65 protein-coding genes, 1 pseudogene and 1 CRISPR repeat array (2 of these 67 running past the window's edge) are annotated in these 57671 nt (G+C 37.5%); of the genes and pseudogenes, 14 read left to right on the top strand and 52 right to left on the bottom strand.

Annotated features, from left to right (window positions below; genetic code table 11):
* From NST59_RS11800 to NST59_RS11810, 3 genes are all read right to left on the bottom strand, one after another.
* Positions 1-289, bottom strand: partial view of an SGNH/GDSL hydrolase family protein gene (locus tag NST59_RS11800; protein ID WP_257218397.1) — the 5' portion only. The gene continues 440 nt to the left of window position 1, outside the view; the window shows 289 of its 729 coding nt (coding positions 1-289); its start codon is at positions 287-289; the stop codon falls past the left edge of the window.
* A gap of 84 nt (positions 290-373) precedes the next feature.
* Positions 374-1114, bottom strand: coding sequence for a polysaccharide deacetylase family protein (locus NST59_RS11805; protein WP_047201930.1), 741 nt, complete (start codon positions 1112-1114; stop codon positions 374-376).
* 171 nt (positions 1115-1285) lie between these two features.
* Entirely contained in the window at positions 1286-2407 is a 1122-nt protein-coding gene (locus NST59_RS11810; RefSeq protein WP_041086294.1) for a response regulator aspartate phosphatase, read from the bottom strand.
* 218 nt (positions 2408-2625) lie between these two features.
* On the opposite strand from NST59_RS11810, the gene sigK reads away from it, so the two are divergent.
* Together sigK and NST59_RS11820 are read left to right on the top strand one after the other, a co-directional pair.
* Entirely contained in the window at positions 2626-3354 is a 729-nt protein-coding gene (gene sigK / locus NST59_RS11815; RefSeq protein WP_034738387.1) for an RNA polymerase sporulation sigma factor SigK, read from the top strand.
* Positions 3355-3965: 611 nt separating this feature from the next.
* Positions 3966-4448, top strand: coding sequence for a DinB family protein (locus tag NST59_RS11820; RefSeq protein WP_144490333.1), 483 nt, complete (start codon positions 3966-3968; stop codon positions 4446-4448).
* A gap of 22 nt (positions 4449-4470) precedes the next feature.
* On the opposite strand, the gene NST59_RS11825 is transcribed toward NST59_RS11820, so the two are convergent.
* Genes NST59_RS11825 through NST59_RS11835 form a run of 3 tightly spaced genes read right to left on the bottom strand, consistent with a single transcriptional unit; the run spans position 4471 to position 5654 of the window.
* On the bottom strand, positions 4471-4761 hold the full coding sequence (locus NST59_RS11825) for a DUF3986 family protein (protein WP_260980319.1): 291 nt from the start codon (positions 4759-4761) through the stop codon (positions 4471-4473).
* Between the two features lie 15 nt (positions 4762-4776).
* Entirely contained in the window at positions 4777-5193 is a 417-nt protein-coding gene (locus NST59_RS11830; protein ID WP_144490334.1) for a hypothetical protein, read from the bottom strand.
* Positions 5194-5228: 35 nt separating this feature from the next.
* The gene (locus NST59_RS11835) at positions 5229-5654 is read right to left on the bottom strand and encodes an NUDIX hydrolase (protein ID WP_144490335.1); all 426 of its coding nucleotides are present in this window, start codon (positions 5652-5654) and stop codon (positions 5229-5231) included.
* 115 nt (positions 5655-5769) lie between these two features.
* Between NST59_RS11835 and NST59_RS11840 the strand changes: the two genes are divergently transcribed.
* Complete coding sequence (locus tag NST59_RS11840) at positions 5770-5901, top strand: hypothetical protein (RefSeq protein ID WP_260980320.1); 132 nt, start codon at positions 5770-5772, stop codon at positions 5899-5901.
* 185 nt (positions 5902-6086) lie between these two features.
* Positions 6087-6648: direct repeats of the CRISPR family, unit length 32 nt; unit sequence CTTTCAATCCACGCACTCATGTAGAGTGCGAC.
* A gap of 179 nt (positions 6649-6827) precedes the next feature.
* Here the strand turns inward: NST59_RS11840 and cas2 are convergent.
* The 11 genes from cas2 to NST59_RS11895 all read right to left on the bottom strand — a co-directional run bounded on the left by cas2 (position 6828) and on the right by NST59_RS11895 (position 17795).
* On the bottom strand, positions 6828-7118 hold the full coding sequence (cas2, locus tag NST59_RS11845; protein WP_144490336.1) for a CRISPR-associated endonuclease Cas2: 291 nt from the start codon (positions 7116-7118) through the stop codon (positions 6828-6830).
* A gap of 12 nt (positions 7119-7130) precedes the next feature.
* A complete protein-coding gene (gene cas1c, locus NST59_RS11850; protein WP_144490337.1) occupies positions 7131-8162 on the bottom strand; it encodes a type I-C CRISPR-associated endonuclease Cas1c in 1032 nt (343 codons plus the stop codon).
* Positions 8159-8818, bottom strand: a complete 660-nt coding sequence (gene cas4, locus NST59_RS11855; RefSeq protein WP_144490338.1) for a CRISPR-associated protein Cas4 — start codon at positions 8816-8818, stop codon at positions 8159-8161. Before cas4 ends, cas1c begins: the two co-directional genes overlap by 4 nt.
* Positions 8808-9668: a type I-C CRISPR-associated protein Cas7/Csd2 gene (cas7c, locus tag NST59_RS11860; RefSeq protein WP_144490339.1), complete on the bottom strand. Its 861-nt coding sequence runs from the start codon at positions 9666-9668 to the stop codon at positions 8808-8810. The genes cas4 and cas7c overlap by 11 nt, the downstream gene beginning before the upstream one ends.
* A gap of 3 nt (positions 9669-9671) precedes the next feature.
* Positions 9672-11549, bottom strand: a complete 1878-nt coding sequence (gene cas8c / locus NST59_RS11865) for a type I-C CRISPR-associated protein Cas8c/Csd1 (RefSeq protein ID WP_144490340.1) — start codon at positions 11547-11549, stop codon at positions 9672-9674.
* Complete coding sequence (gene cas5c, locus NST59_RS11870; protein WP_144490341.1) at positions 11546-12268, bottom strand: type I-C CRISPR-associated protein Cas5c; 723 nt, start codon at positions 12266-12268, stop codon at positions 11546-11548. The genes cas8c and cas5c overlap by 4 nt, the downstream gene beginning before the upstream one ends.
* A gap of 64 nt (positions 12269-12332) precedes the next feature.
* Positions 12333-14768, bottom strand: a complete 2436-nt coding sequence (gene cas3, locus NST59_RS11875; protein WP_144490342.1) for a CRISPR-associated helicase Cas3' — start codon at positions 14766-14768, stop codon at positions 12333-12335.
* Between the two features lie 325 nt (positions 14769-15093).
* A complete protein-coding gene (locus NST59_RS11880; RefSeq protein WP_144490343.1) occupies positions 15094-16503 on the bottom strand; it encodes a polysaccharide deacetylase family protein in 1410 nt (469 codons plus the stop codon).
* A 155-nt stretch (positions 16504-16658) separates the two neighbouring features.
* Positions 16659-17213: a hypothetical protein gene (locus NST59_RS11885; protein WP_041086306.1), complete on the bottom strand. Its 555-nt coding sequence runs from the start codon at positions 17211-17213 to the stop codon at positions 16659-16661.
* A gap of 16 nt (positions 17214-17229) precedes the next feature.
* The gene (locus tag NST59_RS11890) at positions 17230-17508 is read right to left on the bottom strand and encodes a GNAT family N-acetyltransferase (RefSeq protein WP_341040623.1); all 279 of its coding nucleotides are present in this window, start codon (positions 17506-17508) and stop codon (positions 17230-17232) included.
* A complete protein-coding gene (locus NST59_RS11895; protein WP_341040624.1) occupies positions 17496-17795 on the bottom strand; it encodes a hypothetical protein in 300 nt (99 codons plus the stop codon). Before NST59_RS11895 ends, NST59_RS11890 begins: the two co-directional genes overlap by 13 nt.
* Before the next feature lie 231 nt (positions 17796-18026).
* Here NST59_RS11895 and NST59_RS11900 point away from each other — a divergent pair, with 231 nt between their 5' ends.
* From NST59_RS11900 to NST59_RS11920, 5 genes are all read left to right on the top strand, one after another.
* Complete coding sequence (locus NST59_RS11900; protein WP_024423066.1) at positions 18027-18353, top strand: uberolysin/carnocyclin family circular bacteriocin; 327 nt, start codon at positions 18027-18029, stop codon at positions 18351-18353.
* Between the two features lie 933 nt (positions 18354-19286).
* A complete protein-coding gene (locus NST59_RS11905; RefSeq protein WP_341040626.1) occupies positions 19287-20192 on the top strand; it encodes a hypothetical protein in 906 nt (301 codons plus the stop codon).
* The gene (locus NST59_RS11910; RefSeq protein WP_341040627.1) at positions 20155-20694 is read left to right on the top strand and encodes a stage II sporulation protein M; all 540 of its coding nucleotides are present in this window, start codon (positions 20155-20157) and stop codon (positions 20692-20694) included. The genes NST59_RS11905 and NST59_RS11910 overlap by 38 nt, the downstream gene beginning before the upstream one ends.
* A gap of 21 nt (positions 20695-20715) precedes the next feature.
* Positions 20716-21261 (top strand): hypothetical protein, encoded by a 546-nt coding sequence (locus tag NST59_RS11915; RefSeq protein WP_034280043.1) that lies wholly within the window; start codon positions 20716-20718, stop codon positions 21259-21261.
* Positions 21254-21922 carry an ABC transporter ATP-binding protein gene (locus tag NST59_RS11920; RefSeq protein ID WP_341040628.1) on the top strand — a complete coding sequence of 223 codons (669 nt, stop codon included), beginning with the start codon at positions 21254-21256 and terminating at the stop codon, positions 21920-21922. The genes NST59_RS11915 and NST59_RS11920 overlap by 8 nt, the downstream gene beginning before the upstream one ends.
* 37 nt (positions 21923-21959) lie before the next feature.
* Here NST59_RS11920 and NST59_RS11925 read toward each other — a convergent pair whose 3' ends face one another.
* The gene (locus NST59_RS11925) at positions 21960-22238 is read right to left on the bottom strand and encodes a spore coat protein (RefSeq protein WP_039180101.1); all 279 of its coding nucleotides are present in this window, start codon (positions 22236-22238) and stop codon (positions 21960-21962) included.
* 250 nt (positions 22239-22488) lie between these two features.
* Here NST59_RS11925 and NST59_RS11930 point away from each other — a divergent pair, with 250 nt between their 5' ends.
* The gene (locus NST59_RS11930; protein ID WP_144494454.1) at positions 22489-22701 is read left to right on the top strand and encodes a hypothetical protein; all 213 of its coding nucleotides are present in this window, start codon (positions 22489-22491) and stop codon (positions 22699-22701) included.
* A gap of 40 nt (positions 22702-22741) precedes the next feature.
* On the opposite strand, the gene NST59_RS11935 is transcribed toward NST59_RS11930, so the two are convergent.
* The 4 genes from NST59_RS11935 to NST59_RS11950 form a co-directional block, all read right to left on the bottom strand.
* Positions 22742-24082 carry a sugar porter family MFS transporter gene (locus NST59_RS11935; protein WP_034280034.1) on the bottom strand — a complete coding sequence of 447 codons (1341 nt, stop codon included), beginning with the start codon at positions 24080-24082 and terminating at the stop codon, positions 22742-22744.
* A gap of 84 nt (positions 24083-24166) precedes the next feature.
* Complete coding sequence (gene araA / locus NST59_RS11940) at positions 24167-25588, bottom strand: L-arabinose isomerase (protein ID WP_327841472.1); 1422 nt, start codon at positions 25586-25588, stop codon at positions 24167-24169.
* Between the two features lie 17 nt (positions 25589-25605).
* Positions 25606-26310, bottom strand: a complete 705-nt coding sequence (locus NST59_RS11945; protein WP_039180113.1) for an L-ribulose-5-phosphate 4-epimerase — start codon at positions 26308-26310, stop codon at positions 25606-25608.
* Positions 26304-27929: a xylulokinase gene (locus NST59_RS11950; protein WP_144490346.1), complete on the bottom strand. Its 1626-nt coding sequence runs from the start codon at positions 27927-27929 to the stop codon at positions 26304-26306. The genes NST59_RS11945 and NST59_RS11950 overlap by 7 nt, the downstream gene beginning before the upstream one ends.
* Before the next feature lie 272 nt (positions 27930-28201).
* Here NST59_RS11950 and NST59_RS11955 point away from each other — a divergent pair, with 272 nt between their 5' ends.
* Positions 28202-29290: a GntR family transcriptional regulator gene (locus NST59_RS11955; RefSeq protein WP_144490347.1), complete on the top strand. Its 1089-nt coding sequence runs from the start codon at positions 28202-28204 to the stop codon at positions 29288-29290.
* A 149-nt stretch (positions 29291-29439) separates the two neighbouring features.
* On the opposite strand, the gene NST59_RS11960 is transcribed toward NST59_RS11955, so the two are convergent.
* The 9 genes from NST59_RS11960 to NST59_RS12000 form a co-directional block, all read right to left on the bottom strand.
* A complete protein-coding gene (locus NST59_RS11960; RefSeq protein WP_144464487.1) occupies positions 29440-30165 on the bottom strand; it encodes a DsbA family oxidoreductase in 726 nt (241 codons plus the stop codon).
* Positions 30166-30304: 139 nt separating this feature from the next.
* Positions 30305-30862 carry a 6-phospho-3-hexuloisomerase gene (hxlB, locus tag NST59_RS11965; protein ID WP_144490348.1) on the bottom strand — a complete coding sequence of 186 codons (558 nt, stop codon included), beginning with the start codon at positions 30860-30862 and terminating at the stop codon, positions 30305-30307.
* Complete coding sequence (gene hxlA, locus NST59_RS11970; protein ID WP_039180128.1) at positions 30859-31491, bottom strand: 3-hexulose-6-phosphate synthase; 633 nt, start codon at positions 31489-31491, stop codon at positions 30859-30861. The genes hxlB and hxlA overlap by 4 nt, the downstream gene beginning before the upstream one ends.
* Positions 31492-31730: 239 nt before the next feature.
* Positions 31731-32087 (bottom strand): winged helix-turn-helix transcriptional regulator, encoded by a 357-nt coding sequence (locus NST59_RS11975; RefSeq protein WP_012010675.1) that lies wholly within the window; start codon positions 32085-32087, stop codon positions 31731-31733.
* A 75-nt stretch (positions 32088-32162) separates the two neighbouring features.
* Complete coding sequence (locus NST59_RS11980) at positions 32163-33032, bottom strand: alpha/beta hydrolase (protein WP_144490349.1); 870 nt, start codon at positions 33030-33032, stop codon at positions 32163-32165.
* A gap of 80 nt (positions 33033-33112) precedes the next feature.
* On the bottom strand, positions 33113-33262 hold the full coding sequence (locus NST59_RS11985; protein WP_186315120.1) for a hypothetical protein: 150 nt from the start codon (positions 33260-33262) through the stop codon (positions 33113-33115).
* An 18-nt stretch (positions 33263-33280) separates the two neighbouring features.
* A complete protein-coding gene (locus tag NST59_RS11990; RefSeq protein ID WP_247544504.1) occupies positions 33281-33466 on the bottom strand; it encodes a YxiJ-like family protein in 186 nt (61 codons plus the stop codon).
* On the bottom strand, positions 33450-33629 hold the full coding sequence (locus tag NST59_RS11995; RefSeq protein ID WP_247544503.1) for a hypothetical protein: 180 nt from the start codon (positions 33627-33629) through the stop codon (positions 33450-33452). The genes NST59_RS11990 and NST59_RS11995 overlap by 17 nt, the downstream gene beginning before the upstream one ends.
* A 191-nt stretch (positions 33630-33820) precedes the next feature.
* On the bottom strand, positions 33821-34297 hold the full coding sequence (locus tag NST59_RS12000) for a hypothetical protein (protein ID WP_144490350.1): 477 nt from the start codon (positions 34295-34297) through the stop codon (positions 33821-33823).
* A gap of 374 nt (positions 34298-34671) precedes the next feature.
* Between NST59_RS12000 and NST59_RS12005 the strand changes: the two genes are divergently transcribed.
* A complete protein-coding gene (locus NST59_RS12005) occupies positions 34672-34803 on the top strand; it encodes a hypothetical protein (protein WP_260980324.1) in 132 nt (43 codons plus the stop codon).
* A 71-nt stretch (positions 34804-34874) separates the two neighbouring features.
* On the opposite strand, the gene NST59_RS12010 is transcribed toward NST59_RS12005, so the two are convergent.
* The 19 genes and pseudogenes from NST59_RS12010 to NST59_RS12100 form a co-directional block, all read right to left on the bottom strand.
* Complete coding sequence (locus NST59_RS12010) at positions 34875-35366, bottom strand: DUF2716 domain-containing protein (RefSeq protein ID WP_144490351.1); 492 nt, start codon at positions 35364-35366, stop codon at positions 34875-34877.
* A gap of 4 nt (positions 35367-35370) precedes the next feature.
* Positions 35371-42366 (bottom strand): DNRLRE domain-containing protein, encoded by a 6996-nt coding sequence (locus NST59_RS12015; protein ID WP_341040630.1) that lies wholly within the window; start codon positions 42364-42366, stop codon positions 35371-35373.
* A 166-nt stretch (positions 42367-42532) separates the two neighbouring features.
* Positions 42533-42850 (bottom strand): annotated as a pseudogene (locus NST59_RS12020) (penicillin-binding transpeptidase domain-containing protein); the annotation flags it as partial.
* Positions 42841-43023, bottom strand: a complete 183-nt coding sequence (locus tag NST59_RS12025) for a hypothetical protein (RefSeq protein ID WP_039180154.1) — start codon at positions 43021-43023, stop codon at positions 42841-42843. The pseudogene NST59_RS12020 and the gene NST59_RS12025, both read right to left, overlap by 10 nt.
* 18 nt (positions 43024-43041) lie before the next feature.
* Entirely contained in the window at positions 43042-43389 is a 348-nt protein-coding gene (locus NST59_RS12030) for a YxiJ family protein (protein WP_039180157.1), read from the bottom strand.
* Between the two features lie 57 nt (positions 43390-43446).
* Positions 43447-43845 carry a YxiG family protein gene (locus tag NST59_RS12035; RefSeq protein WP_039180160.1) on the bottom strand — a complete coding sequence of 133 codons (399 nt, stop codon included), beginning with the start codon at positions 43843-43845 and terminating at the stop codon, positions 43447-43449.
* A 47-nt stretch (positions 43846-43892) separates the two neighbouring features.
* Positions 43893-44369: a hypothetical protein gene (locus NST59_RS12040; RefSeq protein ID WP_039180163.1), complete on the bottom strand. Its 477-nt coding sequence runs from the start codon at positions 44367-44369 to the stop codon at positions 43893-43895.
* A 39-nt stretch (positions 44370-44408) separates the two neighbouring features.
* Positions 44409-45092, bottom strand: a complete 684-nt coding sequence (locus NST59_RS12045; RefSeq protein WP_039180166.1) for a DUF7003 family protein — start codon at positions 45090-45092, stop codon at positions 44409-44411.
* A gap of 23 nt (positions 45093-45115) precedes the next feature.
* Complete coding sequence (locus NST59_RS12050; protein ID WP_039180169.1) at positions 45116-45724, bottom strand: hypothetical protein; 609 nt, start codon at positions 45722-45724, stop codon at positions 45116-45118.
* Between the two features lie 40 nt (positions 45725-45764).
* Positions 45765-46409, bottom strand: coding sequence for a hypothetical protein (locus NST59_RS12055; protein WP_341040632.1), 645 nt, complete (start codon positions 46407-46409; stop codon positions 45765-45767).
* Positions 46410-46433: 24 nt separating this feature from the next.
* Positions 46434-46817: a DUF2750 domain-containing protein gene (locus tag NST59_RS12060; protein WP_084096414.1), complete on the bottom strand. Its 384-nt coding sequence runs from the start codon at positions 46815-46817 to the stop codon at positions 46434-46436.
* A 49-nt stretch (positions 46818-46866) separates the two neighbouring features.
* Positions 46867-47547 carry a hypothetical protein gene (locus NST59_RS12065; protein ID WP_039180174.1) on the bottom strand — a complete coding sequence of 227 codons (681 nt, stop codon included), beginning with the start codon at positions 47545-47547 and terminating at the stop codon, positions 46867-46869.
* Positions 47548-47613: 66 nt separating this feature from the next.
* The gene (locus NST59_RS12070) at positions 47614-47856 is read right to left on the bottom strand and encodes a hypothetical protein (RefSeq protein WP_039180177.1); all 243 of its coding nucleotides are present in this window, start codon (positions 47854-47856) and stop codon (positions 47614-47616) included.
* Between the two features lie 55 nt (positions 47857-47911).
* A complete protein-coding gene (locus NST59_RS12075; protein ID WP_039180180.1) occupies positions 47912-48670 on the bottom strand; it encodes a hypothetical protein in 759 nt (252 codons plus the stop codon).
* 66 nt (positions 48671-48736) lie between these two features.
* Positions 48737-49393 (bottom strand): hypothetical protein, encoded by a 657-nt coding sequence (locus NST59_RS12080; RefSeq protein WP_039180183.1) that lies wholly within the window; start codon positions 49391-49393, stop codon positions 48737-48739.
* Positions 49394-49549: 156 nt separating this feature from the next.
* Complete coding sequence (locus NST59_RS12085; protein WP_039180184.1) at positions 49550-50008, bottom strand: hypothetical protein; 459 nt, start codon at positions 50006-50008, stop codon at positions 49550-49552.
* 84 nt (positions 50009-50092) lie between these two features.
* Complete coding sequence (locus NST59_RS12090) at positions 50093-50941, bottom strand: hypothetical protein (RefSeq protein WP_039180187.1); 849 nt, start codon at positions 50939-50941, stop codon at positions 50093-50095.
* 196 nt (positions 50942-51137) lie between these two features.
* Positions 51138-51506: a hypothetical protein gene (locus NST59_RS12095; protein WP_039180189.1), complete on the bottom strand. Its 369-nt coding sequence runs from the start codon at positions 51504-51506 to the stop codon at positions 51138-51140.
* 718 nt (positions 51507-52224) lie between these two features.
* Entirely contained in the window at positions 52225-52827 is a 603-nt protein-coding gene (locus tag NST59_RS12100; RefSeq protein ID WP_039180192.1) for a TetR/AcrR family transcriptional regulator, read from the bottom strand.
* Positions 52828-52956: 129 nt separating this feature from the next.
* On the opposite strand from NST59_RS12100, the gene cyoE reads away from it, so the two are divergent.
* Entirely contained in the window at positions 52957-53862 is a 906-nt protein-coding gene (gene cyoE / locus NST59_RS12105; protein WP_126681550.1) for a heme o synthase, read from the top strand.
* Between the two features lie 42 nt (positions 53863-53904).
* Here cyoE and blaBPU read toward each other — a convergent pair whose 3' ends face one another.
* A complete protein-coding gene (gene blaBPU / locus NST59_RS12110; protein ID WP_144490355.1) occupies positions 53905-54693 on the bottom strand; it encodes a BPU family class D beta-lactamase in 789 nt (262 codons plus the stop codon).
* A gap of 125 nt (positions 54694-54818) precedes the next feature.
* Positions 54819-55982 carry an acyl-CoA dehydrogenase family protein gene (locus tag NST59_RS12115; RefSeq protein WP_144490356.1) on the bottom strand — a complete coding sequence of 388 codons (1164 nt, stop codon included), beginning with the start codon at positions 55980-55982 and terminating at the stop codon, positions 54819-54821.
* A 144-nt stretch (positions 55983-56126) separates the two neighbouring features.
* Between NST59_RS12115 and NST59_RS12120 the strand changes: the two genes are divergently transcribed.
* Complete coding sequence (locus NST59_RS12120) at positions 56127-56891, top strand: amino acid ABC transporter ATP-binding protein (RefSeq protein WP_059374701.1); 765 nt, start codon at positions 56127-56129, stop codon at positions 56889-56891.
* Positions 56888-57671, top strand: partial view of an amino acid ABC transporter substrate-binding protein gene (locus NST59_RS12125; protein WP_039180202.1) — the 5' portion only. Its footprint extends 77 nt past the window's final position; the window shows 784 of its 861 coding nt (coding positions 1-784); it begins with the start codon at positions 56888-56890; its stop codon lies beyond the right edge, outside the window. Before NST59_RS12120 ends, NST59_RS12125 begins: the two co-directional genes overlap by 4 nt.

The raw sequence follows: 57671 nt of genomic DNA on the forward strand, positions 1-57671 counted from the left end.
CGAACATGATGAGAACGTAAGTTGGTTTCTGTTTTAAAATATCCTGCTTAAAGCGCAGTTTCGCGTCTTCAGTCGTCTGCCCGCCAATGCCTGCATTCTTCACTTGAATTTGGCCGCGCTCGACGTTTTTCATGAGATTCACCCATTTTTCAGATGTTGGATAATCTCGAAAGTCCCAGTTTGATCCTCTTGTATTACTGTCACCAAATGCAATGACGCTTTCTTGTACTGGCTTTGAGCACCCGGCAGCAACACATAATAGGATAAAAAGGAAAACATACTTCTTCACAACATTCACCTCCAAAAGCCCTCTTCATATAGTAAACGACAAGACTTTTGGTTTCAATGAATGACTGTTTTTAACGAATGATTACTATTGCAGTTGAACTGGCATATATGCTTTGTCATGGTGCAGCAGCTCACTTACTTTTACAAATTCATAGCCTCTCTTTTTTAATTCAGGAATCACCTGCTTTAATGCTTCTACCGTTTGCTTGCGATTTCCGCCGCCATCATGTAAAAGGATGATATCGCCGCCTTGAATATGATCAATAATTCGGCTTGCAATTTTATGTGCGCCTGGTCTTGACCAGTCCTTCGGATCTTGCGTAAAGGACCACATGACCACATCGTACCCTTGCTTTGACAGAATGCGGAATGATTTCATTGTTAAGCGTCCACCAGGAGGGCGAAATAATAAGGGACCGCCAGGCTGGAGTGAAGCGATATGAGCCGCTGATTCTTTTAATTCCCGCTTGATCTCCTTTGACGACAACAGGTCAAAATACGTATGATTCATCGTATGATTGCCGAGTTCATTCCCTTCGTCCACAATCCGTTCTGCGATCATCGGATATGCATGGATTCGGCTCCCTATCACAAAAAAGCTCGCATTCACTTGATGCTCCTTCAGCACATCCAATATTTGATTTGTATACACTGGGTGAGGTCCATCATCAAAGGTGATTGCAATCTTTTTCCGTTCCGCTCTCATGTCCCAAAAGGCACGTCCCGTTTTTTCAAGATCGACTCGTTTTAATGTACGTGCCTCTACTTTATTAGGAACAAAAGCACATAGCAGCCATATACACATTAAGATATGCAGCCCTTTCATTCGACCGCCTCCTCCACCGAACATCATTACCAATTAAATTGCCCGCTTTCTCATCAATTCATGCAAACCTCATGAGGATATCGACATCTTTTTCACATAAAAAAAGCCGGCCATACTGGCCCGCTCTTTGTGTTTCACGTTTGGTTTCTCTCTTCAACTGTCGAACGTTGCTTAGAATTCATACAGACACTCTCCTTCTTGGATTTGATTTTGAGCCCATAATAATTTCTGATAATACTGGTTGGACTTTTTGTATTGTTGAGAGGCTTCCAAGGCTGTCGCAATTTCTAGTGAGATATCCTCTATATAAGAGTATAGGCTAAGTTTTTCCAAATAATCAATGGTTTTTTGCAGTTGGTCTTCATTGATTTCCTGAACATATAAAGCATCCAGATACTCAAACATATGACAGAACAGCTGGTCTTCATGCTTCTTTGCAGCCAATTTTCCAGCTTCTAATATGCGCAGGGCATCCGCCTGTTCATTCTGTCTAAAAAGCAGCTTCGCCAGCGTATAGAGCGTATGCGGAAGCGTTGGAAGCAGCTCTTTGCGGGCAAGATCAGCGGATTCCGTTAAATATCGTTCCGCTTCCTCTCTATAGCCAAGCTCGCCATAACATTTTCCTAAATTATAGAGCGCTGAACTGTATATGCGCGGGTGATCAATTTGAGATGCGAGCTGTTTTGCCTTTTTTAAATGAGGCAGTGCCCGGTCTTTTCGTTTTAAATCTTGATAATTTCCTGAAATGACAAAGAGACATTGAATGATGCGAATGGTATACGCATCATGCTGATCGTATATTTCCAGCGCCTTTAAAATATGGTGCATGGAGACATGTGTTTGTTTCATGATATAGTAGGCTTCTGCCACTTTAAAATGAAACTCTGCCTGCTCAATATCATCAAATACCATGGACAGCTGCTTTTCTGCCACTCGATAATATTTGACGGCTTCTAAATATTCTTTTTGACTAAATTCATGCATGCCACGAAAAAATGCATGGTAATAATGCAGCATATCAGATAACTCATGATTGGAATTTTCGATTTTATCGACTAGATTAGATACTGAGAAAGGTTGGTATTTTGAAGGGTGTATATAGTCAAGCATGATTTGGTGCCGAAAACACATGAGCTGATAATAAATCAGTAAATGCTGGTCCTCTTCCATCTGTTCAATTTCCGCTTCAACTTCCGCTTTCAAGATTTCCGCATCTGGAACACTGAACTGCCGTATCATTCGATACCATTCATTAATTTTCATACCTACATGTGAAGATAGAACCTTCCCCATGTTCCGAAATGACCCCTTCCTTTTCGGTCTAATATTACATATTTTAGCACGCTTCTTGACCGCCAAGCACCGAAAAGAAACCGCAAACATAAAAAAGAGACGAACAGAAGCACGATTTTTTTGAAAAAGATGATTTTTTCATCGTACAGACACAGACAATCCCTCCTTCACATACATTTGAGGATATAGGCAGCAGCCTAAACATGGTGGAGGTGAAAATCGTGGCAGGAGTATTTACAGCGATGGGATTGATGGTCAAAGAATTGGTGTTTTTAGTGTCCTATGTCAAAAACAATGCCTTTCCACAGCCCCTTTCGGGAGATGATGAAAAAAAATACTTAGCCCTCATGGCACAGGGCGATGAACACGCAAGAAACATGCTGATTGAACATAACCTTCGGCTCGTCGCCCATATTGTAAAGAAATTTGAAAATACCGGGGAAGACGCTGAAGACCTCATCTCCATCGGGACGATCGGACTCATTAAAGCCATCGAAAGCTATTCCTCTGGAAAAGGAACAAAGCTTGCAACGTATGCGGCGCGGTGTATTGAAAATGAAATTCTCATGCACTTACGCGCCCTCAAAAAAACGAAAAAAGATGTCTCCTTGCATGACCCAATCGGTCAGGATAAAGAAGGCAACGAAATTTCATTAATCGATGTCTTAAAATCCGAAAATGAAGATGTGATCGATACCATTCAGCTCAACATGGAGCTTGAAAAAGTAAAGGAGTATATCGACATTCTCGACGGCCGAGAAAAAGAAGTCATCGTCGGACGGTTCGGCCTTGATTTAAAGAAAGAAAAAACGCAGCGAGAAATAGCCAAGGAGCTTGGGATATCACGAAGCTATGTGTCACGGATTGAGAAGCGGGCGCTAATGAAGATGTTTCATGAGTTTTACCGGGCGGAGAAGGAAAAACGGAAGCGGGAGAAGGGGAAGTGAAAATGAATTTCCCTAACTTTTAACAAAAACAGACCTCATGAGGTCTGTTTTTTATTTCGGCAATAAGCTACTGTCTCTCTGCATTTCTTTTGATAATAGCTGCCGCCTTAGCCCTCAAAACAATGGCAAGATTTTGGTCATGTTCATGAACTAAGACATGAAGGAAATCCTATTCATTATGCCCCACTATTTAGAGAGCTGCAGGAAATGATGACAAAGCGATTTGCATATAAGTATTGTATTCTGTATTTATGCTTAAAAATTTAAATACGAAAAAATAAAATATAATGATTCATTTATTCTTGCTAATCAATTTAAAATGTTGTTATTGTTATTTGATACCAGTCAGAAAGCTTAGTATAATCAATATAGGAACAAATATTCGGGGTTAGTAATTGTAGATAAACTACCACTTACCAAAAATAACAACTTGCTGCAAGAGACGCTATAAACGTAACAGTTTCCAAGGGCTATGTTATGAAAACAAGGTTGATAGTATGATTGGTTCTAAACTGACACCAGATCATTTACATTGTGTCGTTTAATTCAACAAGAATATCTTTAAGAGATAGCAGTAATTAAACAAACAATTTAACTTTGGAGTGATGATAATGAATAAGTTTTTTGAGTACAACTGGCAGGTGAGAGACGAATGGATTAACTGGTGTAATCAACTAACAACAGAAGAGTTGCTACAAGACCGCACAGGTGGAGTAGGGAGTATTTTATACACTCTTTTTCACATTATGGATGTTGAATATAGTTGGATTCGTGGTATTCAGGGTAAAGAAGACGTGGTATTAGATTTTGATGATTACAAGACTCTGGCGAAAGTAAAAACGCTCTCAACTACTTTACGACATGAAATAGTTGAATTTTTAAAATCTCATTTAGATGGAAAACAAGATCGAATAGTAACAGTTCCTTGGGATAAAGGTGAATACACTACAAATGAAATATTACATCATATAATTGCCCACGAAATTCACCATATCGGTCAACTTTCTGTTTGGGCAAGAGAAAAAGAATTAACACCTGTATCTGCTAATTTTATCGGTAGAAAGTTAAAATCAGTACATGCTTATGAAAAGTAAGGTCAGTTAAAGATCCATTCATTTATCCCACTATGCCATTTCCTTTTAAAAAACACTCAAATAATCGCTGACCTTCCTCTTCAATTTGATCATCTTCAATTGGATATTCCCCAATGAATAAGCCTAAATGGTCGTATTCCTCATAACTCTTTAAGAGATTCAACCCGTAACTTTTCTGATCAAAAAACAATAACCATCTTCCTGTTTCTAAACTCTTAAAAAAGACGCCTTCATAATCATAACCTTGTTCATCATATCCTACATGTAAATGCATACTCTCATCTAAACTATGTATTCTTTCATTTGTACACACTTTCACCTTACTCCCTTAACTTTTCACATTATGCTGAAAATCAATATTCCTCAACTCAACCCAATCAACAAGATCAGGTACCTGTTTTGTCGTCAAAAAATGTTGAACGATTTCATACGCCTGATTACGGTCGACATAGCTGCACGATGGCACATACAATGGTGATCCAGCGACCAAATGCTCGATCGTTTCAATCTTTTCTACCTTTTGAAAAGGGACTAAAAAATCTGGATATCTGATGATAAAGAATCCATACGGTTCAGTATAAAAGAAAACTAGACTTTCACATTCCCAAACTTCCTCTATCTCAATGGAAGATTCCCCGTTACCTTGTTTCCAATACTCTTCATCCTCCTGGAAGAAGATTTTTTTCATGAATTCTTCTCCCGGATTTTCTACTGGAGCTCCTATGGGTCCGTAGTATAAAAACATCAATATCGCTCCTTCATGCCTATATCAATTTGGATTTAACCAATTGTTCTATTTCCCTCAAAATCATAAAAAGTTTTTGTTTGTTGGTTTAATTTTAGCATGTGATATAGCTTTGGGTTTAGCTTTTGAAAGGTTTGAGTATTGACCCAATTTACCTCTTCAATATCCTGATCCGGATCTAGAATGTTCATCTCTCCCCCGATTATTTCCGCAAAGAACGTAATGATTAGCGCATGATGCTTTTTATCTTGAAAGAATGCTTCTCGAACCGAATGAAGTTCATTTACTTTGACAACATACCCTGTCTCTTCTTTCACTTCACGGATGACAGCCTGCTGCAGGTGTTCACCTTTTTCCACAGCACCGCCCGGAAGTTCCCAATATCCCTTTACATTCTTGACCGTTAATAGATTTTCTTCCTCGTCATAAATAATAGCTGAAACCACGTCTACTCGTTTCAAATAAATCCCCCTCAACATTCTCCATTCACATAAATTGTCGGATTTATGACACGAACTGTTCATTTTATACATTCTTATTATACTGTATTAGTAGTCAGCGATTGGAGGCCAGAGCATGTGGATGATCATCAATTTACATATTATCCTTATAGGATTTACAGGGAATACCGTTTCTCTATTAAGACAAATGAAAGGGTCAAACGAGAAAATCATTCAACTGTTAGAACATCAAAAAACGAAACAATGAAAAACTATTATTCCTATTCTTGAGCTTATTACATAAGGTAATAATTCTCATCAATACCGCTTAAACACTCTTTCCTTTACATAATTTTATCGCAGCAATTATTCCATTAGCATTAACTAACCTTTTCCTCTTATTTTAAAGTAGAGTGCGACGGCTACAGCTATTCCTTCCTCTGAATACTCAAACTTTCAATCCACGCACTCATGTAGAGTGCGACATCAAAACTTAATAAGGCGTGCAGATACTTGCAACTTTCAATCCACGCACTCGTGTAGAGTGCGACTAGGTGAACGTGTTCAGATCAATGATCCAAAAGGGCTTTCAATCCACGCACTCATGTAGAGTGCGACTAGGTGAGGACAAGGTCGTGCGTGTAGCTGTCAACTTTCAATCCACGCACTCATGTAGAGTGCGACAATGTCAAGGATATATGGTCAAACGTGATTTATCTTTCAATCCACGCACTCATGTAGAGTGCGACAAAAGGTATGGCAAGACTTTTTAAAAGGTAAAGCTTTCAATCCACGCACTCATGTAGAGTGCGACAGTAGCCATTTTCTCTTTTGCCTTTTCCTCTGGAATCTTTCAATCCACGCACTCATGTAGAGTGCGACTGTATTTTTATGTTAGAAAGCCATTACCCTGCTTTCTTTCAATCCACGCACTCATGTAGAGTGCGACGCCAACGGTTTTACCATTCCATAAGCAGATGATGCTTTCAATCCACGCACTCATGTAGAGTGCGACAGCGATTTTCAGTAAAAAAATAAATAAAACAGCTCTTTTTTATGATAATCAGATAAAAAAGTCCCTTCTGTTGATACAAAGTATAAATTATTGAGACAAATAGAGATAGAGTTTGTCGAAAAATCTTTCTTTTTAGGTGCGAATGCTTCAGGGAATTTATGTGCACCTCACATTCGCACTTAAAAAATAAAAGGATCTTCTACAAAAATTGTTTCCTTTGCACCAACCTGTTCTACTTTTTTTCGATATTGGTTACCCATTTGGTAAAATCGAATACTATCTTTTTCTTCATTAATAGCTTGCAACAACTGATTCTTCAATGTTGCAAATTCCGTTGAATCTACAATACATTCAAATACAGAATGTTGTACTCTTTGACCATAGTTTTGACAAATTTTCGATATTTTCCTTAGTCTCCGTTGCCCATCTCTATCAATTGTACTGACATCATACGTAATCACAACCATCATAAAAAACATCACCTACTTCCAAAGAAATGGTGGATATTCATCTAAATCATTACGTAAAAATCTTGCGAGAAGGAGTGCTTGTGCGTGAGGTACTAATCCCCAAGCAATTTTTTCACCTAGAAAAGGATGTTTGATTTTCTCTTGTTTTCGATTTTGCCATGCAGTTAAAAAAGTTTTTCGACCTTTATCTGTCATCATAACTGCACCATTTTCTTTTTTTACAAAGTCAGATGGCGAAATCATTTTCTTATTTACGATTGTTAAGACAAATTTATCAGCATATACCCCTCTTAGTTCCTCCATCACATCTAAGGCGAGTGATATGCGTCCAGGGCGGTCCCTATGAAGAAAACCTACATAAGCGTCTAATCCAACTCCTTCTAGTGCTGCAGCTACATCATTAGCGAGTAATGTATAAGCAAATGAAAGCATGGCATTGATCGGATCAAGTGGTGGTCTTCTAGAACGAGAATGGAAAGAGAACGATTCTTTTTGCTGAAGAATCATTTCATCGAATACTCGATAGTATGCAGAAGCTGCCTGTCCTTCTAAGCCTCTTAACCTATCTAAATCAGACTCGACCCTCACATTAGCCAAAATATCTGAAATGTGTTGCGTCGTTTGCTTAAATACCGGTACATTTATTCTCAATGGGTAATCTCTTGTCATTCGCTCAAGCATCCATTTATGATTATATATCTTGCCAAATATAAAATTCCTTGCAACTTCAACTGAAGTATCTTGACGTTCTGAGACTTGATACTGTTTTTTTCTCAATGTGACATTTCCTCTGCTTTTCCCTGAGACTCGCGCCAAAAATCGTCCACTCTTGGTTAAAAACACTATCGAAATATGATTTTCTGCACAATAACCCATTAAAGCAGGACTTATGCCCCTATAGCCAAAAGAAACAATTCCCTCGATATTATGAAGAGGAAGACGACCTACTTTTTCTTTTTCATTAAGTAAAACAATATTCTCTCCATCCAAAGATAAATATACTTCAGGCTGGGTAATAAATATTGTGTTTAATAACTTCCTCATTCATCCATCGCCCTTTCAATATACTGTTTGACCGTTCTTTTATTCATCAAACTAGGCAAACAAATGTGTTGAAGCGAGCATTTTTTGCAAAATTTTCCTGTTTTCACCTGAGGAGTGCGACGCCTCTCAAAAAAATCCAGCATCTCTGTAACCACAACTTTTGCTTTTATTCTATTTTCCGTCGTAATTGGTACTTCCACCCTTTGTTTGATTTCATGATAATAAATGTAACCAGACTGAATATCACAAAGAAGCATTTCTTCTAAACAGACAGCTTGAGCAGTCAATTGAAGGATGTCTGCATCATTCAATTTTGGCTTCCCTCTTTTATACTCGACAGGGTAAACAAGGTAATTCTCTTCTAAACTAGGAATGTAGACTCCTTTTTTGTGCAAGATAAATTCAACGACGTCACAAACCCCGCTTATTTTGAGCTGGTGAGATACAATTGGCATTCCTCTTACAATTAATTTATCTTTTCTCTTCTCTCTCACAAATGGGTTATCAGCTTTTTGATGAAGAAACTGTCCTTCAATGGTATTTACATTCTCTGCCCATTGTTGTTCGATATGAATTAACGCCCATTGCCTTTTACAGAATTGAAAATGTTGAATACCAGACAGCATTAAGTACTCTTCTTCTCTATTATTTCCCATCCAATACCTGATATTGTAAACCTTCTAATTCTGATACTCTGAATTGATAGTCTTTCTCAAATGTTTTTGGTTCACCGTGTAATGGCTCTATATTCACCAATCGATGAACTTTGGCAGACGAATACTGCCCCATCTTCGATTGGTGCTCCCACCAAATCACTTTATTTACTTCCATACTTCCTTCGGGACGTGCAGATGAAGCATCATTTTCAAATAAGGTACAAAGTGCTTCTTTTATATTCTCTGCATCTTTTTCTGTAAAACCTGTTTTCTCAGCTAATTGCGTGTTGATACTTCCATAAAAGATATAAACGCCATGTTCTACTCGATGTTTCATTCCCATCGTATCAGAACCTTTTTTCTCACCAGGTTCACTGTTTACACTCTTAGTGATCTGCATACTAGTCAAGTCTATGGGAGTAATACTGGTTGCGGTATGGATGGAAACAGGTCCCCTCACTCCTACAGAAACACCTCCACCTGCCCCCTTAAAAGCAAAGACTTGACCAAAACTGCGTACATCAATCCATTTCTCACATGCTACTCTGGCAATCTCATCCGTAGTAGTTTTTTTATCTTTCAGACGTTTTCCAAAGTCAATATCAGATTCAGCCCGCTCTTTTAAACTACTAAACCCATCTACCTTCCGATCGTTTGATTGGACAAAAATAGATTCTCCCATATCTAATAAACGATTTCTGATTTTTCTTTTAATGGCTACATCAGAAATCTCCCCATACCCTTCATGGGTTTGCCTTGGTCGATTTCCGTTAAGTGGATCCCCATTTGGATTCGCTTTATGGACAGATAGCACAACTGCAAAATCAATTTTTTTGTTCAATGTATTCATATCCTACTCCCCTTTTTCGTCAGTGCCATTCATTTCTGCTCGATTTCTTTTTTGATATAATGCGTGTCGTTGACTGGAAAAACCTAAAATATATTTCCCTGATAACGGTTTGTTTGTATAATCGTCTACTGCAAAGGAAGAAAGAACCTCATCCATCATTATTTCTAGGTACATGCTTCTTGCTCCCAGTTTCACCCGGTAAGGCTGTAACGCTGCATATATTGTTGTCCATGTACGTTCTGGTTGTCTTGAGAATGCATTCATATAACGTATCGCATTCGTTGCTCTTTGTTCATCACTTCCAAGAGCACGTCTCTCTAGCACATCTGCAATGGCAAGCAATCGTCCAAATAGATAACTTCTGTCTGTATTTGACTGGTCTAAAGCCACTTCCATTTCCTCCTTTATATTTACTAATGCACATGCAATACCTAACGTTTTTTCCCATTCCCAAGTTTTCATTGCGACAGGGTTAGAGGCACGCTGAATGGCAAGGTTAACAATATCTTTTGGTATGTTCTGATTCCTTTGATCTCCAACAATATAAGGAACTAGACGACTTGCAACCTCTTTTATCAATTGTTCCTTCACTTGAGGACCGTACATGGCAAAGGCGATATCTTTTGGAGTTGGTGTCCCAATAGACGATTTTCCCTCGGCGTAATGCTGTCTCCAACAGCACGACACATACCAATGATTTAACCTGTTTAAATATAAATGCTTGTCCATGTTGATATAGTCGAGTACAGCAAGCCGACCCGTTGTAGCTGCATCTAAAATTAAGATATGAATATCTCTTTTTTTCAGTCGAAAATCATGCTCGTATCCAGCTAGTGCTTTACTGATTTCTTTTGCATACTCTCTTGCAGTAAAACTTTCCTTCTTTTCAGGAAAATCTTCAAATGAATACGGGTCATCAAAAGGTGAAGGAATTTGTAATTGATCATGCTGCCAAACTAGAAATACTCTTTGATCTATTGATTTGCCTTGATATTGAATTAGCCATTTTAATGCATTGTGTGCTTTTTGCGATACTTCATAGCCAACACTTGCAACTTGCTGACTTTTATCAAAACGTCCTCTAAAAGTAAAGCCGCTTGTATCGTTTGACGATATCAACTTCGCCTTATCCCCTGAATGACGTATTTTATTAGCATGTCTTTCTGTATAAGGAATGACTTCTCCTTTCACAAAACAAACATCTTCATTATTTAATAAAGTGTTATAAAACCGAACGAATGAATTATACATTTCTATATCATTCCACACTTTACGACTTATTTCAGGATAAGTATGAACATCAAATCGTATAAAAGCACTAAGTTGATCACTCGCTAAGACAGAAAAAATATCGGGCTTGATTTCACCATATTTTTTATCCCATTTCTCTATCAAATGATTATTTTCATCAACGTGAAGAATACCTTCATTCACTAAATTCCGGATAAGAGTTTTCTGTTTCAAATAAGCTAAAATACTACTCAATTTAGAATGTGCATAAGGTGAATTGGCCCATAATTCCAAATTTTCGATATAACGATGAAAATGTTCTCTCCTTTGTCCACCATACGCCTCATAATCTCCTGCGACATACATGAGCTTATCATGTAAAGGATATGGCGCAACAACACTGCCTGCACGACTAGAAGAGGCTTCTGTGCAAGGGATAACAGTTACTGCATCTTCCTGATCTGTAATTTTAGCTGAATGAAATGCTCCTTCTTTTGTTACAAGAACTTCAATATGTGCGGTTTGTGTTGTGTGTGAAATTGGTAGAAGTGTAAACGTTTTAGATTTATCTCCGTAGAATCTTTCTTCTATCTTTCCAATACGATCTAGATTATCTTGATATGTTTCATACAAGCTCAAAAGCCAGCTCATGAGCCTATTTCTCCTTTAATTTGAGTAAACAGTTCATCTACGCTTTCGATATGATCCTGATCGAACTGTTTGACATCCATTTCTTTTACTTGCCTCACGAGCTGGCATTCTTCAGGTCGTATAAATTGAATATACCCATTTGTCATCAAAGGATTCCATAATCGCACCTCTAAATGCTGACCGCCTGTTTCATCAGGATAGTTCAGTCCATGTACCATCGTACCAAAGTGAATATCACCATAATCGTCATAGTAGCCTGTTCCTTCGCCAAATTCACACGGTTCAACGTAGCCTTGGCATTCTCTTGTGCCAAGAAAAATATCTCGTCTGCCCCCAACATTAAGTGCACGCTTCAAGATATTATGATGTTTATGTTCATTTCGATCAAATACCAAGTCAGATCGATGAAAATTAAATTCAAAATGAGCTTGCACCTGATATTCTACATCTTGTAAATATGTATAGTGTGCCAGTGTATTTTTTCCTCTTCCATACTCAATTGGCCGTACTCCTTTTGATTCCATTTTAATTGGTTTCATGACCCTTATTTTATCAACAACCATCAATAAAGTAGGTTTCCAATAAATTGATTCGACGATTCCCTTTATCGCCTGATATGTAGGAATATGATAAGAGTACTTCTCGCCACCCATTTTTGTTAAAGGATCAGTAAATAGCGCATAATTCCCATACAAGCGGAATGAAATTGAGTTTCTCATTCCAACACCTCCTAACATAAAATGAACATAACACAACATCTCAAAAATGTAAAATTTTACTATTTTAAAATATTGCTGTTTCCATAGAACTATCATTCTCTAAATTCAAGCCGAAATTCTTCTGATCGTATGCACCTTCTGTCAAACAAAAGATTTGACCTTCCCAATAGCTGTGAAGACCTCCCTGCCTTATTAACTCATCCTTTTGACAAGATAAGATATTAATTGAGTATCGCTGAGCATCTTTAAGTAACTGATTTAAGTTGACCTGATGTGTACCATTAAGTTCGGCGATGATTGCTTTCCCTTTTTCATGATAGGGAACGATGACACTTGTCGTTGTTTGATCAATTACTTTAAAATGATCACTTGCAGTTTTATAACTGCTAGCTAAACAAAGTGGCAGCTTTTTATCATGTTTAAAAGTATAGGCAGCATGGTAACCACCGTTTCCACTCCTTGATGCAGTTATTAATTCAATCATGCTTTTCTCAAGAGCTTTAATCGGGTAGTCTAACCTCGTCTCAAACTTTAAATAAAAATGTTGAAAATAATAGTTCATGGCCTCCCTAGAAAGCAAGTGCCCTCCATAAGCAGAGGGATCCATTTTTAAGTCTCTTAACATAACCTTAACAATTTGACTACCCACCTGTATTTCGCGAAGATGTGCCAGTTTTTCTTCTTGATGATCAATAATATAAACAAGCCCTTTTTCCTTTTCTCCATTTCGATTACAGCGACCCGCTGCTTGTGCAATGGAATCGAGTCCTGCTAAAGAGCGTATAACGCATTGAAAGCTTATATCCACACCAGCTTCAATTAACTGGGTACTTATGCAAATGACCGGTTCTTGGTTTCTTAAATGAGTATAGACTTTTTTTAAAGTATCTTGACGATGTGCAGCACACATCGATGTACTTAAATGGTAGACAGGTAAGTTTAGTTGTTGTAAACCTTCAAATAAGCTTTTGACAACTGATTTTGTGTTTAAAATAACTAATACACTGTTTACACGTTGCAATTGTTTTTGAACAAACATTTGCAATTGCTCATGATTAAACGATTCTTGAGTGGCACAATCGATCATATCCACCCGGCGAAATGCTTCGATTACTTCATCGATAGACTGAATCATTTCAGCATCTTGGTTCAACTCTAGACTTTTTTTCACAAGGTGCAATGCTGGCTGAGTAGCTGTACAAAGTACAACACTACAACTCGCTTTTTCTTTGAGGAAATTTACGGTTTCATTAAATAAAGACACACAAGAGGTTGGTACCTTCTGTACTTCATCAAATATCACGATCGATTCTGCGATTTGATGTAGTCTTCTCGTATTGCGATTACCTTTCGCATAAAAAACATTTAAAAACTGTACCATTGTCGTTAAAATAATTGGCGAATCCCAGTTATCTCTCGCTAATTTCAATTGATAGCTTCGATTGAGAGCAGATTCATCCAACTCCTCTTGATCTTCTGCTACATCATCTGCACTCTCAATGACATTAGAATGATGCTCTAAAATGTGCCGATCATCCTGTAACACCTTTCTTAATTCAGCTGCATTTTGTTCGATAATTGTTGTGTATGGCACAACATAAATAATTTTCTTTTTACCATAGTAAAGCGCATGTTCCAGTGCATACCGAAGACTAGCCAACGTCTTCCCACCACCAGTAGGAATAGACAGTGTATAAATATCTGAAGGATGTTTTGCTCGTTCTGCGCACTGTAAGGACATGTCGTTTCTCAGTTGATTGATTGGATGGCTAGTTAAATTAAACGTATCCAAATGGGATAACAATCTCTGATGAAACGTTTTAAATAATTGGTCTATTTGAACAGATGCAATTGTTTTCTGTTTCTCTTCAAAAAGACGAGAGTTGGTGCGATCTGCATCAATCAATGTACTAAAAACAAATTTAGATAAATAAAAAGATTGGTCATATATCGACTTTGTTGAAGTCAAGGTATAGTTTTTTAATTCCTTTACTGCTTTTTGAACGTAAGAACGAAATACAGTTTCATTCATCACCTCTTCAAAAAATCGGTTTTGAATCAAAGGTAAATCTTTTAATTCTGGTGTTTCTTTATCTTTGACTCTTGTCAAAAAAGGCGAGTCTGCATTTTGATTTAAAAAATCTTGCAAATCCGAATGATGAGAAATCACTGCATTAGAAACAATTTCTACCAAAAGAGTATAATAGCGATTGTTTGGGGAACCATGAAACATCTTGTACAGCATACGCCCCCCTGCCGTTGAGTGATCGACACGCCCTCTCTGTGGAGGATGATCGGGAGAATCAACTGCTTCACGAATATATTGTTGAAACTCTTTGGAGTATTTTCCTAAATCATGAAGAACTCCTGCCAATCCAGCTATATGGCGAATGCCAAGCTTATCTCCGAACCTCTCACATAATGACTTCACTTCTAATAAATGATCGGAAACAGTTTGAATAGCACCATCTTGTTTTCTGACATGTGCAATATAGTTCATCGTTAACTCCTTCATTGATTTTTAGGGTTTGTGTATATATGTGGGTTTTTACAACACATGTTGAATTATAGGGTGCGACGTCTTTCAAATCTCGGACAAGATGTGTGATTGACTTATTTCAATCCACGCATTCATGTGCGACAGTCATTCAAAAGAAAATTATACCATTTCATACATTATTTTAAATATTATTATTTTAAAAATTTGTGATTTCTCATGGAGAAACGAATAAAATATAAATTTATGGATATTTTCATAAAAAATAATGGTGCGAATCCTCGAGGCTTTTTATGTTTCCCTAGGGTTCGCACCATACTTATTATCATTAATTTTGTTTGTTTTTCTTCGCCCGTGCTTCCTTCCACTGCTCAAGCTCCGATACTGTTAGTAACTGATATCCTTGCTTCGTCAATTCGTTGATGATCGTGACAGCTGCGTTGGCAGAGGTGTCATAGATGTCGTGCATTAAGACGGTTTCTCCGCTAGACGCATGTGAAAGAATGTAGTTTGCGACGTATTGGCTGTTGCGATATTTCCAGTCTTCAGGATCAACGTCCCAAAGCGTAACTTTCATGTTGACAGCTTCGTTGATCTGCCCGTTTGTTCCACCATATGGCGGTCTAAAGTGAGTCGGTGTGAATCCGCTAGCTTTTTCAATAATTTGCTGCGTATCTTCTACTTGTTTGATGGCTTGTTTTAATGGCAATCTTGTGAGTAAAGGGTGGTTATAGGAATGATTTCCGATTTCATTTCCACCTTTTCTGATTTCACCTAGCATATCGGGATAATATTGAACCCTGCTTCCTAATACAAAAAATGTCGCGTGTCCTTTGTTTTCTTTTAAAGCAGTTAAGATCTTTGAAGTCGTTGATGGATTTGGTCCATCATCAAATGTAAGGGCAATGGCTTTTTGATGTGGGTTAAATATTCGCTGTTTAGGCAGTTTTACAATCTTTCTTTTTGCGATCGGTTCTTTTTTCTCGTTTTTGTTCTTTTCTTTATTGATGTATTCTGGCTTTAACATTCCTTTAAGCAGTGTTTTCTTAATCGCCAGCACTTGAGGGCCTTTCTTGTCTGGTGCAATTTGCCCTGCTGGGAAGTAGAATTCAATAAAACGATCTTTAATGGCAAAATACTGATAATGCTCTGCCTCAGGAGATGTTCCTTGTTTAAGCAAATGCTTGTGTTCAGCAAGAGAGCGATCTTTTTTTAACTCCTCAAATGTCATTTGAGACAGTTTTTTCAGACTTTCTCTCTTTGATAAAAATAGATCATCTATCGATAAAAAATGCTGTTTCTTGAAATCAAAATTGAATATCTTCGTTTCATGTGAGCCTTTTACTCCGCCTTTCAATTCATATGTATTGAATTTGATCGCAGCAGTTTGTTTGGCGTAATGAGTAATCTCGTAATCTATGTTTAATTCGTATCGATGATCTTCATCGACATCACTTGCTTCACTAAATGATGTTTTGAATTTATCGAGCTCTGTTTCTGCAAATCTTTTCATCTCTTGATCTAGCTTTTTTTGATGAAACACAGGATAGTTCACAGCATATCTCAAGTATCTCCCGTCATTCACGAGGGTCACAATTTCAACTTCTTTATAGCTCGCATCGGGTGCTACCTTCTTCTTCTCTGTCCCGCTTGCCTGCTGATTATGATAAAACGCGGCGATTCCTATGATCATCGCAAGTCCGCATAGGACGAGACTGACTTTCCATTTAATTGACACAATGATTCTCCTCTCGTGATGCCGTCATACCTGAATGACGTGTTTGTAGGATAGACTTTGCATGCCCCCTTTTTAGTTTGCAAATCACAAAACCGTCACATTTTCGACACATTTTTAGAGAGGAATAAAAAAGGACTGATTTCTCAGTCCTTTGATTATTTTTGCATATATAGTTGAAATAATTTCGTTTCTTCATCTATGGAACGCGCTCGATCAAATGCCGCTCTGACTGTCTTTGTATTGTTCATGAGCTCGTACATCATGGTCAGCACAAAGATAAAAGCTGCATTCCCATCTATGTAATCGTCCGGCGCCGAATAAGATGTAGCTCCTGCCTCTAAAAAAGCATCTGCTAGATTTTTCTCTCCTAGTGTGCAGCCTGTAGAGATAACATGAACTCCTTCTAAGGAAGCATACCGCTTGATTTCATCCGCTCCAAAAGCAGTATCCCTAGGCTCTTCATCTTCGTATACATCTTCCCCTAATTCAGGCATGATAAATGCTCCTTCTTCACCATGAAACGATAAAAGAAGGTAATCTATTTCTCCTCTATTTCTACCAGATAACACATGAATCAGGTCATTTGGTCTTCCAATCCAATGCATATCGACTTTCGCGCCGAAGTTTTCAAGTGCTGCACGCAGTGCAAAAGATTCCAACTCACTATTGGGTCCTGCTGCTAACGTAATGCGCATGGCCTGTTGATTCACTTCTATCTCCTCCAGTCTATGATAAAAATAAAACCATTTTTTCCTCATCTGCATATGTATCAGCCCATTTTAACGCTTTTTCTTCGACAGCGTACGACTCAAATCCAACGGAGCGATAGAGGCGCTTTGCTGAATGATTAGTTGTCACCACTGATAAATACACTTGCTCGATGTCCTGCTGTTCTTGCGCCAAGGAAAGAGCTTTCGTCATTAAGGCATTGCCTGCACCCATTCCGCGAGCACTAGGTGTTACATACATCGCAGTCAGATTCGCTCGGTGCTTTAACTTCTGCAAGGTTTCTTGGATGAGCGTGACTGCCCCACAAGCTGCCCTTGATGAAAAGCGCCGAATGTCCACATAGATTGCGCCGAAGCAAAACGCGCTTTATATTTGTCCTTTGTATTGAATTGCTCTTCCTCATAGCTCATCGCAAAACCCTCTGGATTTAATTGCAGTGCTTCTAGTCTGAGTGCTGTATATTCTTCAGCATCATCTGTTGTTAACAATCGAATATTCAGAAAATCACCTCCAAAAGAATGATGGATACTTCCAATTTTATCTTGAAAAGAGATTTTGATCAAAAGATATTAGCTTCTCTGACTCGCTTCCTCACCTGTAAAAACAAGGTATTTCCGATCATGTTTACGTGTTTTATTCTAGCAAAAACGATTCTTTTTTCACTTATCTTTTCACTTTTTTTATATTAATCTATAACTAATTCATGAAAAAAATGAAAAAAAAGGATTGCGATGAACTAAAAGATATCTTAAGATATAATAGTAATAAAAATACAAAAAAGGGAGGAATTTGATATGACAGAAACAAAAAACGAAATCAAACTACATGTTCTTTTTGGTGCTTTAGCAGTAGGATTCCTTATGCTAGCTCTTTTTTCCTTCTCGCTACAAATGCTGCCCGTTGCTGATCTAGCAAAAGAATTTGGTATTCCAGGCAGTGTTGCAGCTGTTGTTCTGAACGTGGTTGAAGCGGGCGGGGCTGTTACAACAATTGTCTCCATTTTAACTGCTGTTGGATCAGGTGGTCTTTCTCTCATTGCAGCGGCTGGTAAAGAGACAATTCGTCAGTACCTTAAAAACGAAATTAAGAAAAAAGGCCGTAAAGCCGTTATTGCTTGGTAATTCAATTTTATGACCCAATAGAAGGAGACTTTGTTCTCCTTCTATTTAAATTTTTATGCAGGTGAGAAGATGTTATATCCGTTATTATCACTACTTCTATCAATTAGAATGAAACAACAATATTCAAATCTAGCTCAGTTTATCATACGCAGGGTTCCATTTTTTAAATCGTTTTCATCTAAACAGTACATATTATTTTCTTGTATCCTAGATACTTTATTCGGATGCCTGATTGTATTCGTTATTTCTTCATATCTTTACTCTCCGGTCTATCAAATAGAATGGGAAAGTGCTTTTGTGATATTTTTGTTCCTTTTCTCTATTGTCAAAGGAATTGAATCTTATAGAAGAACGCATATTCTTCCTTTTGAAGAGTTGATACAGCTTGCACCTGTTTCCTCGAGACGTCTTTTTCAAACGCTTTTATTTTCAGAGTTGGTTTGGCTTCTTTTTACAAGCTTGAGTACTTATTTGATCTATTTTCTCTTTCAATATTTCATTGCTCAAACGCATGACTTGTTATTCTGGTTGAAGCATCTGAATGTTATATTAACAGGCTTCTTACTTTTTATCGTCAGCAATAAGATATTTGGTGCTTACATCTATAACATTGTCGTAAAAAAAATTGGAATCATTCGTGTTCTTTTTTTCGCAAGCATCTCTTTACTTTTCTTCTTATTCGGAAGGGTTCTTATATCGAACATAATTTTCCCTTTTTATCACACTTTCCGACAACTTTTTCAATCAATTTCTTCGCTTGCAGAAGATGCGTTTTGGATTACACTTTCAAACAATTTGATGTCTTTATATCAGAATAACCTTCAACAAATCCATCATGCTTTATTTTCACAGGATTCGGTATTTCTAAAATTTCTTGCGCTTTTTACTTCACCTCTCACATTTTTCGTGGTGATATTAGCTGCAATACTCCTTATGAAGACCCCTGTTCGCTGGATTCCGACTGGAAAAGAACGTGATCAAAGCTCAAAACATTTTAGAGATTTATTTTATTGGTACTTTCAAGCACTTGATAAAATTCAGAGCTCGCTGTTTCAAAAGAATATGCTGATTCAAAAAGATCTTAAGGTGCTAAAAGAAAAAAGGTGGCTGCTGTCTAAAGAGTTTTTTAATTATATGTTTATGTCATATGAAGCCTTCTTCTATGTCGGGGTTATGACCGCTTTGATCTCGATTATTGATCATCATACCTTGCAAGTTCAGCTATTATTCACATTAAATGTGATGATTTTAGCTAATCAAACATATGAAATGAGAATGCTGACCCCTTCTATATTTTCTTTAAGTGCTGAAAAAAGGAATATTTGGCTTTATGGACTTTCTCAAACATCTCTTATGCAGTTTTTCTTATCAAAAATCCAGTTATTTTATTGTTTATTTTCCATACCATCACTCTTTCTATTGTTCATTAATCTAACAATCATTAGTGCATATCAACTTTTTGATGTTCAGATGCTTATTCAATTGGTGGCATTGGGAGTTGGCTTTTTCATTTTTCCATTGATTCAGCTGTATTTGTTTCCATTCATAACAAAATTTAATTTTATTCACGAGCATGAAATAGGGACAACCAATGAAGAAATAGATGTTATCGATAAAGGACAGGCCTTTGCTAGGAATTTTCTCGTGTTGCCTTTCATGTACTATATGATCTTGACCTCTTTTCTACCTATTTTGCAGCATTCTACAAGTCTCGTTAGCGTTCTGTTTGCTTTGTATTTTGTGATTGTTTCCGTGATTTGCTGGGTGTTATGCCGCAAGACCATCTATAAAGGGATTGAATATGTTGAAAAAAATAAGGTATTTTATATCGGAGAATAGACTGATTCTACGCCTCGGCTACCTCTACGCTGCTATCTTTATTGCAGCTGTGCTAATCGGAAGCCTTCTTACTTATGATCAGATTCCTTATCTTAAAAAGGATGAAGAGATGTTTTTTCTATCTATTTTCTTAAACAATTTACAAGTTGGAATGGCGATATTAGGCATCGGAGCTTTTACAGGCGGGATCATGTCTGCAGGCATTCTTTTTTACAACGGCTACATAATCGGCAAGCTCGTTCAGTATCTGATTGTCAATCACGAAGCGCAGCAGCTATTCACAGGACTCCTTCCTCATGCTTTGGTAGAAGTTCTTGGATTAATTCTGTTTTCAATCGTCAGCTCTTTTCCTTTTATTTATCTTTATCGATTTATAAAAGGAGAAACAATTGAATTAAAAAAACTGATCCTAACTGTGCTTCAATTGATTTTTGCAGCAGCCGTTCTTTTATTCACAGCATCTCTTTTAGAGCAATACGTTAGCCATGTACATCTACCATAGAAGAAAGGAGAATGTGGTTCCATGGAGCTACTTCTACGACCTAAGCAATTTTTCAATCAGAATCAATCAATTAAAACTATTGTAGGCCTTGTCTTACTATCCTTATTTGTGTCGACTGTCTTTTTAACATTTTTTATTATTGATTTGTTAGTAGATGAACCTTTATCCACTGGGAAACAACTTGCCAGCATTGTTTTTATCTTTTTGCTGACAATTCCGCTTTATTTCATTTTAAATTTTCTCAGTACTGTTCTAACTTCTATTTATATGTATTTTTTTCATAAAGCTTTTATTTTACGCAAAATGTATCTTGTTATTTTGGTTTATAATGCATTTCTTTTATTAGTGAATAGTGCAGCGATCTATTGTGTGATGGTGTTACAGTTAGATCACTATTTTCTCTTGATTCAAATAGTTTCATTCTTATTCAACTTATATCTTTTACGCATCCTTTATGATGGAATTATTTACTATGCTGAAGGATCAAAAAAAGCTGCCTTAGCAACTGTGATCTTGTATATGCTGGTGACTACTGCGTTTGTTATTGGAGGATTCATCAATGGCTAATCTTCAAGTATCTCAGCTATCTTTTCACTATGAAACAACAGAAAAGACTTCTCACCTTCTCGATCATGTGTCATTTGATCTGAAAGAAAGTGATCGAGCTTGTATTATTGGAAAAAATGGCAGCGGTAAATCGACACTTTTAAAGATCATCGCAGGTCTGCTTCCTTCAGCATCCGAAACGATTTTACTTAACGGGCAGCATCACCCTGGAACCGCTCAATATAAAAGTCTGGTAGCGTACATTCCAGATAAACCTTTAGTCTATGATGCGCTCACTGGTTTCGAGCATATGGAGCTTATCCAGTCTTTATGGAATATGAAAAAGTCGGAAAAGGTTTTATACAAAGAGACCTTTCTATCACTTTGTGATGCATTTGATTTAACTCATGCCCTAAAAATACCTGTCAAACAGTATTCATTGGGCATGAGATATAAACTTTTCTTTAATAGTATGGTAGCAAGATCTCCAGAGCTGATTATTCTTGATGAGCCTTTTACCTCTCTTGATGAAGCCTCTCAAATACAATCGATTTCTTTATTAAAAAAAGAATTCTCACATCGATGTGTTTTATTTACAAGCCATCAGCGCTACCTTTATTCAGAATTAGGAAATCGTTTCTTCCAGCTGGATCAAGGACAATTAAATGAAATGGAACGTTAACGATACAAAAGGCATCCCATAAAAGGAAGCCCCTTCACTACCATTTACAGCGCTTCACCGGACGGCAGCAAGGGTTTTTGATATCACTGCCGCAATCGTATTCTTCTACAATATACTCGTTGTGAGTCGATTCAGTGACCGGATAGTAGTTTTCTATTCTTTTAATGTTTTTATTGACGTTTGTGATATGCGTTGGATGAATTTTTCTGATCGTTTGTTCATTCGTTCTTGTGTTGACAATTTGACGTGTGGGGAAAACAACCGTTTCTTCTCGGCGAGGTCCAAAGAAGAAATCATCTAATCGATTTCGGCTCATCTTAACACCCCTTCAAGTTGTCTTTCACTTACACTCTATCGTATGTTAGAGTTACCTTTCGTGATTAGATGCATGTCTATTTTTAGAAAAATCAACTATCGATCTAGTTTTCTCTTTCTTTACAAAAGGGCAATTTTAACATATTATACAAATGATATATTGAGAAGATAGGACATCCATGAAAACAACACATAAGCTCTTTTTATTCACTGTATTTTCTCTACTCATCATCAAATAAGAGGTGAACAATATGATCAACACGACACAGCTATTCGAACGAAACAAGCTAGACATTGCACTAGAACTAACTCAATTACATCTGAATCAATATCAAACCAATCATCCTGATCAGCTGAGTGAAATTTACGCGAAATATTACGCGCTGCTTGAAGTGCTGGATTTGTCTTCCTATGATCAATTAATTGATTTACTGCCAGATGAGCTTAAACAGACGCTTGAGTAAAAAACCATCTATCCCGTGTGGATAGATGGTTTTCTTAAATTTATACACGTGCAGCCATATCGGTTTCGATTTGCTCTAAGCTTCTTCCCTTTGTCTCGACTAGCACAAATCGGGTGAATAATAGTCCGATTAAGCAGATGACGCCAAATGAGGAGAAAATGACCCCAAAGCTGAATTGATCTGCCAAGATAGGGAAAACGAGTCCAACTGCTAACGATCCGGTCCAGTTAAAGGCAGAAGAGATACCTGCTCCGATGCCTCTGACAGATAGCGGGAAGATTTCGCCAATGATGATCCAAGTGATCGGTGCCCACGAGAAGGCATAGCACAAAATAAAGCAGCAAAGTGAAATCAATGTCACCCAGTTTAAAATTCCTTCACTGACGCCAAGTGCACCTAATGCGGCGGGAGCAAAGAAAGAAAGAGCCATGCCCGATCCCCCTACAGTGAGAATCGTTCGGCGGTCGAAGCGGTCAACAAATTGTAAAAAGATCACGGTCGTGACGACAAAAATGACACCGACAATGACTGTAAAACCTGCGGCGACCTGCGGCGCAAGGCCTACATTCCGAGCGATACTCGTTGCATAATAGACAATGGAGTTCGCGCCTTGAATTTGTTGAAGGGTCGCCATTCCAACCCCAATGAAAAGAGCCATTCTGAATTTCTTTTGAAACAATTCACGAATACCCGAGCGTTCTTCTTTGGCGACTTCTAAGATTTCCTGCATTTCTGATTCGATTTCTTCACGAGAAGAACGCAGTGATCCTAATACCTCTCGTGCTTTATGAGCCATTCCGTGTTTAATCAAATATCTCGGAGATTCAGGAAGCTTCAGCATGCCAATATAAAGCACGATCGCAAATAAAGCAGCACTTCCCAGCATCCAGCGCCAGCTGTCTGGGATGGGTTCAAACACAAACGCGACAATATAGCTGAGCAAGAGTCCAGTTACAATCATGAGCTGATTGAGTCCAGATAATTTCCCGCGGATTTTAGCAGGAGCGATTTCAGACATGTAAGCCGGAACCAATGATGAGGCTGTTCCTACTGCTGTCCCTAAAAAGATCCGAGCGATGGTGAGCGAAATCTCTTCTGGTGCGACAGCTGATCCGATAGCCCCGACAAAAAAGATAACGGATGAGACCAAAATGAGTTTTCTGCGGCCAAATTTATCCCCTAAGAGACCGCTTAAGATGGAGCCAATGATGGCCCCGCCCATTAATGAAGAGACAACAATTCCAAGCCATAATGGGCTGAGCTGAAATTCTTCCTGAATATGTCCTTCCGCCCCTGCAATAATACCAATATCATACCCAAATAAGATGCCTGCAAAGGACCCGAAAAAGAAGATAAATTTGCTTGACACTTTTTTCTCCAAGTGGATGACCCCCTCACTTAATTAACCGCTTTCATTTCTCCCTGTGCTTCCACTGTAAACAGTAGAAGACCTTTCTCCCTTCTTCTATAAAACCACATATTCTGCATTGACAAGCTTTGCAAATTGAACAATTTGATCAACCGTTAAATTGAGAGACACGACTGTATGATGGCCTCCGCCTTGCTTAATCCATGCTTTGACGCCATCCTGAAAATTCGGTTTGATTTTCCACAATACACGCGCAACTGGTAAATGAGGTGCCGCTTCCTCCGGCTCAAAGGCTTCGACTTCTTGTATCAGCCATTTAAAATGTGTTCCAAAATCAGCTATGGAGACAACGACACCTTCGCCTGCTTTTCCATCAAATACAAGACGTGCTGGATCTTCCCGGTTTCCAATCCCAAGTGGAGACACGACAATGACAGGTTTTGTATGGGCGAGCGCTGGATCTACTTCCAGCATATGAGATTGCAGCACCGCTTCCTGTCCAGACGTCATTTCATATGTGTAGTCCTCCATAAAACCAGTGGATTGATGATGGCTCATCACTTTTAATAAGCGGTCTAGTGCGGCCGTTTTCCAATCGCCTTCCCCAGCAAAGCCGTATCCCTTTGCCATCAGCCGCTGTACCGCAAGTCCAGGCAGCTGCTTCATCCCATGTAAATCTTCAAAGTTTGTTGTAAAGGCATGATAGCCGCCTTCATCTAAGAAACGTTTGATGGCGATTTCATATCGCGCCTGCACCTTGACACTTTTTTCCCATTCGTCAACTGAATACGTTCCATAATTCACATCATATTGCGTTAAATACTCAGCAAATAATGCATCTACCTCTTCTTCCTCTACTGCATTTACATATTCGACGAGATCGCCTATTCCAAAGTAATCAACGGTCCATCCTAATTGAATCTGCGCTTCGATTTTATCGCCTTCTGTCACGGCCACATGCCGCATGTTGTCACCAAACCGGGCTACTTTGATGTGAAAGCTCTCATGATAGGCAGCCGCAACGTCCATCCAATCAGCAATTTGCTGCTGCACTTCAGGCTTTGACCAATGACCGGTTACAATTTGGTTTTGTTTATTTAAACGTGCATTGATATAGCCATATTCTCTATCTCCATGTGCGGATTGATGAAGATTCATATAGTCCATATCAATCGTGTCCCAAGGGATCTTTTCATAAAATTGTGTGACAAGATGCAAAAGAGGTTTTTGCAAAAGGCTGGTGCCACGTATCCACATTTTCGCTGGAGAAAATGTATGCATCCACGTCATCACGCCAATGACTTCATCGCGATAATTGACCTCTTTCATTAGCTTTGTGATTTGATCGGCGCTGACAGCCAGCTCCTGCAAGATCACGGGATAAGGAAGTAAACCGCTCTCATTTAAGGCATCTGTCATCTTTTGTGCATTTGCTTTTACTTTCTGCAGTGCTTCATCACCATATAGATGCTGTGACCCAACGATAAACCAAAATTCTTTTTTCTGACTTGTTAACATTGATATCCCTCTTTTCTTTATCTTGAAGGTTTTTGTCCGTAATACGCATGCTTTCCATGTTTTCTTAAGTAATGTTTATCTAAAATTCGCTGCGGCAATGGCTCCGCAAATTCGTTCAATTGCTTGGCAAAAAGGTTCATTTTGGCAACTTCATCTAAAATCACACTGTTTGTGACCGCACTTTTTGCATCCTTCCCCCATGTAAACGGACCATGCCCTTGAAGCAATACACCCGGCACCGCCATGACATCTAGGTTTCTTTTCTCAAACGTTTCGATGATCAGCCGGCCGGTCTCTACCTCATAACCGCGATTGACTTCTTCTTCTGTCAGAAAACGAGCGCACGGAACAGCGCCGTAAAATGTATCGGCATGTGTTGTGCCCATTGCTGGTAAATCAAGACCTGCCTGCGCCCAAACGGTTGCCCACATAGAATGGCTATGTGAAATGCCCCCAATTTCCTCAAAGTGTTTGTAAAGAACCGCATGTGTAGCTGTATCTGACGAAGGGCTGAATTCTCCTTCCACCACTTCACCGTCAAAGTTCACCACGACCATATCTTTTGCTGATAGTTGGTCATACGCTATGCCGCTCGGCTTAATCACAAACAAACCACTGTCACGATCACATGCACTGACATTGCCCCATGTAAATTTCACAAGTCCGTATTTTGGCAAATCTAAATTTGCTTGATACACTTCTTCTTTTAAGCGATCTAGCATACCGTTGTCACTCCTTTCTTTTGCATCAGATGCGCTACTGCCGCTTCTTCAATCGGAAGCCCCTTTTGATAGCGCTTTAAAAATTCGTCAAAGCCTTTGACATCGAGTGGATCGGGCTCCATGAGCTCTTCTGATGTATGGGCAAATACTCGTTGGGTAAGAAATTCAGCCAATGTTTGCTGATGTTGATGGACCATATATGAAGCAAGGACCGCCATCCCAAACGCACCACCTTCTCCCGCTGTTGAAACGACTGATACAGGTGTATTCAGCGCTGCGGCAACCATTTTTTGTCCAACGAGCGGTGTTTTAAATAATCCCCCATGCCCTAGTAAGCGGTCAATCACTACATGCTCCTGTTCCTTTAACCGGTCCATGCCTATTTTCATAGCACCAAAAGCGGAGAACAAATGGGTGCGCATGAAATTAGCGAGGTTAAAGCGGCTTTCAGGAGACCTGACAAAAAGAGGTCTTCCTTCTGGCAGTCTCGTAATATTTTCACCAGAGTAATAGCCATAGCTTAAGAGTCCGCCGCCATCTCGATCTGCTTCTAAAGCTTGCTGCAATAGGGATTCGTATAACCTTTCTGACTCCACTTGCATGCCTAGTGCTTCAAATGCCTCTCTGAATATATTCACCCAAGCGTTTAGGTCACTTGTACAGTTATTCGCATGAACCATGGCAACTGGCAGTCCATCCGGCGTCGTGACAAGATCCACTTCTGGATAGACACCTTTTAGATCCTGCTCTAGCACAATCATGGCAAAAACAGATGTCCCAACAGAAATATTCCCGGTGCGCCTTTCTACACTGTTTGTCGCCACCATTCCCGTTCCAGCGTCACCTTCCGGCGGGCAAAATGGAATGCCTGGCTGCAAATGTTTTCCCTGATCCAAAATGGCTGCTCCTGCTGTAGTTAACACGCCAGCCTCTTCGCCTGCTAAATAGACACGCGGCAGAAGGTGACGAAGCTTCCACGGATAGCCTTTTTCTGCAATCAATGCTTCAAATTGCTGGAGCATTTCTTCATTGTAGTCCTTCGTTTCGTCATCAATTGGAAACATCCCTGACGCATCGCCAATACCAATGGCCTGCTTTCCGGTTAACAGCCAGTGAATATATCCAGACAAAGTGGTCATATATTCTAATCGGGATAGATGTTTTTCCTCTTCTAATACCGCTTGATACAAATGAGCAATACTCCATCTTTCTGGAATATGAAATTGAAATACATCTGTCAGCTTTTGACTCGCCTCGATGGTCGTTGCATTTCGCCATGTTCGGAACGGAACGAGAACCTCTCCTGTATGATCACATGCCACATAACCATGCATCATCGCTGATACCCCGATTGAGCCAATGGTTTGAATGGTCACACCATACTTTTGCTCGGCCTGTTCTTTCATCTCTCGATAGGCCACTTGCAGACCTGTAATGATATCAATTAAGTTGTACGTCCAAATGCCATCCTGGAGAAAACTTTCCCATTCATATGCACCTTGTGCAATTGGCTGAAATTCCTCATCTATTAAAATCGCTTTAATTCGTGTTGAACCAAATTCAATGCCTAAAGATGTCCGTCCTTCTTTCAAGGCTTTGGCCGTCTCTTTATGATTCAATCTACGTTCACCCCCATTTTGATAGCGGTTTCAATTTTGTTTTTCTAGATTCATTGATTCTCTGGTACAATCACAATATAATATTTGTACGTACATATGTCAATAATAAATATAGTTGTACATACACAATGTGACAAAAACCTGCATTTTTTCTGGAGGGGTCATGACAGAAAAGGAAAGCGCCTGTTTTTGATTCGACAACCATGTTAAAATATGTCCATACAATTTCTTCTCAATCCGAGTAGATGATCAACTGAGAAAGAAGTGAAACGATGAAAAAGAAGTACCAGATCATTATTGATGATATAAAAAGCAAAATACTCACAGGGGATTATCGGATCGGGGAGCGCATTCCAACCGAATCAAGCCTGCAAGACATGTATCAAGTAAGCAGACATACAGTTCGAAAAGCCATTTTGGAATTGTCCAGCGAAGGATTTTTGCGCAGCGAAAAAGGTTCAGGCACATTTGTGACCAATCAATATCAAACAAAACCTGCGGGACATGCACATATGAAAACGATTGGGGTCATTACAACATACATATCCGATTACATTTTCCCTTCCATCATTCGAGGCATTGAAAGCCGATTAAACGAAGAGAACTATTCCTTGTTACTGGCAAGCACAAATAACGATGTTGAGCAGGAGAAAAAAGCGCTGGAAATGATGCTATCTTTTGGGGTGGACGGACTTATTGTCGAGCCGACGAAAAGCAATTTATATAATCCAAACATTTCGTACTACTTATCCTTTAAAGAACAGGATGTACCGCTCATTATGATCAATGCCTATTATGAGCAGCTAGAGGTTCCTTTTCTCTGTTTAGATGATGTGAAGTCCAGCTATTTAGCCACAAAAGAGCTGATCACCTCGGGCCATCAGCAAATTGGACTTATTTCAAAAACAGATGATTTACAGGGAAAATATCGGATGAAGGGCTATATTCAAGCGCTAGGTGAAGCGAAGCTTAATTTCCTGCCTGAGCATGTGCTCTTTTTCGATACAGAATCAAAGCAGCATTTGGGAGAGCAAATTCACACATTTCTGATGTCGCACAGACATGAATTGACCGCCCTTGTTTGCTATAACGATGAGGTGAGTTTAGAAGTAGCCAATGTATGCAGCGAAATCGGGCTGTCCATTCCAGATGATCTCTCGATTATTGGACAGGATAATTCGTATATTGCCCAGAAAAATGCCCATGTGAAGCTGACAACACTGACCCATCCACAGGAGCAAATGGGCCGTGATGCAGCAGACTGGATGATTAAAAAAGTACAAGGGAAAAAGAATCTCCCTGATCAAACGTTTTACGAGCCTGAATTGGTTCCAGGTGAAACGATCAAACGAATAAAATGAGCCCTTACTCCAAGTGGCTCATTTTATTTTAGATTCCAGCATAAGGCGTGAATGGGTCGGATTCCTGAAATGAAAGACATGTGTTTCCCCTCATCCATCATGAATCAATAAAAAATCCCCATCTTATAAAAAGATAGGGAACATATCTATTATGCCTCTTCTTTAGGGGAAGGCACCGCACATACGCCATCTGCACATGCCGCTTCAAACGCATTGTCAGCAGCTTTCTCTGCTTGAGCTGCTTCCTCTGTCCAAGCTGTTTCAAGTGCGCGCAGGAACGTATCTGCTGGCTGTGCACCTGCCACTGAATATTTGTTATTGATTAAGAAAAATGGTACGGCATTAATACCAAGCTGTCTCGCTTCTTTTTCATCTTCTCGTACATGATCTGCAAATTCCTCGCTGTCAAGAGCTTGCTCTACTTCCTTTAAGTCAAGACCTGCTTTTTCTGCAATGTCTAAAAGAGTTTGACGGTCACCAACATGCTTTCCATCTGTAAAATACGCTTGAAACAGCTCTCCCATGACGAAATCACCTTTCCCCTTTTGACCAGCATATTGCGCCAATCGATGAGCATCAAAAGTGTTTGTCAACACGAGCGGATCGAATTGAAAATCGATTCCTTTCTCTTTACCAGCCTGCTTCACCTGCTCATTCATTGCCATGGCCTGGCTGCGGCTCATGCCATATTTTTTGACAAGCATATCGTGAACGTCATGATCGACATCAACAGGTGCATGTGGATCAAGCTCAAAGCTTTTAAACTCTATCTCTACCTGTTCCTTCTCTGGAAATTGTTCTAGCGCTGTTTCCAGCTGTTTTTTTCCTATATAACAAAAAGGACAGGCGATATCTGACCAAATTTGTACTTTCATGTTCATCTTCCTTCCGTGCTGCACTTTTTCTTTAACGATGTAACAATTATAGTTACATCAAATAGATGATGTCAAGATTCTGATCTTGATTTAAATGAAAAAGCCTCTCCTTTTAAGAAAGGAAAGGCTTTGAAAATACCTATTCTAAATTTGCATGGTGACCGTACATTTTATGTGTGTCGAGCTCTTTTATTTCCATTAACCTTAAAATGACCGCATCGTATGTCAGAAGAAGCGATTGCTCAAATAGTGAGCCCATTGGCTGAATGGTATGATGGTTTCCTTCCTGTTGATCCTTCGGTGCACCTGACAATAAGATGACTTCATCCGATAGATCAGCTAAAGGTGACTCAGCAGAAAGCGTGAATGCTGCCACTTTTCCGCCAATTGCTTTTGCCTTTTTTGCAAGGACGAGTAAAGACTCTGTAAGGCCAGAGCCGCTCCCGACAATCAAAAGATCCTCTTCTGTAAAAGAAGGCGTATTCGTTTCACCAATTACATATGCCTTGACGCCAATATGAGTAAGTCTCATCGCAAACGATTTTCCCATCAAGCCAGATCTGCCCGCACCTGTCACAAAGACTTTTTGTGCAGATAAAATACTTGTGACCAGACGCTCTGCTTGTTCGTCTTGAATGGCAGACGAATGATCAGAAAGCTCATTTAAAATGGCTTTCACATAGTCGCTGGTCTTCATGATTGTGCGATCAGCTGTTTCATTTGTGCAGCCACTTCTGCTTTATTGTCCTGGCTTGCAATACCGCCGCCGACAATGATTAAATCAGGGTTTAATTTCACGACTTCAGGTAACGTATCAAGCTTAATTCCACCTGCAATCGCTGTTTTCGCTTGCTTGACAACTTCTTTAATCGTCATAAGATCAGCAAATGAATTTTGACCAACCGCTTGCAGGTCATAGCCTGTATGCACACAAATATAATCGACTCCAAGCGCATCCAGCTCTTTTGCACGGCCTGCGATATCTTTGATGCCAATCATATCAACTAAAATTTGTTTTCCTCTTGCTTTCGCTTCTTTCACCGCTCCTTGAATAGACATATCTTCTGCCGCTGCAAGAATGGTGACGATATCTGCTCCAGCTTCAGATGCCTGCTGCACTTCATAGCCGGCAGCATCCATAATTTTCAAATCAGCGAGTACACGTAAATTCGGAAAAGCCTGCTTGACTTCTTTTACAGCACGAAGCCCTTCGTTAATCACAACAGGTGTCCCAATTTCGACCACATCAATGGATGCTTCTACTTCTTTGATCAGCTCAATTGCCTCTGGTATATTCACTAAATCTAATGCTAATTGTAATTTCATCAACTTTCACTCCCGTTTTTCATCTCATCTTCAAGAGCTCCGCGGATGATGCATCTTGAACGATGAAATGAGTATAACAACAGGAATGACGCAATGTAAGTACGCACTTTTTTTTTACATACTATACTTTTCCGCATATGGTTACAAAAAAGATACTGTCTTTTGGGCAGTATCTCAGGGTAAAGACAAAGGGCTAAAATAAAGTTATTTTAGCCCTTTGTCTACAATCGGTAGTCTTTCTATTTATCATCTTTTAAGAAATTGCTGTCGAGATACTGTTTTCCCCAATCATACATCGCCTCTAAAATCGGCATTAAGCTTTCTCCTAATTCTGTGAGAGAATACTCAACCTTTGGCGGGACGACAGGATAAACCTCCCGGTGCACAATGTGATCTTCCTCTAATTCTCTTAGCTGATTGACAAGCATTCTTTGCGTAATCCCAGGCATTAACGACTTTAACTCACCAAAACGTTTTGTCCCTTCTCTGCCCAGATGCCATAAAATCAGCATTTTCCACTTACCGCCGATAATATTCAGCGTCAGCTCCTTTTCGCAGTTGAACACTTTATTTTCCATTCGTGATGACAACGACATACACTCCTTTAATAACAAACCACTTAGGTTTTATCATAACTGCAACAAAATGGATTGCCTAGCATATGGTCTTCGTTATTGATTTTGTTTTTTAACAAAAGCCATCACAGCCTCCGTCATTTTTTGTGCTTCTTTTGGCGCCCTGTCTGATCCAAACCATTTGTTCAAGTCACTGTGGCTCAGCGTATGCACCCGAAAAACAAACCGAGAGCCTTTGTCATGATTCAGTTTTTCAGCAAATCTGTACACCTCAGGATTTTCCCAGCCCGTGACCAAATAGACAGGTGGTAAATTCTTTTGATTCATATAAGTGACAGGTGATGCCTTTGTCCAGTTCTTCTCTTGTTTGCCAAAGACTTTTTTGTACGATGGGATGGCTTGTATAAATTGATTGAGGTTTAACGGTCCGTCTAAAATCACAATGGAATTAATTGTTTTTGGCGACAGCCCCACACGTTTTAAATAAGTCGAATCTGTAGCAACCAGCGCCGTCAAATGACCGCCCGCTGAGTGACCCATGACATTGATTTTTGATGAATCGATTTGATATTCATCCGCATGATCCTTCACCCATTTAATGGCGTTTGCCGTATCATCTGCCATCTGCTCATAGTTGGCATTAGGGTGAAGCCTGTAATTCATTGAAACAAACACATACCCTTGACCTGTAAAATAATCAGCCTTTGAAGCGACTCTATTCTTATCGCCGCCTGTCCAGCCGCCGCCATGGAGATAGATCATCACAGGATGCTTCTTCTTTTTGTCTTCATCTTTGCCCTTTGGCATGTACATATCGAGTGTTTGCTGTTTATTTTGTGTGTCTGCATAATGGATGTTTGTCGTCGGTTTAGGCTGGTTGAAACGGAACACAAAGAATGCGCATACCAATAAGCCAGCGATGACTACTGCAAATAAGAGCCATTTCAAGATTCGATTCAATGTCATTGCACCTTTCTATGTTGGGATGGGGGAGCATGAGTAGCAGATATATAGATAAACTAGCACGATTAAATTCGATACTAGATTCATATGGGATGTGCAAGAGCAAAACAATTGATCAAGTCGTCATATTCATTATACTCTTTAAAGTAGTGTAATTCATTGATTTGCTTTAGATGACTGATATCGAAATCAGGGATTTGCTTCTGGATTTTTTCATCTAAAAACCATGTCATTGTTTGTCCTCCAAGACGTTATTGTATAAGTGCAATGATTCGTTTTCTTGTTTTTTCATTGTATTGAACGTAGGAATGCAATAAAGGATACGATTCAAGGATATGGTAAAACGATTTGATTTGAGGGAATTGCTCTTCAAATGACTGACGTAACACGTTTAACTGTTTTTTCGGTATTCGTTTATGATCAACCACATAACTCAAACTGCCTGCAACAAGTGAAAAAAAATAAATAAAAATCATCTGAGGGCATACCAGTTTCTTCTTCAAAAGAGACGATATCATCTGGATAAGTGGAATCTAACAAGTATTGATAGCGCTGCTTCAAATCATTGATTAAGCCTTGTTTATCTTGGCTGAACTTCATGGACCTTTCCCCTTTCTCTCATTGTTTGTAAATTCTCATCTAGACTTTTATGTTAAATAGAAAATTTGCATTTGCATCAGATTCTTCAAGTATTTCATTGTTCAAGTGCCATATCCCATGAGGATGGTAGCTACATTAGATTCATCTTTCTAAACTACTAAACATTTCATTTACTCTCCTAACAAATCATGTCACGGAGTTTGTATATATTCTTCAAATGATATAAAGTCCGCTTTTTCTCGAAATTCGCTTAAGATTTTCTGATCTCCTGTAAAAATAACATCTGTCGAATCAAAAAAACCGATTTCAAACACAGCTTGAGGAATAATGGGTGTATAATTCACGTTCCAATATCGTTCATTACCTTCAATTTGAGGTATTGAACTGATATTCAAATGATCTACATGACGAGGCAATGCGGTCAAAACAGCGAAAATAAAAGAATAAGAATAGTCATGTAAGAATTTTTTGAAATGTTCACCCTTTAGAAATAAAAAATCCATGTAATCCGGAATCACTTCTGAATGGAATTGATTTTTTCGATCATGAAGCATTGTGAGTGTCACATCGCTTATGATCCAGTTATACTCTTCTACGTTTAAATTGATTTTCTTTATTAATTCATTTACTTCGAATAGATCTTTTTCTTTTGCTAAAACGATTCTCATTACTTGCTCCACCTCATCAAATTAAAACATTAACGAAACTAAAATATTCTACAGTATCAAAATCAGAACATGTAGATATATGTAAAATTTAATATTTAATTTTATAATTTCGAATCAGTTCCTTGTTGCTACTGAAGTTTCTTTTCCTAGTAATTTCCTGATTCATAAACTTTATATCCATAATCTTGCGTTGGCCTCAACTCATATACAATAGCCATCTGGATCATTAACCTCAATTGTTGTTTTTTAGATAATTTTTTGTAAAATATTAATGATTATCTTAGATGTCTGCATAGAGGTTGGATTAAACGAACCAAAAAACTGTACACACCTATAACCACCAAGCGATAGCGCTTGCAAACAAGAGTCATTTAATGATTCGTTTCAATGTCATTGAGCCTTTTTGCGATGTTCATCAACTTGTTGTTTATTTAACCGAAAAACAAAATGTGCCTTATAGTACATACTACAAAGCACATTTCCAATACCACTATCAAATCATTTAAATCTTTTCAAAATGAAAATTTATATTTCACATAATATATTTTTGCATTTAAAATAATTCTGTTTTAACAATCTAAAAAAAACTATTTTTACGATCTTTTAAAATTTTGGGTTTGTTTTTTTCAATTTCTAACAACAAACTTTCACCGTAAATAATAATTTGATGTTGAACGGGATCCCCCAGTACCCCCCATTCCAAATCCGCTTTAAAGAAAAAACGATAATCTCCATCAGGATAAGGTGGAATAAGCCATTCTCCGAAATCATCTAATTCCATCGGCAAATGTGGTGAAAAAGAATAACCTGAGTGTTGCCATTCCAAAGCGTATATTCGTTCATTAAAATTAGTGCATTTTTTAAAAAAAGTTAAAATATCACATTCGAATTCCTCTAGTTCATTTAAATTATACTTTGTATTTCGATCACTCATTTTAATATAAAACCTTTTGTATGGTTTTGGAGGTTTTATTTTTACTAATTTACTACCAGGATTCCATTTGATTTTTTTATGAACCATATTCCATAACTCTTCATTTTTTTTTTCGGTTAAGATATCCCAGTTCATTTCTTCACCTTATTCTTTTAAATGACTTATAATGATTTTTAGTATAATACATCTTCCCATTACTTCCATACACAATTCTCTCTTTACCTCTATTTATACCTTTAATCTTTGGTTTTACATCATATTCTCTATATGTTGTGTTTCCAGGTAGCTTCCAATATCTTTTTTTCTTAGGTTTGTTGCGATATGTGCTTCCACCTTTATATCCTTTCGGTGCTGCTCCTCCTTTAGAGGAAATATGTTTTGCTACTTTTTTAACATGCGCCGGTGCCTTATGCACTCTCTTAAGACGATACGCCTTATAAGCTATTTTTGCACCTTTAACCACAGCGCTTCCGACTAAACCTATTGCTGCAGCTTTAGCTACCCCCCGCCAGCCTTTACCTGATTTATAAGCTTTGTATCCATCATATACGGCAAATCCTGCATTCACAACATACCATACCCAATGGCCGTCTGGGTCCACATTCATGACTGGGTTGTTGTTGCCATAAGTATATCCGTTTTGATCTAGTGCATCTCCATCGCTTCCTGGATCTGGGTCAAGTGATAGGAATACACCGTTTCTCGGTTCATAGTAGCGGGCGATTAAATAGTAAAGTCCTGTTTCTTCATCGAAGCGGTAACCAGCATAGCGATATGGGTTTCCTTTTACTTCTTCATCTTCTTTTACTTTAGTTGGAACTCCCCATGTATCGTATTCGTACTCAGCAACGATTTTCCCTGCACTATTTGTGATGGCTATGACATCACCGTGTGCATTGTAGTGATAGAAATATTTTTTCCCGTTTTGTGTGAAGGCAAGGAGTTGTCCACTGTCACCGTATGTGTATGCTTTTGTGACTTCGTTGTCTCCATCTGTTTCGTATAAAACATTCAGACTATCACCGTCATAAAAATAATTGGTGACTTTTCCATTCACAGTTTTTTGAATTCTGTATCCACGCTCATCATATTTGTAAGTGACAAATGGCTTGTCTTCCCCTTTTTTCGTAATGGCTGTAATGTTATCTTCTGCATCCCATTCATAAGTGAACTGTCCGTCAGACGTTCTATTGCCATTTTTGTCATATGTCAATGTCTCATCATTCACCTTTGTCAGTTGGTTCATGATGTTGAATGAAGCGTTGATTGTTTTTTTAGTGCCATTTTTTTCTGTTGTGACTGTTTTTCTGTTCCCAAATCCATCATACGTGTACTCAATGACCGTTCCATCTGGATGAGTTTCTTTAATCAATTGATCTAATTTTCCATACTCATAACGAATCTTCCCGTTACTTCCTTGATCAATCGTTATTCTGTTTCCATTTTGATCATATTCGTAAGCTTCGTTTAAGATCGTTGTGCCTTGGTTTGTTCCAATATGCAAATCATTAATTAAATTGCGCTCATCATAAGCAAAACTAGCACCACTGCCGTTACCTGTTATAAAGGACTGAACATTTCCATTTTCATCATAATCAAACGAATACGTAGAACTCGAATCCTTCATCTGCGTCATTTGATCAAGCTTATTGTAACTGAATTGGTTCGTCCCTTTTTGATTTCCGTGTGTCCATTCAAAGGATTTCAGTTTATCTGAATCGGCTGGATACGTCCAAGTTTGGCTGCTGCCACGCTCTGCTAACTTTGTGATGCGGTTTTGTTGGTCGAACGTTCTGTTTTTGGTTGTGTTTTGTTCTTTGTTGACAACCGTTGTTTCGTTTCCGTTTTTATCATAGCTAAAGTTATATTTTTCTGTTCCATTGTATGACTTGGATTTCACTCGGTCTGTACCATCATACGTGAGAGACACTTCATGTCCATTTGCAGAAATGGTTTTGATTAAGTTGCTATTCGCATCATATTCACTTTTCAACACATTCCCTAATGGATCAATGGTTTTTGTCAATTTACCCATCAGATCGTATTCAAACTGATACGTCTGATCTGACTCTGCACGAATGGTTTTCGACTGTTCATTGCCCTCTTTATCGTAGGTTCTCACAATGGATGTCCCGTTAGATAAAGTGATTTTCTTTAGCTGATCAGCCTGGTCATATTCGAATGTTGTTTTTTCGCCTTTCGCATCGGTTTCAGAAAGTTTTTTGCCTGTTTCATCGAAGGCAGATTGAGATGAGTAACCAAGCTCATCCTCTTCTTTAACAGCATAGTTCCCTTTCTCGTCGTAAGTGGTTTTCGTTAACAGACTACCTTCTACTAGACGGATATCATCAAACCAAACCGTTCCAGTCGCGCTTTTTTGGAAAACAATCTGAACGTCGACTTTTTTCAATGGTTTTGTTTTTGGTATGACAACCGCCGCTCGGTTCCACTCTTGTGTACCTGTTGGGAATTTTGCATTAAACGTTCCTGTTGTGCCATCTGTATACGTAACGGACGCTTGAAGTGAGTAATCATTTTCATTTGAAGCTTTGACATTTTCAGCCTTAGACATCCCAGTCAAGGTGACATACACAGATTGATCATTCGCACTTTGTTCAATCGGTACAGATTGTTTATAGATGGCATTTGCTTGAGTTGAAGAAGTTCTTGTAATTTTTAACGAAACGTCATCGTTAAAGCCTTCTTCATTATCTAATGAACCACCTGTTCCGCTCCAGCTTATTGTTTTATCCGTAAAGGAATTATTTTTGACTGGATTGTAACTTGATGAAACTTCGCCTTTTTCCAGCTGAATCTCATCGAACCAGGCTTTTCCTTTTCCAGCCTTATCTCGATGATCCACTTCCATATAGATCACAGCTTTGCCTGCATGAGATGGCGTCGTAAACGAAACTTGGCGTTTTGTCCAATCGTTTTTGCCTGATAATGTGCTGTAGCCGTTGCTGATCCATTGAATTCGTTTATTGTTTGTATCTCTTAAATCAATGTTAAAAAATGCTCTTGCTTTCGTTAGTTCTGTCTTTATTTTCCCACTCAGTGTATACGTCGTATTTGGCTCTAGTATTACTTCTTGTGTAGCCGAAGAATAGCCAAGTTCTGTTCCTTCAGTTGTCGACTGTGAACTGACCTCTAATACTCGGCCCCCCGATAACGCACCACTTTTCCCAGCTATTTGCGCTAATTTCCCGTCATCCTTAGATGCTGTAAGCTTCCAGCCAGTTAGCGTATCTTCAAAACTGCCATTTTTCAAAATACTCGCGCCTGCAGCAAGTTCTTTACTTGTTTGTATCAAATTCCCGTAAGAATCATAAATACTTGCTGAAGACATATTTCCACTTTGATCTGTCTCAGATACAGCATCTAATCCATCGTAGGCGATATCTGTAATATCTCCTTCTGTATCTTTCACTTTAGTGACATCATTGTTTTTGTTATACTCGTAGGTTTCTGTCCCATAAGCATCTTTCGCCTGAATGACGTTGCCATTTTTGTCATACGAATAGCTTTCTGTAGCTTTTCCTTTCTCTACATCATTTGGGTCAATTTCTTCTACGATTTGGTTGCCTTCATATTTCGTTTTAGTGGTGATTTTAAGCCCTTCCGCATCATCTACAACTTGAATTGGATTGGCTGCTTCGTTATACGTATACTGTATTTTTCGACCATTTGGCTGTGTCAGCATGAGTGTCTTTTTAGACATATCATATGCGTACTCAAATGTTTCTTTTTTTGCATTGGTTGCCTTGACTAAACGATGATTTTCATATTGATATTCTGTAAAAACAGGCTGATCTTCTGTGCTGTTTTGAGAGAATTGTTTAATCAATTTGCCATCTTTATCGTATTCATATGAGATACTTGTTCCATCTGAATCTATGACTTTCGTTAGTAAACCTGCATCATACTCATATGAAAGCTTTTTCCCTTTTGGTCCTTGAACCGAAATGATATGACCATCTTCATCATAATCCATTGTTATTTTTCGGCCAGATGCATCTTCCATTGAAGTGAGCTGATTGTTTTCATTATATTTATATGTCGTTGTATTTTTATGTCCATCTACAACCTTGGTGATTTTCCCACCGTTTTTACTAAAGTGCGCAAAGGTTTGATCCTTCGTTTTTAACATGTATTCATCTTTTGATTCCGTTAATTCAAGGAAAATACCTGTTGGTGGTTGATACGTACCATCTGCTTTTTTTGTAAAAACATGAGTTGTGGCATCCTCATCAAGATAGATAGCACCTTCTTTTGTTGGGGTGATACTCGTTTCTACATCTGCGTACCATCCTTGACCAAACAGGTGGTCAGCTGCATCTAAACTGTTGTACGTTCGGCCAATTCCAAGCCCCGGTCCTCTTCCATCAATCGACATTTCTTCTTCACTGACAATCACATTCCCAGTTGCACCATTAAGCTGACCGTCTGGTATATCAATAATCGACCAGTAATCCTCTGTTCCAAGGAATTCGGCCCCTTCATGGAATGTCGGGTTAAAGGCTGGTGTCGGAATGGTTTCTCCATTTGCATCGTAGGCGGAAAGGGTAAAGGAGTAGTTCTTACGTCCTTTATAATTTGCATTCGCATTTTCATATACTGGTGATGGGTCTAGCGCTAATTCCCCGCCCTTCCCATCTGTATGAAGCACATATTTCCCACTTTTAATTTCATCAGGAGTTGGCCAAATATTCTTGTTTTGTGTTGTCCAATGATCGACATCACCCACATCAAATGATTGATATGCCTTACCATTATAGATGTTAATTTTATACCCTTTTGCATTTTTCACTTTGTCCCAATGTAAATTGATATAACCTGTTTGGCTTTCTTTTGTATTGGTATAAGCATATCCAGATAAAGCTTTTGGTCTAGATAGATCAGGTAAAGTTGGTCCGGCTGGCGGTGAAGCAATAGCTTCTCCATCTTTATTGTAGGCAATCACTCTGAAGGAATAATGTTTTTGAGCCGCATCTCCTCCAGCATTTTTATAAGTCGCACCAGGATGAATTGGAAGCTCCGCCCCTTTACCATCTTGGAGGTGCAATGCATATTTACCTGCTTTGATCTCAGCAGCTGTCGGCCATACTTTTTTCCCTTTAGTTGACCATGATGTTTGATTCCCAAGATCCAATGTCTCATAGCTTTTCCCATTAAACATTTGTATTTTATAACCAGTTGCACCGGAAACTGAAGTCCAAGAAAGATCAAAGTAACCTGTTGCGTTATTATTATTGAAACCTTTTGTACTAGGTGCTTTCGCTCTAGCAACATTCGGCACGACAGGCTTTACCTTTGCTGACATTGCGCCTTCACCTTGGTCAAAAATCGCACTTACAGCTACCCAATAATTTTTACTTGTCGCATACTTACCGCCTGAGTTTTTGTAAACTGGAGAAGGATCAACTGCTAATTCAGTGCCACCTTTTCCGTCTAAATGAAGTTTATATTTTTTTGCTGCTATCTCGCTCGCTGTTGGCCATATATTCTTTCCTTTTGTACTCCATGATGCCACATTTCCAACTGAAATGGCTTCATATTCTTTTCCGTTGTATAGCCACACTTTGTAACCTTTTGCGCCAGCTACCTTTTTCCAACTTAAATTGAAGTAGCCTGTCCCATTTCCATTACTAAAACCTTTTACAGTTGGTGCATTTGCCTGTGGAATGGTATACGTTACTTCAATGACTGGTTTATTAGTAGAGTTTGTTGATGAGATTATTTTTTTCCAATGGTCTTGTCCATTTCCATTTGCATGTAATTTAAAGCCATAGTTAGCTGTTCCACTATTCCAAGCTTTGATGGTTGATGTCACATCATAGCTCGCCCATTGTCCTTTATAAACATTGGCTTTACCGATGTTTTTAGAACTTGGTTTATTGTTCCATGTTAGCTTTGTATGATCATAGTTGGCATTCACTGTATCCAGCCAAAGACCAGTTGCTTTCGTCCCGTAATATGAATGAGCAACATACGTTTTGAGCGTCGCTTTTGTTACATTCATATTTTGAATCGGTTTGAATGAATTAAACTTCATGAAGGCGTAGTTTGTACCAGTTGTTTTATCATAATAACCGGTTTTCAGTACATAACTTTTCAGATTAGCATCCCATTTTTGCGTAGAGGATGAATAGTTTGTTGTTGGGTATTTACTCATGATGAATGTGTCTGCTGACACAGATAAAGAAGTCGATGGATCGATAGACACAGGATAAACTCGTTCAGGATCCTTAAGCCATTTCTCATCAGCAGTCACACGAAGTAAATAGCCATCGTCTTCTTTTTCTAGTTTAAAGCTCACATCTTCTGAGCGAGCCACTTCACCTGACTTTTCATCTAAATTAGAATCCGTCATAAACGGTTTTGGTACTTGAAAAATGGTCCGTTTTTTCTGATCATAAAATGTAATAGAACCATCTTCCTCAATTTCCCCAGTTAGATCTGTTTTTATTTTAAATGTAAAAGAATTGTAGCCATCATATCGGTTGAGTACAATATCTTCTTTGATGTTTTCATTAAATGTAAATGATCGTAAATCTATATTTGGAAATACCTCTTCATATGTAAGCTCATTGGTGTTCTCTTTAAATTGTGCTGAGGTATCCTTGGAATTGATTTCTGATTTGTTTTTACCTGAAGCTTTTAAAATTGAAAATTCAATTTGATGCTTCTTGTGTTCAAATGTAGCATATAGTCCTTGCTTCATTTGCTTTTGAAAAGTTGATTCTAATCTTGCATTTTCTGTCTCTATTTCTTTTTTCGAGATCTCCTTTAATTCAGGAGAGATGTCCTCCCACTCAGCGTCTGGGGCATCTTTTATATGAATAGGATCAGGATATACCTCTTGCGTAAATACACCCTCTCCTTCATAAAAAAGCTTGCTGTTTTCTGTTCTTTCTGAAAGAACTTCTCCGTCTTTTCCAATTTCGTCTTCGTCAATCCCTGCCATTTCAAGGGCTTTTGAATCATCTAATTTTTCTAAGAGGTTATGACTTGATTTTGTATTTTCGTCATGTTCTTCTGCAAAAATATCAGAAGGAAACATTGATAAAAGCATCACAAAGGCTAATAGTGCTGCGATATTCCTTTTCCATTTTACTTTTCTTTTTAGATTCATATTAATCTCCTTATCATATATTTGTAACATTTGTAACATTACGCCATATATAATAATATATTTGAAATGAAACTTCAATATATTTCTATAAATATATCATCCTTTCAAACTAACCCATATATCATCAACTTATCAATATATCTCCTTTTTCATATAAAAAAGCACCCTACACGGATGCTTCAATCAAATGATATTTTTTCAAAATACGATAGGTGATTTCTTTTGCTTCTAGTCCTGTGCCTTCGATATTTGTGGCGAAGATGTAGGTTTTGTTTTTATGTTTGATGAAGCCTACGTACCAGCCGATGCCTGAGCCGGAGCCTGTTTTTCCGTATAGGGTGGCATGTTTCTCTTCTTCTTGTATCATCATTCGTTTGACTGTTCTCATGTTCTTTAGGTCAAATGGAAGAGTCTCTTCATATAGCTGTTTGAGAAAACGAACTTGTTCGAGAGGAGAAATTCGCAAGGTACTGCTTAACCAAAAATGTCTGCTTTATGGGTTGCAGATTCGTATGGGATGTGTAGATGAATACAGTTGATCAAGTCGTAATGTTCATTATACTCTTTAAAGTAGTGAAATTCATTGATTTGCTTTAGATGGTTGATATTGAAATCAGGGATTTGTTTCTGGACTTTTTCATCTAAAAACCATGTCATCGTTTGTCCTCCAAGAGGTTATTGTATAAGTGCAATGATTTGTTTTCTTGTTTCTTCATGGTATTGAACATAGGAATGCAATAAAGGATATGACTCAAGGATCTGTTGATACGATTTGATTTGGGGATATTGCTCTTCAAATGACTGACGCAGCACGTTTAACTGTTTTTTCGGTATTCGTTTATGATCGACCACATAACTTAAGCTGCCTGCAACAAGTGAAAAAAACATATAAAAATCATCTGAGTACATACCAGTTTCTTCTTCAAAAAAGATGATTTCATCTGGATAAGCAGAATCTAATAAGTATTGATAACGTTGTTTTACATCATCGAATAAATCTTGTTTATCACGGCTGATTTTCATGGATTTCCCCATTCTCTCATTGTTTTTAATTCTTATTTAGGAGCTAATGAGATCTTCCTATACACTGCAAATAAATTCTTGTGAATCAAAACATACGTTTTTCGATTCTATTGCGAGTAACATCCCATTGATGTTAAATAGAAAATTTGCATTTGAATCAAATTCTTCAAGAAGTACATTTTTAAGGTTCCCTATCCCTTGAGGATGGTAGCTGCATTCGAAAATTTGCCAATTCATCTCTTCTTGTATCAATTCTTCAAATCTATCATTACCTTCACCCCCATTATAATAAAAACTCGCCACATTCATAAATCGCAATTCATGTTGAGTAACTTTATTTAATTCTGATACTTTTACGCTCAGTATTAATTCTTTATGAAACAAATCAAATGTGACTCCAAGTACATTACAACCACCATCTAGATAATCGATCCATTTTTGTACACTATTAAACATCTCATTCACTCTCCTATTTTTTCAGGATGAACTCTATTCTTATCATGTCACAGAGTTTGTAAATATTCTTCAAATGAAATAAAGTCCGCTTTTTTTCGAAATTCGCTTAAGATATTTTGATCTCCCGTAAAAATAACATCTGTCGAATCAAAAAAACCGATTTCAAACACGGCTTGAGGGATAACGGGTGTATAATTCACATTCCAATATCGTTCATTATCTTCAATTTGAGGTATTGAACTGATATTCAAATGATCTACATGACGAGGCAATGCGGTCAAAACAGCGAAAATAAAAGAATAAGAATAGTCATGTAAGAATTTTTTAAAATGTTCACCCTTCAGAAATAAAAAATCCGTATAATCCGGCATGACTTCTGAATGAAATTGATTATTCCAATCATGAAGCATTGTGAGTGTCACATCGCTTATGACCCAGTTATACTCTTCTACGTTTAAATTGATTTTCTTTATTAATTCATTTACTTCGAATAAATCTTTTTCTTTTGCTAATACGATTCTCATTACTTGCTCCACCTCATCAATTTAAAACATCAGACGAAACTAAAAATATTCTACAGTATCAAAATCAGACCATAATTTCCAGTCAGTGTTCGTGTTTACATTGACAATGAATGTTGGATCTTGATAGATCAAACTCTTAGCAATCGATTGAAAAAAAGAAGATTGACTAGGTAGTTGACCATCCGTTTCTGGATGAAACCATGATTCAGTTGTATAAAGCGGTTTATCATATACATGCTGAACGATGTCAAATTGTTCTTGATCTGTCATCCATAATCTATCCAGTAAATCTCGGTGTTTAGCTATTTCTCTTAACAAAGTAATCCATTCATTTTCTTCTGTTACATTAGCTTGGCATGACTCTGGTATTTGAATATTAAAATAGTCTCCATTTAATTTAATTCGTAAAGGATGCTTTGTGAACCCAGGTTCTATCTCACCTTCATCTATTATTTCATGATGATGATCCACGAAATCAAAAAGCTCATCCAATAAAAAATTGATTGATCCATTCTTCAACTCATGACCAATAGCAAAAAAATCAATAGCCGGTCCTACCTTCGATAAACCGAATAATTGAATCGTGATCAGCCAATTTTCCTCTCTAATAAATAGAGCAAGCTTCCCTTTGGCAAAATCAAAGTTCCCATTATCTAATAGAGGAAACTCTTTATTTAGGAAAGACTCATCTAGTATAGATAACACATTGTCTATTTGATTCATGTCTTCCTCCTTATGAAGTTATTTCATTCTACGTTTGTATAATTCCGAATCAGTTCTTTTCTAAAATCATCAGGAAGTTTTTGATTCGGAAATACAACTGAAATCCAACCTAATACAATCTCATCTAAAGTTCTCCACGTTTTTAACAATTGTTTATTCATTTGTTCTAATTGATGAACTGCTAGTACTCCTATCTCATAACTTCTTTCGCCATAAATGATCCATTTCGCAGAAGGGGAAAACCATATCACACGTGAAGCAATATCCATTATGCTATCATTTACACTCTCTATCGGATAATCCGTTAAGAGATCGAGGTAATCACTTGGTGTGAGGTTTAACGGGATTTTCACCCAAGGATAATAACCAAAATCATGATAATAATCATCCATACTCTTCTGCTCATCTAATACAGCCATGAGTATATAGTCATCATGATGATTCAAAGCTAAACCTTTTAACATTTCCCAGCTATCATCTGATAACAACCAATGGAATTCTTCGAATAAATAATGAGGGGGGTTCGTTTGCAACACTTGATAAGGGAATGTTTTTCTCCTGTGAACGAGCGAATGAACAAACGATAAAACATGTTCAAATTCTTTTGGATCGGATATAAACAAATGTTTCACTTTACGCTCCTTTCATATCTTCGGGTAAGTCTATCATCAGTCATTGATACTCCATTTCAACGCTTGTAACATGACGCATAATAGAAAGCATTTGAGTGTAATAGTCATTGAATGTTTTTTGATCCTTCAATAATCCTTCAAACCAATTTGCTAAAACAGGGTGATCCATTGGTTTCCACCCTTCTTTTAATAACCTATTTTTCACAGAATCTTTTGTTGATACCATTCCTATGATACAAATTTCCATATCTCTATCTGCCCAAATCGCCCACTGCAAAGAATGCGATAACCAGACCACTATGTACGAATTCGTTATGATATCATCTGCTATAGACTCTTTTGGATGCGCCCATAGTGCATTTACATAATCCTCACTTGAAATGTTTACATTCGCTTTCAGCCAATTATAATAACCAAATTCCTTCAAATAATATTTGGTTGGATCTGGTTGAAGGACTGCAGTCAAAAATTCTCTATCTTGTGTAACAGTTGATAACTCTTTTATGGTTGGTAAAATATCATCACTCAATGCCCAATCAAACTCTTGAAACAAAAAACAATCAAATGTCTTACGGAAGACTTGTTGTGGCAGCTCTTTATTTGTGTCAAACACATGATCTACTAAATTCTGATACAATTCGAATTCTTTTTCTGAACGAATAAATAAGTCTTCAAGCCGTTTCAAATAACTACCTCCACTCTTGTTGAACTAGTAGTTTTTTAATTCTTCCTCTATATCTTTTTTTAATGTATGAATTTCAATTGAAACCGAATCATTTCGATTATAGAAAATCGACGGATTGATTCCATCTGCTATCATTCCGGGTAGCCACTCTTCTATCAAATCATCTAAATCAATCATTCCTGGCACTGATTTTTCCCATTGGTCGATCGCACAATAAGCTGCATGATCCTCTGTCGGCCAAAAATGAAGCTGTGGTACACCATATTCATCCTCTGACATCACCCATCCCTTCTCGTTTCTTAATGACCATACTTCTTCAAAATCAACAATCTTTTTAATGAAGTAGTCATAACGCTTTTTCGCAGGTAATTGGACGGTGGTTTCTAATTCTTTCGGATGCATGGACATCGCGTCACTCCTTATCTATTGATCTACTGTAACGGCTTGATTTTAGACATTACTTATTGAAGACGACGACTCCATATGGATTGTAAAACAAATCATCTTCGGGATAAAAATCGTATTCAATAAGATCTAACTTTATCTGCTGACCTTCATCATAGATAACCTTTTCTTTTAAAGCTTCTCTTTTTTCTTGAATAGATTTGTTTATCCAGTTTAAAAAGTACCGCTCTATTTCATCAGCATGAAACCCTTCAAACATCATTTCCGGCTCTCCAAATTGTTGAAAACCACTTGTCACATATATAACATCACTTTCTTGAACAATAGAAGTCATATATTGATAAGGATTGAACTCTTCTATTAAACTTTGCCATGTCTTCTTCATAAAAGAACGACCTGATGATTCAACTTTTATCGCCATGCCATCAATCTTTAGTAAATCCGTAGTAACTTGCACAAGCGCGTTTATTTCTTCTAAGGATTCAGTCATCCCAATGATATACAAGCATGTTTGATGCGTATCTATTTGTTTAAGTTCTTCTGAATTGAATTGTTCATTTGGAAGGAAAGTCTCGCTTAATTGATCAATATGATCCACTACTTCAAGTTCGTAATCAGTTCCAGTTCGTTTATGTATGATTCGATGATTAACATATATATAATCATTCAATTCTTCGAGTTCTTTTAAATGATGTGACCAAAATCCTGGAATTGCGATAACTGTTTCAGGCATAAAATTTACTCCTTTTATTTAAATTAAGGCAAAGCCATAAGAATATAACAAGATGATCTATAGGAACTATTTGTATTTTTCTAACCAGTCATTCAAATCATCTACAGAATGTAAGTAAGAATTAGGTGAATCTTTCAAATTAATTCCACTCAAAAGAACCAACATATCCCAAACTTGATCATCGTCTATTTCTGGATCGTCTGCAGAAACGTAAACTTCAACCCAATCAGAAATTTGTTCTCTGGTCATCGTCCCCTCTAAGACTTTTCGTATTTTATTTAAACAGTCTAGCATTTTGGGTTCGTCCATTAATTACATCCTTTATATGTAATTTTTCCAAAATTCACTTCACGCTGTAAGCTGCCTATATTTCATATTTGATAATATCCTCCATTGACATACCTTTAAAATATAAAGAAAGAATGCTTATAATAGTGTATTCACCAAGTATACCAATCGGGTTAAATATCATTTTAGCCGTTTTTGGGTCAGCAACCTCTAAGTCCATAACAGGTGCAATGGAACCTTCTTTTCCCTCGCTTACGTAATAATTTTCATCTCTATATGTCACGAATTTCAGATTTTGAAGATCATCTTCTTTTATAAAATCTTGATTTATTTTTGTGATGACTTTCCATAAACCATTTAAAAAGCCTGTCAGGCCTGTATTTGCAACAAATAGCCCCTTCTCTTTTTTTATCAATTGTTTTAACTCACTTTTTTCTATTCTGTCATCAACAAATAAATCATAGTATTGGATTAAAATATCATCATATTGATTTTTCCCCTCACCCGAAATGATCAAAGCATAGCTCAATTTTCCAACTTCTTCTAACGGGAGTTCAATAATAGCTCCCGGTTCTACTTTACTTAAAGTTTTTGCTTTTTTAGTTGCTATTTTAATGTCCGTTACTTCTTTCTCATTTAAATCATCAAAATAGTGACTGCCTCCGTTATTTAAGACCGTCATGATTGTCAAAAGCATCTCATCAATCGTTGGCTTTCTTTCCAAATGTTCCTCAGTCATTTCATAAAATTGTTCAATCGCTTCTTCAAAAATATCTAATCCGTCATCACCGATGATGATGTTCTTTTTCTTATGTTCTTCTTCCCAAAAACCCATAGAAAAACATCCCCCTTTTTGCGTTCTAGATTTTCACAAGTGTTATGTTATTCTCATTTGGCTTTATCACGATAATCGTATACTTGTATAAACAGTTTTATGTGTACGTTTGAATAGTGCCGCTTCATGATCCGTTAGCCATTTGAGCTCTCGCATGTGGTATGAAACTTCTTCTAAATAAGTATCGGTTTCAGCAATTAATTTTTTATCTAAAATATTTCTTTTATTGTCTTCAACTACAAGATAAAGAGTAAACTGCTTTAAATCTAATTTGATAAGTGGGTAAGCTTTCTTTTTTTTATCGGGACTTAGTTTTGTTTTCCCTTTAATCTCCGCTTTATATTCCTTCTCTTTCATTTTCTTAAATGTCGCTTTGACTAACTGACTGTCCCAATTTTTCAGTTCACACAGATAGAGCATCGCTTTTTCCAAAGTATCTGCTAAGATCTTTTTCTTATTTGTTGCATTTCCAAATTCACTGTAACAAAAAGGTACTTCTAGCTCATACGTATTTTTTAAAAATAACATGTTAGGTTCTTCTTTTGAGGTACTAATTAATTTGTAGTCTTTAAAAGAGCCACAAATCAAAACAATGGCCTCACAATCTTTCGTTTGTAATCTCTTTTCTAATTCGTATAAAAACATTTCAGTCATACAAAGGGATTGGCTAGCTAAAATTCCATGATCATCATCTGACATTAATTGTATATTTTTCAAATGCACTCTTTATAAGCCTCCTAATAAGATTTTATTCATCATGGCTTTGAATGGTTTGCTCATTCTTTTTCCTTTACTTGCTTTCTTTACTGCAAATGCTCTACCTTATCTTGTTCCTATCTTAGCACCATTTCTCTCCCTTTTAGACCGGTTAAAAAAATCCTAACTGCTTAGGGTTTGAAGAATTTCTGTTGCTTCTTTATACAATTCATCAATTAATGGTATAATCATTCCCCGCAAATCTGATTCATTTTCAAAATCTATTAAATATCCTTTTTTGCTCACGAGATTATTCGATACACAAATCCAAATATCGAGATGGTCTATACAGTAACCTTGATCACCTTCTTCACCATCATGAAACTCTTCGCCATTTAGATAATCTACTGAAAAATATATGGATGAATGATATCCTGCTGTAAAACAATCTGAGACTTGAATTTCTCTCCCTCTAGATTTTTTTCCATATACGAATCGTCCAAATTCAGCATTGATCGTTAAATCTAAATCTTTAAATTTTGCTTGTTTTTCTTTTACTAGATTCAGTGCGATATTTGTTATTTCTTTTTCAATATCTGCGATAGATTCTTTGGTCATCGTGTTTAATTTAACTTTCTTCAACTTTTCCTCCAGTATAAAACCCTTCCTATTCTTAGAGAGGGTTATTTAAACTAATACTAAAAGTAATTCATGACATTATTACTACTACATTAGTTTACTTTTATACAGCTTATTTTCTACAAAGATATAAAGATATCCTTCAACTACTTTGTAAGTAGGATCACACTGTGAGGGATCAATTCCATCTAAAAATAATTTCATTATAAACGTTTTATCGTCAACTATTTTAAAAGCATACTGTTTATGTTCCATATTATTAAATAACAAGATTTGACTCTCAGAAACATATAGTTGGTCACAGTACCTGTATTCTTTTCTATCTAGGTGGTACATTTTCTTTTTTTGACATGACTGATTATCAGGGTTTAAATCATAAGAAAAAGTTGAAATAACAATTGTTTGCTCTTCTTCATAGCTAGTGTATAGTTCTGAACCTAGAGTTTGTATTGAAGAGCATTCATACATTATCCCTTTAAACTCTTCCTCAAATAACACTTCTCCTATAATTAAGTTCATACAGTAAATTCCTTTACCCTTAGGGTTTAATTCATCAAATATCCCCTCTTCTGAGATACCAATCCATAATAATCCGTTTTCATCCAGATGAAATGTATTAACACTTAGTAAAAAAGAACATATTTCTACCATATTATTTTGTTTTAAATCTAAAAAATTTATTTTACATATATCATCTTGTTCAAACACAATGACAATGGTATCGTTTATTTCTTGTATTAAATAAATATAGCTATCAGAATCAAGTTCATTTAATGATTTATTCATTATAATACTATGATCCTTGACTACTTGAAGTATTAGTTGATCATCAATAAGAAATACCATATATATTTTCTCATCTCTTCCAACATTAAAATAAATTAGATCTTCTTTTGGACAATCAATTACTTTCTCTGTAGTTATTTCACTTATCAATCATCTCAACTCCTAATATGAAAATCTTGTTCTTAGAGTACCATCTTTTTGGACTACCACTCTAACTCTCTTTGTTTTTTCCTTTCCCATTGACATCAACATGTTTTTTATAGGTTTTCTCATAAACTGTTGATCTTGGTTTATTCCCAGCTCCAGGCTTTCCAGTCCTCGAGGTTAGTTGCACAGTACTAATACTTCACACTTTTAAGACACTAAGAACTTTATAATCTTCACAATAGAATTTAAAGGTCTCTTCTTCGAAATCTTCAACTAAATAGTTTAATCTTTCCCAACCTTTGTTAAGTTTTGATATGTTAAAACTTAATATCGACTCTTCATGAAAGTCTAAATCTTTTATTTCAATAGATATAACATTTATAAACTTAAGATGTATTTCAAAATTTTCTTTTGAGTTTTTATACGGTATGTTTAATTCGATTGACTTTATTCTTTCATAGGCTTCATTATAATCTTTGTAATAACGAAATTCGTTTAATTGCATTAAATGGATTACATTAAAATCTCTTATATATTTTTGAATTTTACTATCTAAATACCAATCCATTTCATTCACCTCCAAAAATGATATGTTTTTTCCTTACCTCTATGCCCATAGTAACTTTTATAATTCATAAAGATGTGGTTTTGAATGGTCTTTTGGCATTCCATGATCAGAGTGATCGACTCGATATTTCTTACGGCCGAACTTATCATTTATTACAGTTGATTTCTCCTTTATACCATTCTTAATACCCAATTCTCTTCGCAATCAGTAGTTTTCTTGTTTAAGTATGAATATCGTTTGTTTACATCCAAATGTATTGTTGATTCAAATACTATCTTATTACAGAATGGCTAAAAATCAGTTTTCCCTTATACACAAATCCATATATCGAGATACGGATTTTAAAAACAAATCATCTTCTGGATATAAAAAATCGTATTCAATAATATCTAACTTTATCTGCTGACCTTCATCTTAGATAACCTTTTCTTTTACAGCTTCTCTTTTTTCTTGAGTTGAACTCTTCCATTAAACTTTGACTCTTCTTCATAACAGATTGACCAGATGATTCAACTTCAATTTCAGTAATTCCGTAGTGAATTGTACAGGAGCCTTTACTTCTTCTAAAATTCAGTGTACCTAGAAATTAGGTGAATCCTTCAAATCAATCCCACTCAAAAGAACCAATATATCCTAAAATCGATCATCGTCTACTGAAACGTAAATTTCAGTCCAATCAGATTTCTCCTCCATATTAAAATCTGAAGAACCTTCATTTTTATTTAAAGGAAATTATTTTTTTTAGAGATTTTTCTAATAAATCAATTGGTATATGGTCATGACTAATATAGTGAAATATTGCAATACCATTTTCCAATGAGAGAATTGTCCATGCCATTTCTTCAGGTGAAAGAGTAGATGTAAGGTTCTCTTTTTCTATTAAATTCTCAATGGATTGAGAGATTTGTTTTACCGATTGTAGGATCATATTTGACCACTGACACCTTACTTCCTCATTTCTCATTGAATACAAAAGAAATTCCATATTAAGCAGGCTCCACGTCCGATTTTCTTCACAATTTTGAATAGACATTTGATTCATTTTTTCTGGAAAGTGTAAAAGAGAAGGCTGTTCTGCTAATAAAGCATTGATTTTTTTAACATGTAATTGCATTTGTTGTTCCAATAGAGCCAGAAATATCTCTTCCTTTGAATGGAAATGCGCATAAAAGGCCCCTTTGCTAAATCCTGCATATTCTGCCAATTTATCAATGGAGACCCCATGAAAACCATACTTGGCGAAATTCTCAACTGCAGAATTTATGAGTAATTTCCGTGTTTCATCTTTCCTTTCATTTTGCGTTTTTCTTTGTCTAATCATTCCTTTACCTCCTTATCTTGACAATCATACCATATAGAATTAATATACCAATTAGTATATAAATTCTATATGGTATATATCTTGATGTACAGCATAAACAATTAATCGCTATGGAAAAGGAGCAAAACAATGCGAAAGATGGGGAAAAAAATTCACAAAACGAAAAGGGACATAATCGCTCAAACAGTTAAATCAGGGATTATTACATCAAATTTAATCCCAATGTGTGCTGGCTTAACCTTGGCATTATACACTTATCAAATTGACATCCTTCATAAATCTATTGAGATACTATTTGCATTTGCAGGTTCAATTTTATTAATTGGTGCTGCTGGAGCTTTAAACAATTTGTATGATAGGGACATAGATTCCGTGATGAATAGAACAAAAAACAGACCTACTGTAACAGGAGAAGTCAATCTTAAAAAAGTTCTATGGCTTAGTATCTTAATGTCTATTTTAGGATTGATTTTTTTAGCATTTACAACCTATCTAGCAGCTATTATAGGATTGATTGGTTTACTTTTTTATATTTTCCCTTATACAATGTGGAGTAAAAGAAAAACCGTTTACAACACAGAAATTGGTAGCATTTCTGGGGCAATGCCGCCTCTCATTGGTTGGACGGCTATTTCACCAGACATCTCACACCCAGCTATTCTGGGGTTATTTTTCATTACAATTATTTGGCAGATGCCGCATTTTTACTCAATAGCTATTAGAAAGCAAAATGAATACAAGGCAGCAAACATTCCCATGCTACCTGTTGTAAAAGGAATGAAAAGAACATACTTGCAAACCAATCTTTATATCTTAGCAATAACCTTAAGCAGTTTTCTTTTCCGTTCTTTAAGCATAGGGCTTGTGCTTATGTCTTTTTTTCTAGGTTTTATATGGATTTGTTTAAGTATTTTAGGTTACAAACGAATGAATTCAGAGAAGTGGGCATCATTTATGTTTGTCTATTCACTAATTTATATGACAACTCTTTATTCAACGGTCATTATCTATACTCTTATTCGTCAAATTTTTTGATTTATTCAAACCTTAGTTGTGTAGATAACCATAAAAAGCATCCTAAACGGATGCTTCAATCAAATGATATTTCTCCAAAATACGATAGGTGATTTCTTTTGCTTCTAGTCCGGTGCCTTCGATATTTGTGGCGAAGATGTAGGTTTTGTTTTCATGTTTGATGAAGCCTACGTACCAGCCGATGCCTGAGCCGGAGCCTGTTTTTCCGTATAGGGTGGCATGTTTCTCTTCTTTTTGGATCATCATTCGTTTGACCGTTCTCATGACAGATAGGTCAAATGGGAGACTTTCTTCATATAGCTGTTTGAGGAAATGGACTTGTTCTATTGGAGAAATGCGCAACGAACTGCTTAACCAAAATTGATCGATTCCGCCAGATATGTCTTCATTCCCATAGTGAATGGCTTTCACCCAATGGCTCATGCGTTCTTCCCCGATGTCACGCGCCATGGCTTGATAGTACCAGACGACTGAATCTCTCATGCCAGAGCCCAGTGTATGATCCTTATTCCAGTTATCAATTTCTCTTTTTACTCCGTCCCAATATTTGATGTCATATTCATCTCTCACCACGCCGGTTTGGAGGCCGATGAGGGCATTTGCCACTTTAAATGTTGATTGTGGGGCAAAGCGCTGATTCGCTCTTTTTTTGTTATACACCCATGGAGATTTTTCTTTTACTTCTTGTATCACAAATGTGCCTTCCCTGTCTTTCAAGAATTCATCTACTGACCATGCTGGTGATGTTCCCTCACTTGATGACGGCTGACCGATACAAAGTGCCATCAGCATAATGGAAGAAACCAACCATTTCATATGCTTTTTCTTCAAAAAAATCGCTCCTTTTCCCATGATTTGTATCGATTGTAGCATGCCTGAGCGATGAGACATAAGGTACGCTTGTCCTCTTTTCTGCCAAATAAAAAAAGCCGGTTTCATCCGGCTTTCTGATCATATTAGCTTTCTTTTTTCTCTTCAATGGCCTGCTTCGCGATTTTTGAAATCGTCATATCATCCATTGGCGGGTTATGGAGCCCAGCACGAATATCTCGATAGTAACGCTGCAGCGGACAGCCAAGACTCAAACTTTTTGCACCGACTAAACGCATGGCTTTATCAACCACCTGCAGACTATGATTGACGACTGTATGCTTCACTGCACCGAATTCATTGATTAACAGCTCTCTTTTCTCAGGCTGCTCATACAATGTTGTCGTTGAATAGATGACGTGGCGTGCTTGCTTTAGTAGTAAATCAATTTCGCCAATCAGTGTTTGGACATTTGGCAGGTCACTAATCGTTCCGCTAATACTGTTCGGTGAATGGGTAATGGCATATTGAACAGCATAATCTCTTGCGGCTTGCGCAATCCCTAAATAGCAGGAAGGAATATGTGCGATCCAAGGGTTTAATGTACCGCCTCGAGGTCCTTTTTGCACTTCAACAAGCATGTCATCTGGGACTTCCACTTGGTCTAGGATTAAATCATGGCTTTCTGTTCCTCTCATGCCGACAACATCCCATGTTTCTTCTATAGAAACACCTTTCGTATCACGGTGAATTAAGAAGAATCCCATCGCTTCTTTTTCTTCAATCCATACGCCGACTAAAAAGTATGTGAGAGCTGGTGACATCGTTGTGAAAATTTTACGTCCATTGATCACCCAGCGATCACCTGATTTAATTGCTGTTGTTCCAGGCTTGCCGCCTCTTGTTGGGCTGCCGGTCTGCGCCTCACTCACAGCGCGGTTGACAAGGGCGCCCTTCTTCACTTCTTCCGCAAAGAATTGCAGCTGTTTCTCATTCCATAGTTTCTTTTCATAAATTTCACCTACAACTCCTTGGTGCCAGCCGATCGATAAGGCAGTTGCTCCGTCCATGCTCCCAAGCGTTTCTTGAAATAGAACCATATCTGTTACAGATTGACCTCCGCCTCCATATTCAGTGGGAAGAGACAGGGTTGTATATCCCATGTTTACTAATGATTCGATATTCTTTTTAGGAAAATAAGCGCCTTCATCATGTTTTTTTGCGTTTTGTTCGATCGTTTCACGAAGAGATTCCAGCTGATTGAGCCATGTTTTTTGAAAATCGGTATCGACAAATAATGCTTTAGACAAAATGTATCCAACTCCTCTGTTTCTCACAATCTATGATATCTCATTTTTCCAATTGGAATGAATAAAACACACTTTACTTATAGGATTTAATGTGTTAAATTTTATCAATATTAAGTACATCTGTCAAAGGAACGTGATGCTTTTATGATCTCAGCTACTAATCTACATAAATCTTATGGGCAGACCCATGTGTTAAAAGGCATTGATTTTTCCGTACAAGAAGGTGAAGTGGTCGCAATTATTGGACCGAGCGGATCAGGAAAAACAACACTTCTCCGCAGTTTAAACAGCCTCGACATTCCAGACAAAGGAAAGCTGACTGTTGGAGAAGCCACGATTCAATTTGAACGATATCATAAAAAAGATCTTTTAAAACTAAGGCAGCAATCTTCCATGGTATTTCAGCATTATCACTTGTTTCAAAATAAACGGGCACTTGAAAATATTACAGAGGGATTGATTGTGTCTCAAAACATGTCTAAGAAAGAAGCAGAAAAGGTTGGAGAGCAATTTTTAACGCGGATTGGACTGCTTCATAAAAAGGATGCATTTCCGAGTGAACTATCTGGCGGGCAGCAGCAGCGGATTGGAATTGCCCGCGCTCTTGCGATGAATCCTGCGGTGCTTCTGTTTGATGAACCAACGTCCGCACTGGACCCAGAGATGGTTGGAGAAATCCTTGAAATGATCAAGGATATTGCAAGCCAAGGGATGACGATGGTCATTGTGACGCATGAAATTTCCTTTGCAAAGGACGTAGCGGATACGGTGATCTTTATGGCAGATGGGGAAATTGTTGAAAAAGGCTCACCAGAAGATGTTCTGATGAAGCCTCAGCATGAACGAACGAAACAATTTTTATCCAGAATTCATCGCGGAATGTGGCAAGGATCGGAGGAAGACATATGAAGCAAAAGACAGCATTCATGACATCTGGTGTCCTTCTGTTTCTCCTCTCTTTGATTGGCTGCAGCAGTGTAAAAACAACAACAGATGATGGGAAACAAATTGTGAAAGTCGCACTGAGTGCAGAGGTCAATCCACCCTTTTTAGCGACAAATGACCGAAACGAACCGATTGGCTATAACATTGATTATTTAAATGAAGTGGAAAAAAGACTTCCGCACATCCATTTTGATTACATCTTTGGCGAGGAAGAATCCAATCTTATTGGTGTTGGCGCTGGGAAGTTTGAAATGGCAGCTAATTGGTTTTTCAGTAACCCTGAACGCGAAAAGCGGTTTCTTTATCCTAAGGTTCCGTACGGCTATTCGATGACAGGTTTAATTGTGAATGAATCAAACCAGGATATTCAATCGCTTGACGATATGACATCTAAAAAGCTGGCTCCTGTAAGTCCTAGCGGCGGATTGCGTTCCATATTAAATCAATATAATGAAGAACATGATCCAGATATTCCGCTGACAACCATTGAGAGCCCTTCAAATGAACTCAACTTAAAGCGCGTTGAAAGCGGAAGGTCCGATGCGGCCTTTATGAATATTTCGACCTTTGATACCATTCAAAAGCATCTGAACCTGAAGGTCAAAGTGGGCGGGATCGTGTCAAAGGAGCCGATCTATCTTGTCTTACAGCCAAGTCAAAAACAGCTTGCAGCAGATTTGGACCGGGTTACACAAGAGATGATTGATGATGGAACATTGCCTAAGCTTGCGAAAAAGTGGTTTG

This window comes from Bacillus sp. FSL R5-0439 (assembly GCF_038008805.1).
In the GTDB taxonomy this organism is placed as follows: domain Bacteria; phylum Bacillota; class Bacilli; order Bacillales; family Bacillaceae; genus Bacillus; species Bacillus safensis.

Coding starts and splice junctions, on each gene's coding strand:
- NST59_RS11805 (WP_047201930.1), bottom strand. CDS start 1,114: ATGAAAGGGCTGCATATCTTAATGTGTATATGGCTGCTATGTGCTTTT.
- NST59_RS11810 (WP_041086294.1), bottom strand. CDS start 2,407: ATGGGGAAGGTTCTATCTTCACATGTAGGTATGAAAATTAATGAATGG.
- NST59_RS11820 (WP_144490333.1), top strand. CDS start 3,966: ATGAATAAGTTTTTTGAGTACAACTGGCAGGTGAGAGACGAATGGATT.
- NST59_RS11830 (WP_144490334.1), bottom strand. CDS start 5,193: ATGTTTTTATACTACGGACCCATAGGAGCTCCAGTAGAAAATCCGGGA.
- NST59_RS11840 (WP_260980320.1), top strand. CDS start 5,770: ATGTGGATGATCATCAATTTACATATTATCCTTATAGGATTTACAGGG.
- cas2 (WP_144490336.1), bottom strand. CDS start 7,118: ATGATGGTTGTGATTACGTATGATGTCAGTACAATTGATAGAGATGGG.
- cas1c (WP_144490337.1), bottom strand. CDS start 8,162: ATGAGGAAGTTATTAAACACAATATTTATTACCCAGCCTGAAGTATAT.
- cas4 (WP_144490338.1), bottom strand. CDS start 8,818: ATGGGAAATAATAGAGAAGAAGAGTACTTAATGCTGTCTGGTATTCAA.
- cas7c (WP_144490339.1), bottom strand. CDS start 9,668: ATGAATACATTGAACAAAAAAATTGATTTTGCAGTTGTGCTATCTGTC.
- cas8c (WP_144490340.1), bottom strand. CDS start 11,549: ATGAGCTGGCTTTTGAGCTTGTATGAAACATATCAAGATAATCTAGAT.
- cas5c (WP_144490341.1), bottom strand. CDS start 12,268: ATGAGAAACTCAATTTCATTCCGCTTGTATGGGAATTATGCGCTATTT.
- cas3 (WP_144490342.1), bottom strand. CDS start 14,768: ATGAACTATATTGCACATGTCAGAAAACAAGATGGTGCTATTCAAACT.
- NST59_RS11900 (WP_024423066.1), top strand. CDS start 18,027: ATGACAGAAACAAAAAACGAAATCAAACTACATGTTCTTTTTGGTGCT.
- NST59_RS11905 (WP_341040626.1), top strand. CDS start 19,287: ATGAAGACCCCTGTTCGCTGGATTCCGACTGGAAAAGAACGTGATCAA.
- NST59_RS11910 (WP_341040627.1), top strand. CDS start 20,155: ATGTTGAAAAAAATAAGGTATTTTATATCGGAGAATAGACTGATTCTA.
- NST59_RS11915 (WP_034280043.1), top strand. CDS start 20,716: ATGGAGCTACTTCTACGACCTAAGCAATTTTTCAATCAGAATCAATCA.
- NST59_RS11920 (WP_341040628.1), top strand. CDS start 21,254: ATGGCTAATCTTCAAGTATCTCAGCTATCTTTTCACTATGAAACAACA.
- NST59_RS11925 (WP_039180101.1), bottom strand. CDS start 22,238: ATGAGCCGAAATCGATTAGATGATTTCTTCTTTGGACCTCGCCGAGAA.
- NST59_RS11930 (WP_144494454.1), top strand. CDS start 22,489: ATGATCAACACGACACAGCTATTCGAACGAAACAAGCTAGACATTGCA.
- araA (WP_327841472.1), bottom strand. CDS start 25,588: ATGTTAACAAGTCAGAAAAAAGAATTTTGGTTTATCGTTGGGTCACAG.
- NST59_RS11945 (WP_039180113.1), bottom strand. CDS start 26,310: ATGCTAGATCGCTTAAAAGAAGAAGTGTATCAAGCAAATTTAGATTTG.
- NST59_RS11955 (WP_144490347.1), top strand. CDS start 28,202: ATGAAAAAGAAGTACCAGATCATTATTGATGATATAAAAAGCAAAATA.
- NST59_RS11960 (WP_144464487.1), bottom strand. CDS start 30,165: ATGAAAGTACAAATTTGGTCAGATATCGCCTGTCCTTTTTGTTATATA.
- hxlB (WP_144490348.1), bottom strand. CDS start 30,862: ATGAAGACCAGCGACTATGTGAAAGCCATTTTAAATGAGCTTTCTGAT.
- hxlA (WP_039180128.1), bottom strand. CDS start 31,491: ATGAAATTACAATTAGCATTAGATTTAGTGAATATACCAGAGGCAATT.
- NST59_RS11975 (WP_012010675.1), bottom strand. CDS start 32,087: ATGTCGTTGTCATCACGAATGGAAAATAAAGTGTTCAACTGCGAAAAG.
- NST59_RS11980 (WP_144490349.1), bottom strand. CDS start 33,032: ATGACATTGAATCGAATCTTGAAATGGCTCTTATTTGCAGTAGTCATC.
- NST59_RS11985 (WP_186315120.1), bottom strand. CDS start 33,262: ATGACATGGTTTTTAGATGAAAAAATCCAGAAGCAAATCCCTGATTTC.
- NST59_RS11995 (WP_247544503.1), bottom strand. CDS start 33,629: ATGAAGTTCAGCCAAGATAAACAAGGCTTAATCAATGATTTGAAGCAG.
- NST59_RS12000 (WP_144490350.1), bottom strand. CDS start 34,297: ATGAGAATCGTTTTAGCAAAAGAAAAAGATCTATTCGAAGTAAATGAA.
- NST59_RS12005 (WP_260980324.1), top strand. CDS start 34,672: ATGATTCGTTTCAATGTCATTGAGCCTTTTTGCGATGTTCATCAACTT.
- NST59_RS12010 (WP_144490351.1), bottom strand. CDS start 35,366: ATGAACTGGGATATCTTAACCGAAAAAAAAAATGAAGAGTTATGGAAT.
- NST59_RS12015 (WP_341040630.1), bottom strand. CDS start 42,366: ATGAATCTAAAAAGAAAAGTAAAATGGAAAAGGAATATCGCAGCACTA.
- NST59_RS12025 (WP_039180154.1), bottom strand. CDS start 43,023: ATGACATGGTTTTTAGATGAAAAAGTCCAGAAACAAATCCCTGATTTC.
- NST59_RS12030 (WP_039180157.1), bottom strand. CDS start 43,389: ATGAAAATCAGCCGTGATAAACAAGATTTATTCGATGATGTAAAACAA.
- NST59_RS12035 (WP_039180160.1), bottom strand. CDS start 43,845: ATGTTTAATAGTGTACAAAAATGGATCGATTATCTAGATGGTGGTTGT.
- NST59_RS12040 (WP_039180163.1), bottom strand. CDS start 44,369: ATGAGAATCGTATTAGCAAAAGAAAAAGATTTATTCGAAGTAAATGAA.
- NST59_RS12045 (WP_039180166.1), bottom strand. CDS start 45,092: ATGAATCAAATAGACAATGTGTTATCTATACTAGATGAGTCTTTCCTA.
- NST59_RS12060 (WP_084096414.1), bottom strand. CDS start 46,817: ATGTCCATGCATCCGAAAGAATTAGAAACCACCGTCCAATTACCTGCG.
- NST59_RS12065 (WP_039180174.1), bottom strand. CDS start 47,547: ATGCCTGAAACAGTTATCGCAATTCCAGGATTTTGGTCACATCATTTA.
- NST59_RS12070 (WP_039180177.1), bottom strand. CDS start 47,856: ATGGACGAACCCAAAATGCTAGACTGTTTAAATAAAATACGAAAAGTC.
- NST59_RS12075 (WP_039180180.1), bottom strand. CDS start 48,670: ATGGGTTTTTGGGAAGAAGAACATAAGAAAAAGAACATCATCATCGGT.
- NST59_RS12095 (WP_039180189.1), bottom strand. CDS start 51,506: ATGGATTGGTATTTAGATAGTAAAATTCAAAAATATATAAGAGATTTT.
- NST59_RS12100 (WP_039180192.1), bottom strand. CDS start 52,827: ATGATTAGACAAAGAAAAACGCAAAATGAAAGGAAAGATGAAACACGG.
- cyoE (WP_126681550.1), top strand. CDS start 52,957: ATGCGAAAGATGGGGAAAAAAATTCACAAAACGAAAAGGGACATAATC.
- NST59_RS12120 (WP_059374701.1), top strand. CDS start 56,127: ATGATCTCAGCTACTAATCTACATAAATCTTATGGGCAGACCCATGTG.